Origin of the sequence: Pectinatus frisingensis (genome assembly GCF_015732285.1) — a bacterium.
Classification (GTDB): Bacteria; Bacillota; Negativicutes; order Selenomonadales; family Selenomonadaceae; genus Pectinatus; species Pectinatus frisingensis.
Window position 1 is genome coordinate 1 of record NZ_WIQU01000034.1, and the last position, 44,651, is coordinate 44,651.

The 44,651-nt window shown below is 37.1% G+C and carries 37 protein-coding genes, 2 tRNA genes and 2 riboswitches; of the genes, 13 read left to right on the forward strand and 26 right to left on the reverse strand.

Features of this window, described 5'->3' with window-relative positions:
• Positions 1–169 precede the first annotated feature (169 nt).
• From I6751_RS06230 to ileS, 14 genes are all read right to left on the reverse strand, one after another.
• Positions 170–685, reverse strand: a complete 516-nt coding sequence (locus I6751_RS06230; RefSeq protein ID WP_196592037.1) for a folate family ECF transporter S component — start codon at positions 683–685, stop codon at positions 170–172.
• A gap of 57 nt (positions 686–742) precedes the next feature.
• A riboswitch (THF riboswitch) is annotated at positions 743–843 on the reverse strand.
• Positions 844–871: 28 nt separating this feature from the next.
• Positions 872–1,357 carry a Mini-ribonuclease 3 gene (locus I6751_RS06235; protein WP_196592039.1) on the reverse strand — a complete coding sequence of 162 codons (486 nt, stop codon included), beginning with the start codon at positions 1,355–1,357 and terminating at the stop codon, positions 872–874.
• Entirely contained in the window at positions 1,357–2,787 is a 1,431-nt protein-coding gene (gene cysS, locus I6751_RS06240; protein WP_196592036.1) for a cysteine--tRNA ligase, read from the reverse strand. Before cysS ends, I6751_RS06235 begins: the two co-directional genes overlap by 1 nt.
• Positions 2,771–3,520, reverse strand: a complete 750-nt coding sequence (cysE, locus tag I6751_RS06245) for a serine O-acetyltransferase (RefSeq protein WP_414153152.1) — start codon at positions 3,518–3,520, stop codon at positions 2,771–2,773. The genes cysS and cysE overlap by 17 nt, the downstream gene beginning before the upstream one ends.
• A gap of 51 nt (positions 3,521–3,571) precedes the next feature.
• On the reverse strand, positions 3,572–5,044 hold the full coding sequence (gltX, locus tag I6751_RS06250) for a glutamate--tRNA ligase (RefSeq protein ID WP_196592035.1): 1,473 nt from the start codon (positions 5,042–5,044) through the stop codon (positions 3,572–3,574).
• A 57-nt stretch (positions 5,045–5,101) separates the two neighbouring features.
• On the reverse strand, positions 5,102–5,587 hold the full coding sequence (ispF, locus tag I6751_RS06255) for a 2-C-methyl-D-erythritol 2,4-cyclodiphosphate synthase (protein ID WP_196592034.1): 486 nt from the start codon (positions 5,585–5,587) through the stop codon (positions 5,102–5,104).
• Positions 5,588–5,591: 4 nt separating this feature from the next.
• Positions 5,592–6,359: a 2-C-methyl-D-erythritol 4-phosphate cytidylyltransferase gene (gene ispD, locus I6751_RS06260; RefSeq protein ID WP_196592033.1), complete on the reverse strand. Its 768-nt coding sequence runs from the start codon at positions 6,357–6,359 to the stop codon at positions 5,592–5,594.
• Between the two features lie 94 nt (positions 6,360–6,453).
• A complete protein-coding gene (locus I6751_RS06265; protein ID WP_182185721.1) occupies positions 6,454–7,563 on the reverse strand; it encodes a PIN/TRAM domain-containing protein in 1,110 nt (369 codons plus the stop codon).
• A gap of 173 nt (positions 7,564–7,736) precedes the next feature.
• Complete coding sequence (gene radA, locus I6751_RS06270) at positions 7,737–9,095, reverse strand: DNA repair protein RadA (RefSeq protein ID WP_196592032.1); 1,359 nt, start codon at positions 9,093–9,095, stop codon at positions 7,737–7,739.
• 151 nt (positions 9,096–9,246) lie between these two features.
• Complete coding sequence (locus I6751_RS06275; RefSeq protein ID WP_196592031.1) at positions 9,247–11,790, reverse strand: ATP-dependent Clp protease ATP-binding subunit; 2,544 nt, start codon at positions 11,788–11,790, stop codon at positions 9,247–9,249.
• A 4-nt stretch (positions 11,791–11,794) separates the two neighbouring features.
• Positions 11,795–12,865: a protein arginine kinase gene (locus I6751_RS06280; protein ID WP_182185726.1), complete on the reverse strand. Its 1,071-nt coding sequence runs from the start codon at positions 12,863–12,865 to the stop codon at positions 11,795–11,797.
• A gap of 12 nt (positions 12,866–12,877) precedes the next feature.
• A complete protein-coding gene (locus I6751_RS06285; protein WP_182185727.1) occupies positions 12,878–13,423 on the reverse strand; it encodes a UvrB/UvrC motif-containing protein in 546 nt (181 codons plus the stop codon).
• Positions 13,424–13,425: 2 nt separating this feature from the next.
• Entirely contained in the window at positions 13,426–13,881 is a 456-nt protein-coding gene (locus I6751_RS06290; RefSeq protein ID WP_182185728.1) for a CtsR family transcriptional regulator, read from the reverse strand.
• A gap of 150 nt (positions 13,882–14,031) precedes the next feature.
• Entirely contained in the window at positions 14,032–17,142 is a 3,111-nt protein-coding gene (gene ileS / locus I6751_RS06295; RefSeq protein WP_196592030.1) for an isoleucine--tRNA ligase, read from the reverse strand.
• A gap of 453 nt (positions 17,143–17,595) precedes the next feature.
• Positions 17,596–17,725, forward strand: a riboswitch (cyclic di-AMP (ydaO/yuaA leader).
• Positions 17,726–17,736: 11 nt separating this feature from the next.
• Here ileS and I6751_RS06300 point away from each other — a divergent pair.
• The 4 genes from I6751_RS06300 (at position 17,737) to I6751_RS06315 (ending at position 22,451) form a co-directional block, all read left to right on the forward strand.
• Positions 17,737–18,399, forward strand: a complete 663-nt coding sequence (locus I6751_RS06300) for a C40 family peptidase (RefSeq protein ID WP_182185730.1) — start codon at positions 17,737–17,739, stop codon at positions 18,397–18,399.
• Positions 18,400–18,747: 348 nt separating this feature from the next.
• Positions 18,748–20,169, forward strand: a complete 1,422-nt coding sequence (locus I6751_RS06305) for a histidine kinase N-terminal domain-containing protein (RefSeq protein ID WP_196592029.1) — start codon at positions 18,748–18,750, stop codon at positions 20,167–20,169.
• Positions 20,170–20,174: 5 nt separating this feature from the next.
• Positions 20,175–20,759 (forward strand): ANTAR domain-containing response regulator, encoded by a 585-nt coding sequence (locus I6751_RS06310; RefSeq protein ID WP_196592028.1) that lies wholly within the window; start codon positions 20,175–20,177, stop codon positions 20,757–20,759.
• Between the two features lie 231 nt (positions 20,760–20,990).
• Positions 20,991–22,451 carry a pyruvate carboxylase subunit B gene (locus tag I6751_RS06315; protein WP_182185733.1) on the forward strand — a complete coding sequence of 487 codons (1,461 nt, stop codon included), beginning with the start codon at positions 20,991–20,993 and terminating at the stop codon, positions 22,449–22,451.
• A gap of 204 nt (positions 22,452–22,655) precedes the next feature.
• On the opposite strand, the gene ftsH is transcribed toward I6751_RS06315, so the two are convergent.
• The 6 genes from ftsH to I6751_RS06345 all read right to left on the reverse strand — a co-directional run bounded on the left by ftsH (position 22,656) and on the right by I6751_RS06345 (position 28,859).
• Complete coding sequence (gene ftsH, locus I6751_RS06320; RefSeq protein WP_196592027.1) at positions 22,656–24,635, reverse strand: ATP-dependent zinc metalloprotease FtsH; 1,980 nt, start codon at positions 24,633–24,635, stop codon at positions 22,656–22,658.
• Between the two features lie 92 nt (positions 24,636–24,727).
• A complete protein-coding gene (gene hpt, locus I6751_RS06325) occupies positions 24,728–25,264 on the reverse strand; it encodes a hypoxanthine phosphoribosyltransferase (protein WP_182185737.1) in 537 nt (178 codons plus the stop codon).
• Between the two features lie 54 nt (positions 25,265–25,318).
• Positions 25,319–26,686, reverse strand: a complete 1,368-nt coding sequence (tilS, locus tag I6751_RS06330) for a tRNA lysidine(34) synthetase TilS (RefSeq protein WP_196592026.1) — start codon at positions 26,684–26,686, stop codon at positions 25,319–25,321.
• Positions 26,687–26,758: 72 nt separating this feature from the next.
• Positions 26,759–27,214: a S1 RNA-binding domain-containing protein gene (locus I6751_RS06335; RefSeq protein ID WP_182185741.1), complete on the reverse strand. Its 456-nt coding sequence runs from the start codon at positions 27,212–27,214 to the stop codon at positions 26,759–26,761.
• Positions 27,215–27,306: 92 nt separating this feature from the next.
• Positions 27,307–27,585, reverse strand: coding sequence for a cell division protein FtsL (gene ftsL / locus I6751_RS06340; RefSeq protein WP_196592025.1), 279 nt, complete (start codon positions 27,583–27,585; stop codon positions 27,307–27,309).
• 110 nt (positions 27,586–27,695) lie between these two features.
• Positions 27,696–28,859 carry an MGDG synthase family glycosyltransferase gene (locus I6751_RS06345; protein ID WP_196592024.1) on the reverse strand — a complete coding sequence of 388 codons (1,164 nt, stop codon included), beginning with the start codon at positions 28,857–28,859 and terminating at the stop codon, positions 27,696–27,698.
• A 432-nt stretch (positions 28,860–29,291) separates the two neighbouring features.
• Here I6751_RS06345 and recJ point away from each other — a divergent pair, with 432 nt between their 5' ends.
• The 8 genes from recJ (at position 29,292) to I6751_RS06385 (ending at position 35,959) form a co-directional block, all read left to right on the forward strand.
• A complete protein-coding gene (recJ, locus tag I6751_RS06350; protein ID WP_196592023.1) occupies positions 29,292–31,262 on the forward strand; it encodes a single-stranded-DNA-specific exonuclease RecJ in 1,971 nt (656 codons plus the stop codon).
• Positions 31,263–31,420: 158 nt separating this feature from the next.
• A complete protein-coding gene (locus tag I6751_RS06355; protein WP_182185748.1) occupies positions 31,421–31,672 on the forward strand; it encodes a FeoA family protein in 252 nt (83 codons plus the stop codon).
• Between the two features lie 53 nt (positions 31,673–31,725).
• Positions 31,726–33,615, forward strand: coding sequence for a ferrous iron transport protein B (gene feoB, locus I6751_RS06360; protein ID WP_196592022.1), 1,890 nt, complete (start codon positions 31,726–31,728; stop codon positions 33,613–33,615).
• A gap of 19 nt (positions 33,616–33,634) precedes the next feature.
• The gene (locus I6751_RS06365; protein ID WP_196592021.1) at positions 33,635–33,817 is read left to right on the forward strand and encodes a hypothetical protein; all 183 of its coding nucleotides are present in this window, start codon (positions 33,635–33,637) and stop codon (positions 33,815–33,817) included.
• A gap of 279 nt (positions 33,818–34,096) precedes the next feature.
• The gene (locus I6751_RS06370) at positions 34,097–34,477 is read left to right on the forward strand and encodes a universal stress protein (RefSeq protein WP_196592020.1); all 381 of its coding nucleotides are present in this window, start codon (positions 34,097–34,099) and stop codon (positions 34,475–34,477) included.
• Positions 34,478–34,494: 17 nt separating this feature from the next.
• Positions 34,495–35,028, forward strand: coding sequence for a gamma carbonic anhydrase family protein (locus I6751_RS06375; RefSeq protein ID WP_182185756.1), 534 nt, complete (start codon positions 34,495–34,497; stop codon positions 35,026–35,028).
• Positions 35,025–35,447, forward strand: a complete 423-nt coding sequence (gene ndk / locus I6751_RS06380) for a nucleoside-diphosphate kinase (protein ID WP_196592019.1) — start codon at positions 35,025–35,027, stop codon at positions 35,445–35,447. The genes I6751_RS06375 and ndk overlap by 4 nt, the downstream gene beginning before the upstream one ends.
• A 14-nt stretch (positions 35,448–35,461) precedes the next feature.
• Complete coding sequence (locus tag I6751_RS06385; protein WP_196592018.1) at positions 35,462–35,959, forward strand: cob(I)yrinic acid a,c-diamide adenosyltransferase; 498 nt, start codon at positions 35,462–35,464, stop codon at positions 35,957–35,959.
• A 71-nt stretch (positions 35,960–36,030) separates the two neighbouring features.
• Here the strand turns inward: I6751_RS06385 and I6751_RS06390 are convergent, their stop codons facing one another.
• Together I6751_RS06390 and I6751_RS06395 are read right to left on the reverse strand one after the other, a co-directional pair.
• Positions 36,031–36,792, reverse strand: coding sequence for a tRNA threonylcarbamoyladenosine dehydratase (locus I6751_RS06390; RefSeq protein ID WP_196592017.1), 762 nt, complete (start codon positions 36,790–36,792; stop codon positions 36,031–36,033).
• Positions 36,793–36,854: 62 nt separating this feature from the next.
• Positions 36,855–37,796 (reverse strand): AEC family transporter, encoded by a 942-nt coding sequence (locus tag I6751_RS06395; protein ID WP_196592016.1) that lies wholly within the window; start codon positions 37,794–37,796, stop codon positions 36,855–36,857.
• A 378-nt stretch (positions 37,797–38,174) separates the two neighbouring features.
• Between I6751_RS06395 and trhA the strand changes: the two genes are divergently transcribed.
• Positions 38,175–38,828, forward strand: coding sequence for a PAQR family membrane homeostasis protein TrhA (gene trhA / locus I6751_RS06400; protein ID WP_407672846.1), 654 nt, complete (start codon positions 38,175–38,177; stop codon positions 38,826–38,828).
• A 93-nt stretch (positions 38,829–38,921) separates the two neighbouring features.
• On the opposite strand, the gene I6751_RS06405 is transcribed toward trhA, so the two are convergent.
• The 4 genes from I6751_RS06405 to I6751_RS06420 all read right to left on the reverse strand — a co-directional run bounded on the left by I6751_RS06405 (position 38,922) and on the right by I6751_RS06420 (position 44,615).
• Positions 38,922–42,596, reverse strand: coding sequence for a dynamin family protein (locus I6751_RS06405; RefSeq protein WP_196592015.1), 3,675 nt, complete (start codon positions 42,594–42,596; stop codon positions 38,922–38,924).
• A 296-nt stretch (positions 42,597–42,892) separates the two neighbouring features.
• Complete coding sequence (locus tag I6751_RS06410; protein WP_182185768.1) at positions 42,893–44,332, reverse strand: NAD(P)/FAD-dependent oxidoreductase; 1,440 nt, start codon at positions 44,330–44,332, stop codon at positions 42,893–42,895.
• A 130-nt stretch (positions 44,333–44,462) separates the two neighbouring features.
• Positions 44,463–44,538 (reverse strand) — tRNA-Lys (locus I6751_RS06415).
• A 2-nt stretch (positions 44,539–44,540) separates the two neighbouring features.
• Positions 44,541–44,615, reverse strand: a tRNA-Gln gene (locus I6751_RS06420).
• Between the last annotated feature and the right edge of the window lie 36 nt (positions 44,616–44,651).

The window sequence follows — 44,651 nt, forward strand, 5'->3', positions numbered from 1 at the left end:
TCGGTGTTATTGTGGCTTATTTCGTAGGCATAGGATTGTTTTCGTAAATTTAATATCATAAATAATCATCTTAAACCTTATTGAAAAATATTATTCAAAATACCGCAATATGATAATTGAACTTCCCCATAATCCAGACTCCAAATCCAGCTTATGGGGATTGATAATATCAATTTAAATTACGGTATTTTTTTATTGTCTTATCTAATGTTTTGTAAATAGTATAAAATAGAAAAATATTGATTGGCATAAAAATAAGTCCCTTTATGAAACGACTGAATGCAAAGGCAAATACGGCTTTTTGATATAAAATACTAAGCCAGATAGTATTAAGCAACATATCTACAATAATAAAGCTTACTGTAAATGCAACAGCAGTTCGTTTAATAGTAATTGATTTATTATAAAAACAAAAACCATAAATCGCCCCACTGCAAAAGCTACTAATAGTAAATCCAGGAAAATAAAGTCCTGGTGTAAAAAGTATACAACCTAAAATATCTGACACTGCTCCCAGAATGCTGCCCGCTAAAGGGCCATAAGCAGCTGCATATATGGCTAGTGGTAAAAATCCGAAGCCAATCCTGATAAATGGCGTCTGTATCGCAAGTACATGCGTAAAAATAATTATTAGAGCCAAAAAAATACCACTTAAAATAATTGTGCGTACTGAAAAATGGTACAAAAAAACACCTCCACATGTTTAGCGCGTTGCTACATATCAAGATGTTTCTTTTTATGCAGCAGCGGGATGCAGTGACTGTACCGCAAGCTATATCACTTTTCGTCCAAATGACAACTCCCCGTTCATCTGGCACTTTACGCACAGTCACTTACTCTGCTAAATAACTATTTAATTATATTGTTTCTATCAATTATCAGTATGTTCGTTATGAATAGTTTTAATTATCGATTGAAACGATTTCTCACATATTTCCTGCAAGCGTATTTTATTGCCAGTCAGATATAAATATCCCAAGACTGCCTCAAAACCTGTACTGGTATGATAATCAGCTACACTAGCTGCACGCGGCGCATGTGATTTTGCACTATAAGCCCGGTGAAATAATTTTTTTTCACTCTCAGTCAATTGTTTTTCAATTTGCCGATACGCTTCAGCCTGATACACTGCCGACACAATTTTGGCACTAAAATCATTGAGAACCCGAACTTTATTTTGTTCAAAAAAAAGCATCCGGGTACGTACAAACAGATGAAAATAAGCATCTCCGATATATGCTAGTATTAACGGTGATAATTTTTCAACTTCAATTTTACCATAATGCTGTTTTACAACACCTGCTGCATTTAGCTCAAACATATGTTCACATAAATATCGATAATGAGCGAACTGCATTACCGCTTCCACCTGGCTCCCGTTGGGGAATCTTCAATAATTATACCTATTGTTTTCAAATCATCACGTATCTTATCCGATGTTGCCCAATCTTTATTGTGGCGAGCATCTTCTCTAACCGCAATAATCAAATCCATCAATGCATTGACAATTTTATCATCATTCTTTTCTTGTTTATCTGACTGCAAAATACCAAGAATATCTGTCATCTCCCGATATACTGCAACAACCTTTTCAATATCGTCTTTATCAGCAGCAGTATCACCGGCAGTAACAGTTTGATAATAGATATTTATTTTTTTAGCTAAATCAAACATATTTGCTAAAGCAAGTGCTGTATTAAAATCATCTTCCATTGCATCATAAAATCCCTTTTTCGCATCTTGGGCAAATTGAACTAATTGTACAGTGCTGCCATCACCATCTTTTGCCGTGTTACATAAATCATTAAGATTATCCTGTGCATTTTTTAAGCGGGCTAACCCAGCTTCAGCCTCTTTTAAACGTTCATCACTAAAATCCAGAGGACTGCGATAATGTGTAGCTACAAGAAAATATCGTAATACTTCAGCAGGATATTTTGCCAAAATATCTTTTACTGTAAAAAAGTTATTCAGCGATTTGCTCATCTTTTCCTGATTTATAGTAATAAATCCATTATGCAGCCAATAACGGGCAAAAGAATGATCATCACAGCAATAGGCCTGCGATTGAGCAATTTCATTTTCATGATGCGGAAATATAAGATCACTGCCACCACCATGAAAATCAAAGGTTTTTCCCAGATATTTCAGTGACATAGTAGAACATTCTATATGCCAGCCAGGACGCCCTTTTCCCCACGGACTTTCCCAGTATGGTTCACCAGCTTTGGCACTTTTCCACAAGGCAAAATCCATTGGATGATGTTTACGATCATCTACCTCAATACGCGCACCGGCCTGCATATCATCAAGTTTACGCCCGCTTAACTTACCATATCCATGAAATTTTTCCACACTGAAATAGACATCACCATCAAGTTCATAGGCAAACCCTTCCTTGATAAGCCCTGATACCATTTTTATAATATCCGCCATGTTTTCCGATACCCGCGGATATATGTCAGCACGCCCCACACCTAATTTATCCATGACGGCAAAGTATGCTGCTATATATTTATCAGAAATATCTTTCCATCCGACACGCTGTTCATTGGCGGTACGAATTATTTTATCATCAATATCCGTGAAATTCTGGACGTGTTTCACTTTATAACCCAGTTTACGTAAAAAACGTTTTATCACATCCCAGGTGACAAAAGGCCGCGCATTGCCAATATGTGGTTCGTTATAAGGAGTAACGCCGCATACATAAATACTGACATGCCCAGGTACTACTGGTTTAAATTCTTCTTTTGTTCTTGTTAAGGTATTATATACTTTTAACATTTTTTTTCGCATCCAGTTCCTTTTCTAAATTTGTTACTTTAGTTTCAAGTCCATCAACTTTTTTTACAAGTTCCTTCATCATATCAAGCATAGGATCAGGTAATTTATCATGTGCCAAATCAACATCAAGTTCTTCCGTTAATTCTTTTTTAAATGCATCAGATATATTAGGATTCTTTATCTTTCCATCGGCAGTAGAGCTGACACGTTTTCCCTTCATCATTACCACACGGCCTGGAATTCCCACGACAGTGGCATAAGCCGGCACTTCTTTAAGAACTACTGAACCGGAACCAATTTTAGCATGATCGCCTACAGAAAAAGACCCTAATATTTTTGCTCCAGAGGAGACCACCACATTATTACCGATAGTAGGATGACGTTTCCCCTTTTCCTTGCCGGTCCCGCCCAATGTGACTCCTTGATATAAAGTCACATTACGACCTATTTCAGCGGTTTCGCCTATTACAGTGCCACTGCCATGGTCAATAAATAAGCCCGGGCCGATTTTAGCTCCAGGATGAATTTCAATACCAGTAAGAAAACGGGCAAAGTTCGATATAGCACGCGGCAGTACAACAAAGCCGCGTACAAAAAACCAATGGGCAATACGGTACATCCAAATAGCGTGTAATCCCTGATAGCAAAGCAAAACCTCCAACACACTTTTAGCAGCCGGATCCCGCTCAAAAATTACACGAATATCTTTTTTTAACATATGTAGCAATTTCATAATAATCTCCCAAGAAAAAGGCCGTTTATGCTTATCGTTTTTTTATCATCATTATAATGTCTTTATCACAGACATCGCTTTTTCCAGACGTTTCATTATCCGGTCATAACCGACGACTTCGATAATACCTGCCAAATCCGGTCCATGCATTTGTCCTGTGAGTGCCACTCGTACCGGCATGTACACTTTTTTCCCACTAACTTTAAGTTCCTTGATTATTTGTTTAAATATCGGCTGAATATAAGCAGCATCAAAGATATCAACAGCAGACAGTTTTTGTTTAAACAAGTCAAGTACCGGTAATGCCGTTTCATCAGTCACAACCACTTTTGCATCAGAACTATCAATAGTGATTTCATCATTAAAATATAAATCGGCAAAATCCAAATATTGTGCCCCATAGCTTAAATGATCGCGAATAATTTCTGTAAAACGAACTAATCTCGCCATTTCTTCAGTTGCCAGTGCCCCAGTGAGATAACCTTTCTCCACAAGATGCGGTATTGCCATCATGGTTATCTTTTCTGATGAAAGTTTTTTCATATACTGAGCATTAAGCCAATTTAATTTATCAATATCAAACACTGCCGGATTTTTTGCAACATGTTCCATAGAAAATTCTTTAACTAATTCATCAATAGAGAATATTTCTTGTTCACTTTGTGGTGCCCACCCCAGCAATGCCAAAAAATTAACAATTGCTTCAGGCAAATATCCCAATTTTTTATATTGTTCCACCGACGTTGCGCCATGGCGTTTACTCATTTTAGAATGATCCTTTCCCAAAATAAGTGAGATATGGGCAAACATTGGTACCTTAAACCCCAAAGCATGATAAAGGACAACTTGCCGTGGTGTATTGGAAAGATGTTCTTCAGCCCGTACTACATGAGAAATTTTCATCAAAGCATCATCAACAACCACAGCAAAATTATATACCGGTATGCCATCTGCTTTCATTATTACAAAATCACCAACACCATTGGAATCAAACTGCATATGACCGCGTACCATATCATCAAATTCAACTGTTTTATTTTCCGGTGTACGGAAACGAATGGTCGGCTTGCGCCCTTCAGCTTTATATTTTTCTATTTGTTCATCTGTAAGATTACGGCAATGTCCTTGATATATCGGCATTTTATTAGCTTTCATCAAAGTTTCACGTTCTTTGGCAATTTCAGCCTCCGTACAGTAACAATAATATGCTTTACCCTCATCAAGCAATTTTTGTGCATATTGTTTATAAATATCAAGCCGTTCCATTTGATGATAAGGACCATAGTCACCGCCGGCGTCAACACCTTCATCCCAAGTAAGACCGAGCCATTTCAGAGATTCTTTAATATTTTCTTCCGACTCCTTACTGGACCTCACTCTATCAGTATCCTCAATACGCAGTACGAATTTACCTTCAGGATATTTTCTGGCAAGCAGCCAATTAAAAAGTGCACTGCGTGCACCACCGATATGAAATGGACCTGTTGGACTCGGAGCGAAACGAACTCTGATTTGTTCAGACATGTATTTACTACCTCCAAATAATACTTATACGGTATATTTTAACAGAAATATGCTTATTTAACAATGATTTTCACATTTCTCAATAAGGGTAATGGCATTTGCTGCTATTCCCTGACCGGCTCCTGTAAAACCCAAACCTTCTTCTGTAGTCGCTTTAATATTTATATATTCTTTATCCAATGATAAAACTTTTGCAACATTACTGCGCATTGTTTCGATATAAGGTGCCATTTTAGGCATCTGTGCAATAATTGTAGCATCAATATTAATTACGGTATAATTTTTGTTTCTCAATAAATCTCTCGTCTTTTTTAACAGTATCATACTGGAAATATTTTTATATTGAACATCATTATCAGGAAAATGACGTCCTATATCCCCCAATCCTGCTGCCCCCAATAAAGCATCAGCAATGGCATGCAGCAGTACATCGGCATCAGAATATCCCAAAAGTCCCTTTGTAAAGGGAATATCAACCCCGCCGATTATAAGCTTACGATTTTCTGTCAATAAATGTACATCGTACCCCATGCCTATACGCATTAATTCACAACCTTTTTCCTAATATTTTCGTTTTCATGAGTTCAACTGCATTCGTCACCGTAATTGAAAGATCTGCTTTAACCTTATCAACCGCTTTTTTGCCCAGCATAGCCTCAGCGTATACCAGATCACCCGGTGACGTTATTTTTATATTCTTATAATCACCCATTACTATTTTTACAGGGTGACCAATATGTTCAATCAAACTTGCATCATCCGTACCGAGAAAATTATCCTGCCGTGCCTGTTCATAAGCCCTTAAAAGCAATTCTTTTTTAAATCCCTGCGGTGTCTGCATCATCCATAAATTACTGCGATCTGGTGTCCGTACCACTAAATTATTTTCATCAATCACCTTTATTGTATTAGTAACCGGTACAGCAGCGACAGCGGCTTCCGATTCTTTTACCTCATCAATGACAGCATTTATAACCTTTACACTAATAAGCGGCCGTGCAGCATCATGGATAAGCACCATATCCGAATCCTTTGATACAGCCATAAGACCATTGTACACGGAATATTGTCTTTCAATGCCTCCGGCCACTACTTTACATGGTTTAATTTCAGGAATGGTATTTAACAGTTTACTCACCATAGTTACCTCCTGCGGTGCAACGACTACGACAAAATCATCTATAAATGCACAGCGTGAAAAGCTCAACAATGTATGCAATAAGACTGGTTTATCGGATAAAGACGCAAAAACCTTATTAAATGGGGTTCCCATTCGCCTGCCTTTACCGGCAGCCGGGAAAATAGCTGTAATCACTGATATCACCCTTCTTGATATTTTAAAAAAAGCTGCGGCATCACCCGCAGCCTATTACTTCAAAATATAAAACAAAAGTCCACCCTAATAAATATTATTTGGGTTTAGCAAAAATCATTCGCCCCGCTGCTGTCTGCAAAACAGATGTAACCGTCACTGGCAGCGTCGTATTCAAAAACTTTCTGCCTCCCTCAACGACAATCATTGTTCCATCATCAAGATAAGCCACACCCTGACCTTGTTCCTTACCATCTTTCACTACAGTCACTGTCATCGCTTCACCGGGGATTACAACCGGTTTTAAAGCATTTGCCAATTCATTTATGTTTAGCACTGCTACTCCCTGTAAATCAGCCACTTTATTCAAATTATAATCATTGGTAATAATCTTTCCCCCAACCACCTGGGCAAGTTTTATTAATTTTGAGTCAACTTCATTTATATCATCAAAATCACGTTCATCAATTTGCACAAACATGCCAAAATCGGTTTGGATACGTTTTAATATATCCAGACCGCGGCGGCCACGCGTGCGTTTCAGTAAATCTGCCGAATCAGCTATATGCTGCAATTCTTCCAGAACAAAAACCGGTATCAATAACGTGCCCTCGATAAATCCACTCTGACATATATCAGCGATGCGCCCGTCAATTATAACACTTGTATCAAGTAGCTTATAGGCTTCTTTTGCTGGTTGTAATTCTTTGACGACACTTTTTTTATCCTTACCCGGTTCACCAAAAAGACGTGGAAAAAGTGCTACAATTTCATCACGTTTTTTTATCGTTATATGTATGCCCAAATACCCAAGAACAATGCTGAAAACAATTGGTAAATAACTACCTACCAAGGGTACACCGGAAAACGCCGCTCCAAGAAGATTAGCTATAATCAGACCAATGGCCAAACCACATACACCGGCTAACACATCATGTATTTTCATCTTATTAAGTTGATTTTCTACCCACGTCGAAAATCTCTTCAATAAAATAATAAGATAAGGAGAAACTATATAGCCCAATATTCCCCCAAAAATTATTCCCAGAAAACCGATTACCAGCCGAGCCAATGTAATACCGAAAATATTGAGATTAATATCAAGATATTCCGCACTGATAATCAACGGTATAATAAGCTGCATAATTGCCAATCCAAATATAGCTGCGAGAACCACTATAAAAAATCGCAATACTTTTTCTAACACGAACTCATCTCCAAATAAAATAATATATTATAATTGCAAAATACCATTCTACACAAAATAAATGAAAACTATATAAATCACACAATACTTATGTACATACAAATTTATTCAGGCAGATAAATTTATAATACTAAATGAAACTGTTTTTGTCAAAAAATGTCTTATATTCAGCTTTACAGTGCTGCCTTTAATGCCTCACGCACATTATTTACACCAAATATTTTTGCTTTTTGCATCTTGTCAACTACTTTAACATTTTTTTGCGGAATTACAATATTTGTAAAACCAAGCTTACACGCTTCCTTAACTCTGATGTCAGCCCCGCTTACAGCACGGACTTCACCTGATAAACCCACTTCACCGAATATAACTGTTTTTTCTTTTACTGCCTTATTCATAAAACTTGATGCCAGCGCTACGCAAAGTGCCAAATCACACGCCGGTTCATCAATTTTTATACCTCCGGCGATTTTTACATATACATCACAAGCACCTATACTCAAATTCAATCTTTTTTCCAAAACAGCCAGTAATAATTGTATCCGTTTTATATCAACACAATCAGATGTACGACGCGGCGGTATATAGGGCGTAGATGCTACTAATGCCTGTATTTCAACCAGCAGCGGTCGTGTTCCTTCCACTGTAGGTGCTATAGTTATTCCCGAATCAATTACCGTTTCTGATAAAAATAACTTTGAAGCATCAGGTACATCGACTAATCCGACATCCCGCATCTCAAACAATCCAATCTCATTGGTACTGCCAAAACGATTTTTTATTGCCCGCAAAATACGAAACTGTGCATTACGTTCGCCCTCAAAATAAAGTACCGTATCAACAATATGTTCCAAGACACGTGGTCCGGCTAAAGTCCCATCTTTAGTAACATGCCCGATTATAAAAACAGCAATTGCCATACTTTTGGCTATTCGTAAAAGTTCAACCGCACATTCCCGCACCTGACTGACACTGCCTGGGGCACTTTGAATATCAGGTCGAAAAACTGTCTGAATAGAATCAATTACTAACAAGTCTGGTTTTTCCCGTTCAATCTGCATATTTATCCGTTCCATATCAGTTTCACTAAATACCTTCATCGTATCGGAAAGCGCATTTATTCGTTCAGCACGCATACGAATCTGCTGTAAACTTTCTTCTCCTGTCACATAAAGAACTTTCCGATCTCTTGCCGCATAAGCACATACCCGCAGGTTTAAGCTGGATTTTCCTACACCGGGATCACCAACCATCAAAACCAGACTGCCCGGTATCACCCCACCGCCCAATACACGGTCAAGCTCTGGTGATCCTGTACTGAAACGCGGCGTCTTTGTCAATGATATTTCCGATAATAGTTGAGGTGTGTGGTTTTCTCCTTTTAGTTCCAATGATAATCCATGTCGTATATCAGACTTAATGATTTCTTCGACCATCGTATTCCAAGCACCGCAGCCCGGACATTTTCCAACCCACTTAGGTGAATCGTAGCCACATTCCTGGCAAACAAAAACACTTTTCTTTTTTGCCACCGATTTTTACCTCTTCTTATTTTTATGTAACAGACACAGAATGATTCTGCCACAAGAACGAACCAACCAAAATATTGCCCAAAAAAAATTGATTAAAAAATTGATTAGCCGTCCTGCAACAGAATCATTTTGGCCTAAGACATTTTTTTGTTTATTCATCTTTTGTCGAGGCAGTATCAACTGTATCATCTGAAAGTGCATTAACACCAACAGGAGCTTTTCCTGCCGCAGTCTGTCTCAAAACAGGCTGCTGAGAAAATATCAGTTTATCATTTTCTTTATCGAAAGAAACATTTATCTTGTCACCGGCTGTAAATTGTTTGTTTAAAAGATTTTCAGCCAATTCATCCTCAAGATGCTTTTGAATAGCTCGTTTCAATGGACGCGCACCGAACTTGACATCTGTCCCCTTATTGAGTAAATATTCTTTTGCCTTTGCATCTACAGTTATTGACATACCAAGATCTTCCAAACGCTTGGTCACATCCAGCAAAAGAATATCGATTATCTGCAGCAAATCTTTTTTATTAAGAGGTTTAAATACTATCAACTCATCAATGCGGTTTAAAAATTCCGGTTTAAGCAGCCTTTTTACTTCTTCCATAATACGTTTGGAACCGGCTTCAAAATCACTATTTTCATTCTTGTCGGTATTAAATCCCATTGGTCCGGTACTTTTCCGCAAAAATTGAGCTCCAATATTAGAAGTCATGATAACCACAGTATTCTTAAAATCAACTGTACGACCCTGTCCATCGGTTAACCGTCCATCTTCCAAAATCTGCAGCAACAAATTAAAAACATCAGGATGGGCTTTTTCAATTTCATCGAGCAAAATTACTGAATACGGTTTTCTTCTCACAATGTCCGTTAACTGACCGCCTTCTTCATATCCCACATAGCCGGGAGGAGCCCCTACCATGCGTGATACCGTATGTTTTTCCATGTATTCAGACATATCAAAACGAACCATAGCATTCTCATCCCCAAACAGCACTTCTGCCAAAGAACGAGCCAGTTCTGTTTTACCAACGCCAGTCGGACCTAGAAACATAAACGAACCAATAGGCCTTTTTTCATCTTTAAGACCCGCCCGGGCACGACGAATCGCTCTGGCTACAGCAGTAACAGCGTCATTTTGTCCGACAATACGTTTATGAATTATATCTTCCATGTGCAGCAAGCGCTGTGCTTCTTTGTCAGCAATGCGTTGTGTCGGTATACCTGTCCATGAGGCCACTACATCGGCAATATCATCCTCAGTGACAAGTATCTGCTTTTCTTCCTCTCTTTTTAATTCACTATTGGCTTTTTGCAGCGAATCCCGTATTTTACTTTCTTCATCGCGAATAGTTGCTGCATGCTCAAAGTTTTGTTCATTGATAGCTGCCTTTTTTGCATCATCAAGTTTATCCAATTTATCTTTGAGCTGCTTCAATTCCGTCGGATATGATATTGTTGCCAGCCGTACCTTGGAAGCGGCCTCGTCCATAAGATCTATAGCCTTATCCGGTAAATAACGGTCATTCACATAACGTACTGATAATTTTACTGCCGCTTTGACCGCTTCATCAGTTATTTTTGCCTGATGAAATTCTTCATATTTGCCGCGAATTCCCAATAAAATATTTATAGCGTCCGCCTCACTTGGTTCATCAAGCAATATAGGTTGAAAGCGCCTTTCAAGTGCCGAATCTTTTTCAATATATTTTTTATATTCATTTAGTGTCGTAGCACCAATCACCTGAATCTCACCACGTGATAAAGCCGGTTTTAAGATATTAGCAGCATCGATAGATCCTTCCGCCGCTCCGGCACCAATAAGCGTATGAAGTTCATCAATGAATAAAATTATATTACCGGCCTGAGTTATTTCGTCGATAATATTTTTTAGACGTTCTTCAAATTCGCCACGGTATTTTGCCCCGGCTACCAGTGAAGTCATACTAAGACTCATCACTCGCTTGTCAGCAAGAAGTTTAGGCATTACACCTTCTGCCATCCTAATTGCCAATCCCTCAGCAACCGCAGTTTTGCCGACTCCCGGTTCACCTATAAGCACCGGGTTATTTTTGGTGCGGCGCAATAATATCTGAATTACACGTTCAATTTCTTTTTTCCTTCCAATTACCGGATCTATTTTATTTTTTAGGGCAAGTTTTTTTAAATCACGGCAATAACGATCAAGAAAGGGGGTTCGCTGCGCTGACCCATCAGAATTGTCCTGACTGTCTTCCTGTGCACCGGTATCATGCTGCCCACTGTTTATCATATCCATTATTGTCGAATGAACCACGTCAAGGTCTACTCCTAGGGAAACCAATATTTTTGAAGCAATTGCGTCATCCTGGCGAATTAATCCCAGCAGAATATGCTCAGTTCCAATGTAATCATGTCCCAGTGCCTGCGCCTCATCTTCAGCTAAATTCATTACCATTTTGGCTAAAGGTGTATATGATAACGTATTTCCCGCCATTATCGGCGGAATAATGATTATATTATTTAAACGACTTCTAACCATATCACGGGTTACCCCTAAAGAAGCTAAAGCCTTTGCTGCCAGTCCCTTTTTCTCCCTGATAAGCCCTAACAAAATATGCTCTGTGCCAATATAACCGCATCTTTGTTTACTTGCCTCATAATTAGCAAGCTCTAATACTCTTTCAGCGCTAAAAGTTAATTTATTGTTGTTCATACAATCACTTCCCTATTGAGCTGTCACAAATTATTTTACGGGAAATGTCAGCTCTTTTTTTATCCAGTTCCCGCTGTGAAATACTTTCTTTTTCCTGTAAATTGGTAAGATAATTAGCCCGTCCCGCAACTATCAGCCTATTAAACACCGTAGGATCAATCCCATCAATTATTTTTTCATCTATACCTATACGGACATTGCTCGACAATGACAACAGCTCTCTTATAGACAAGCTGCGGGCATATTTCAAAACACCCAATGCACGCCATGATCTATCATGCATCTTATCTTCATTATACGATAAAATCGCCTTTCGTGCTTCATGTTCATGTGCTGCAATTTCCTGCACCGTACGTGTCAGATTTTCCACCAGTTCTTTTTCATTAAATCCCAATGATAACTGATTAGAAATATAAAACAAATTACCCGGCGCATTAGTGCCAAACATTCCCCGTACAGCAAGACCAAGCTGCGGTGAAATATTGACTATCTTAGCAATTTGATTAGTCATAACCAAACCCGGCAAATGAAGCAATACCGAGACTCTGAGGCCGGTTCCCAAATTAGTAGGACAAGACGTTAGATATCCCATGCTGTCATCAAAAGCAATATCATATTTCTTTTCAATAGCATCATCGATCAAAAATGCTGTCTTGAGTAAAGTGTTGATATCCAGTCCACTACCCATGCATTGTATACGCATATGGTCTTCCTCATTGATCATAATGCCAATATTACTATCTGTGCTCAATATGAGTGACCGGCATTCGATATGCTTAACAAACTTGTTACTGATAAAATGTTTTTCGATAAGGACCCGCCTTTGTATATCAGTAAGCTTTTCCATATCGATACAAATATAATTATTATTGGTTAATGTAGCAATATCATCCAGTATGTCTATTATCCTTGTTTTTACTTCAGTTAATTGTGCAGCAGAAGCCCGATTAGGAAAGGGAATATCCTGAAAATTACGAGCCAGGCGAATGCGGCTGGCCAGGACGATATCACTATCTGGTCCATTTCCATCCATCCATGCTACGTTATCATCGGTAAAAATGTTCTGTAACAACATTACTATTCCCCCTCATTCGCCCTTAATTTCTTTTTCTAATCTGCGAATACAATCACGCAGTTGTGCAGCCTTTTCATATTCTTCATTATCAACGCATTGTTGAATCTGTTTGCGCAAAACATCCAGTTCTTGCTGCATATTCAATGTTTTTCCCGCACGACGCGGAATTTTTCCGGTATGTTTGCTGGATCCATGCAAACGGCGCAGCAATGGTTCCAATTTGTTACGAAAAGTCTTATAACATACACTGCAGCCAATTTTCCCGGAATTGGCAAAATCCATATATGTCATTCCACAAGATGGACAGGCATATTCTTCATCACCAGGCATTTTCCCTGTTTCTTCAGCTGACTTAGCACCCGCAGTATTATGAAAAAGCCCTGACAAAAAGTCATTGACTGAAAAAACTTCCGGCTGTACTTCCGCCTGGGGATGTGTTAAAAATTCGCCATACTGAGCAGCACATTCTTCACAAAGATATTTATCGATTTTGTTGTTGCCACTTATCTGGGTAATATGAATACAAGCTTCATTTTTTTTGCAATTATCACATAGCATTGTTATTCCTCCTCTGAAAAGTCAGCCAGAGTTATCAGCAAAGATCTTAAAAAATCAGCTCTGTCTGTTGACGAAAGCTTATCATATACATCATTAAATGCCTGATACAATAATGCCGCCTCTCTATTTTTTATCAAGCCATGCCGCAGCATGTATTCTATCATATGGTGCAAGTCTTTTAGTGTAGTATCAGCATTTACTTTACTGATCAGGTCACTATAAACCAAGTCTTGCAGCGGAGCACGTGTTATGCGGATAAATCCTCCAAGTCCACGACGGGATTCTACAACAAAACCTTTATCTGAAGTGAACCGTGTATTTAAAACATAACTAATTTGCGATGGAGCACATTCTATGGCATCGGCAATATCGGCACGGCGCAATATCACATTACGATTTTGCTGGGCAGCGAGCCGCTGCAATATATAGTGTTCTATTAGGTCAGCTATATTACTCATAATTTCACCTTCATATCCTACTTTTCTTATATTATATTTGACTTTTTGACTTTTTGCAAGTATTTATTCTTTTAATTTTCTATTGTCAGCTGCCAAAAAATCCGCGGCAACTATTCTGCACCGCGGATTTTTCTCGTAGATCATATATATTTATTTTACACCCAATGTTACCGTTTCACCGTTTATATTCCATTCTTTACTAAAACCGTCCATTTTATCAGTGTCAATCGTATTAGCCAAGACAATTTTTTGTATTTCGGCGCCGTTGTTTGTAACAATAGCAGTAATTTTTTTACTGCCTCTGACATATACCGCTATACGGTCAGTCACTTCAAAGCTATTTTCCTTGCGCATAGTTTGAATCTTGCTAATTATTTCGCGCACAAAGCCTTCTTCAAGCAGTTTTGCCGATAAAGTCGTCGCAATAGCTACTGTTACTTTATTATAAGATTCAGTAGCAAAACCTTCTGTCTGTGTAACTGATATTTCCAAGTCTTCACGCATCAAAACAAATTCACCGGAAGCTAATTTTATTTTTAGACAACCATTTTTATCCAGTTCTTCCTTAGCTGCATGGCCATTAAGTCCTGCGAGGACACTTTTTATTTCATTAATCTGCCTACCGGCCTTGGGCCCGAGAACTTTAAACTGCGGCTTAAAACTATAGGATAAATATTCTTCCATATCATCTTTAAATTCAACGGTTTTAATATTAAGTTCATCGGCAACAATTGCTTTATAAAAATCATTCAATATAAATGGTGCCTTGACAAACATCTGTCCCACCGGCTGACGATTTTTTATATTAGCCGTATTACGTGCGGCACGCCCCAATGTCACTATTTCTAATACCAGCTCCATATTTTTTTCCAGTTCCCTATCAATATAGGTTTCATCAACGACAGGAAAATCACATAAATGTACGCTTTCTTTAGCATCGGTATAAGAATTTCTGACAAGATTTTGATAAATTACATCCGTGACAAACGGAATCATCGGTGCAGCAAGTTTAATAAATGTAGACAAGGCTGTATACAGTGTCATATAGGCATTGATTTTATCCTGTGTCATATCCTTGCCCCAGAAACGTTCACGACTGCGGCGAACATACCAATTAGACAATTCGTCAACAAATTCCTGCAATGCCTTAGCTGTTTCTGTTATACGATATGATGAAAGATCATCATCAACGATTTTTATTAATGTATTGAGACGCGATAATAACCATCTATCCATTATTGATAATTTATCATATTCCAATTTATAATCAGCCGGCGTAAATTTATCAATGTTTGCATACAACACAAAAAATGCATATGTGTTCCATAATGTCCCCAGAAACTTCCGCTGCCCTTCCTGAACCGCATCATCATGGAAACGATTTGGCAGCCACGGTGCACTATTTTCATAAAAATACCAGCGGATAGCATCAGCACCGTGTTTTTGCAATGCGTCCATCGGTTCCACGGCATTTCCCTTGGACTTACTCATTTTCTGTCCGTTTTTATCCTGTACATGCCCCAGAACAATCACGTTCTTATATGCCGGCTTATCAAATAACAGTGTTGATATAGCTATCAAAGAATAAAACCAGCCACGCGTTTGATCAACCGCTTCAGATATAAAATCAGCAGGAAAAGTTTTTTCAAATAAAGCTTTATTTTCAAACGGATAATGCCATTGAGCAAAAGGCATTGCTCCAGAATCAAACCAGCAATCAATTACTTCCGGAACACGATGCATTTGTCTGCCGCAGTGCGGACATTTTATAGTTACCGCATCGAGAAACGGTCTGTGTAATTCAATATTATCAGGACAATTACTTGACATTTGTTTCAATTCTTCTATTGAACCAATAGAATGCTGATGACCACATTCACATTCCCAGATATTTAATGGTGTCCCCCAATAACGGTTGCGACTTATACCCCAATCCTGTACGTGCTCGATCCAATCTCCAAAACGTCCCTTTCCAATTGTTGGCGGAATCCAATTCACCATATTATTATTTTTTATAAGCTGTTCACGTACCGCTGTCATTTTTATAAACCATGATTCACGGGCGTAATAAATAAGCGGTGTATCACAACGCCAGCAATGCGGATAACTGTGTTCAAAATTAGGGGCAGCGAATAACAGTCCCTTTTCCTTCAAATCTTTCAATATAAGAGGATCAGCTTTTTTCACAAATACACCTGGCCAATCTGTTTCAGCAGTCATGCAGCCTTTTGAATCGACAAATTGGACAAATCCAATATCATACCGGTGGCATACGCGGGCATCATCCTCACCAAATGCCGGCGCCATATGGACTATTCCTGTCCCATCAGCCGTTGTTACATAATCATCGCAAGTGATATAAAAAGACTTTTTCTTGATTTTTCCTATGGCATACGAATATAAGGGCTCATATTCACGATATTCCAGATCTTTCCCCGTAAGTCTTTCTAAAATGACCGCATCTTCGCCCAATACTTTTTCGACAAGCTGTTCAGCCATATAATAAATATAATCATTGTGTTTTACCTTGACATATACGACTTTGGGATTAACGCACAATGCCAGATTAGATGGCAGCGTCCATGGTGTCGTTGTCCATGCAAGAAAGTAAGCATCTTCACCCTTGGCCTTAAATCTGACTATTGCAGAGCGTTCTTTTACATCCTTATACCCTTGTGCTACTTCATGTGAAGAAAGCGGCGTACCACAACGCGGACAGTAAGGAACAATTTTATGACCTTCATATAATAAGCCTTTTTCCCAAATAGTTTTTAAAGCCCACCATACTGACTCAATATATTTATTATCATAAGTAACATAAGGATTGTCCATATCAGCCCAGTAACCGACTGTGCGGGAAAATTCTTCCCACATTTCTTTATATTTCCATACACTTTCTTTACATTTTTCAACAAATGGCCCTATGCCATAATTTTCTATCTGATCTTTACCATTGAGACCCAGTGATTTTTCTACTTCCAGCTCTACCGGAAGACCATGGGTATCCCAACCGGCCTTACGTACTGTTTTATATCCCTTCATTGCCTGGAAGCGAGGAATCATATCTTTTATAACCCGCGTCAGTACATGTCCGATATGCGGTTTCCCGTTAGCTGTCGGCGGTCCGTCATAAAACGTAAAAATATCACTGCCGTCACGCTGATCAATACTTTTTTGAAATATATCATTATCATTCCAAAATTTTTCGATATTTCTTTCATGTTGGGTAAAGTTCAAACTGGTCTCCACTTTTTTATACATAAAATAATTCCTCCAATTGAAATTGAATCAATACCATATGATCCAGCAAATAAAAAAGCTTTCACCCAAAAACAGGATGAAAGCTATGCTCATCATTGTACCACCTATTTCACATACTGACATATGCAGCCCATTTAACGGTGAGAACCGGTCTAAACTTACTAAAACATATAAAAATATGTCATTCAGCCGACAGCTCAGGAGTGATCTCTTAAAATATTCATCAGCACCGGTCTTTCACTATCACCAGTTCGCTATAGCTTTTTATAAATTAAGCCGTCTCCATCAATGCTTTTATTATTATGGTAGATATAATATCACAAAACATTTATAAATTCAAATAGGATATTACATCTTTACTATCTATTTTTATGTTAAAGTAAATTATCAGATAAATTAATAAATTTAGACTTGATTTTTTTTGCTATTTCGGTTAAAATAAATGCTATGAGTACTTTATAAACCGAATCCAACTCAGGAGCGGGGGAACCAATTTTGGGGTGAATGTTGTTTTTTACAAGGGCCGGTTTCTTCTTCTGTCCCTAATCCGACAGCTAACCTCGCAGGAAAAAAAACAAAGAGAGGAGTGACCTTTTGAGTAAGATATTACGCTTAACTGCGTTATCAATGTTATTTATGTGTTGGTTTGCCGTTGCCAGTGCAGATGCTTTTCGTGCTGGAGACCAAGGAACACAGGTAGCAGAGATTCAGGGGGAACTTGCAAACTTAGGTTATGATGTTGTCGCTGACGGCGACTTCGGACCAGCTACACAGGAAGCTGTTAGAGAATTTCAGGCGTCTGCCGGCATAGCTGCAGACGGATTGGTTGGACCACAAACGTATCAAGCATTAATGGGACGGGCAATGCCTCAGGTAAGCCGCGGATCAAATTACTATGCACGTCGGATTATTCAATCATCCTTCCAGTACATAGGTGTTCCATACGTGTTCGGTGGTACTACACCAAATGGTTTTGATTGTTCAGGATTTACTCGTTATGTATTTGCCAATGCCGGTATTTCATTGCCGCGTACAGCTGATGCACAATATGAAATGGGAACACCGGTATCCTATGATGATTTAGCACCTGGTGATTTAGTGTTCTTTTCAACTTACACTTATGGGGCTTCTCATGTAGGAATATATATTGGTGACAGTAAATTCATTGATGCTTCCACCAGTCGTGGTGTAGTTGTTGATTCGTTGAACAATGGATACTGGAGCTCTACTTATATAGGTGCCCGTAGAGTCATATGATGTGATTAGACTAATTGGAGAGGAAACAGTGTTTCCTCTTTTTTTATTTGGCATCTCCTTTATTAAAATTAAAGCATAAAATATTAAACTGTGCTCTTGCAACAGATTTTTATTTTATGCTTTAATTATTTCAAATAAACTTTTCAATGTATTTTATACCTATTTCGCATTTGCTATAATGGTGTTATTTTTGCTATAATATGTAAAATAATATTTTATAGTATTACTATATTTTCTAAAAATGATAAAAAATAATACTATCAATAATATTAAACTTATTTTATTATGTTAAACAGTTTATGTCTGCTGTTTAACATAATATTAGTTTGGAGCTGATATTGGATAATCATGACTAATAATAACTTACTTGAACTTTGTCGCAATACTACCAATCTCAGTGCCACACAAATAAATCTTCTGCAGCGTATCGAGCGAATTCTACCTTTTACCGCTGATTTGACCATGGCCAATATAGGATTATTTATATACGCTAAAAGCAGTGACAAATTTCTCATAGCAGACTATATTAAACCACATACGGCATACACCCCTTTTCATCATAGCCGGATTGGTTGTTTTCGTAAAGTTCAAGAAGAACCATTAATAAAATACACTATGGAAACCGGTAAAAGCATGCAGGGGAAAAGAGAATGGAGCTGGGGCAAATTCATCGAAATGCACACAGAAGCTATTTTTGACTCTTTTGGTGTGGTAGCCGTTGTAAGTTTTGAAATGCAGCCCACTGTTGCTAAAGTAGATGGTTATTCTTATTTATACAAAACAGCCTGTTCTTTACTGTCATATTCACATAAAACACTTGATATTTCCATGTTTCATCCACTTGCATCAAGTGATGGTATTATAATAGCTGATAAAAATAACCGTATTGTATTTGCCAATTCGGCCGCCATAAAAATTTACAACATCTTAGGTGTAAACAATCTGATTGGCTATCATCTATTTGACCATCAACTATCGCACCGAATAATAAAAGAAACTATATCAAGTGACCGGCCATATGAAAGAGAACTGACTGCCGACAGCATAACCATTGTAAAACGGGATATCCCGATACAATCCGGTGGCAGTCTCATCTGTCGGATTGTGATTGTTTCAGATGTTACCGAAGTAAGGAAAAAAGATAAAGAACTTCTAATAAAATCTGCCGTCATTCAGGAAATACATCACCGTGTAAAAAACAACTTACAGACTATTGCCAGTTTGCTGCGTTTGCAGGCACGCCGCACACAATCACAAGAAGTAAAAGATGCCCTTAAGGAAAGTGTTAATCGAATACTCAGTATATCAGTAGTACACGAATTCCTGTCACAACAACAAGATGAGGTTATTGATGTCACTCAGGTAACTAAAAATATTTTAACTCTTATTTCCCAAAACATGCTGCGTCCCGACTTTAATCTCACTACAAAATTTTCTGGTGGAACAATAATACTACCATCCCAGCAGGCGAGCAATTTAGCGCTTATTGTAAATGAATTGATCCTAAATTCATTAGAACATGCTTTCTCACACGTTCATGAAGGGACCATCGGTTTAACTATAACACGTACTACTGATAAATATATTCTCGATTTATACGATGACGGACCCGGTCTGCCGGAAGGATTTGAAAAAAAGCAATCACAATCACTCGGACTTCAGATAGTAAAAACACTTATTGAAGATGATATGAATGGCAAATTTGAGCTTTATAACAGCAATGGAACTCATGCTAAAATAACAATTCCGCAAAATATTAGGAGTGATTAATTCCAATGAATAAATTAAAAATCGTCATTGCAGATAATGAATCCATTATCAGGATGGATCTGAAAGAACTATTAGAGGAAGCTGGGCATAACGTTGTTGGTGAAGCTTCTAACGGGAAAAAAGCTGTAGAATTAACAAAAAAATATCGACCTGACCTGGTGATAATGGATATAAAAATGCCAGAAATGGATGGCATAACTGCCGCTAAAATAATTGACGATGAAAAAATTGCTCCGGTTCTCTTACTTACCGCTTTCAGCCAGGCCGACATCGTGGAAAAAGCTAAACATTCCGGTGTACTGGCCTATCTAGTAAAGCCTGTAAGAGAGGACAATCTTTTTCCGGCTATGGAAATTGCCCTGACTCGTTTCAAAGAAATACAACAATTGGAACTGGAACTTTCCGATGTTAAAAATTCTTTAGAAATGCGCAAGACCCTGGACAGAGCAAAAGGCATACTAATGGATGCTTATAATCTCAGTGAATCAGAAGCATATCGCCGTATTCAGCAGTACAGTATGGCAAAGCGCAAAACAATAAAAGAAATTGCTGAGGCAATAGTTCGTTCAACAATAAAAAACCGACCTTAAATATTGTTTACAATTATCTAATAACTCAGTACAATAAATTGTATTTATTGTTTAGATAAATATTGTTAAAAAAATCACATTAACGATTGACAACGCAAATAATAATATCTATACTGTATTTAGGCTGTTTAGTAAAAATATTCAGGGAAGAATTATACTATTTTTACTTACAATAACAATGCGCATTACAATTCAATTGTATACTAATAAAAGGAGTTGTTTTTTTTAATTATGGCAAAAGTTAAGATTACTGAAACAGTACTACGTGATGGTCATCAATCTCTTTTAGCCACTCGTATGAGCCTCGCTCAAATGCTTCCTCAACTGAGCGCGCTTGACGCGATTGGTTATAAATCTCTTGAAGCATGGGGCGGTGCAACATTTGACAGTTGTCTGCGTTTTCTAGATGAAGATCCTTGGGAACGTCTTGATACTTTAAAAGCTAATCTGAAAACTCCTATTCAGATGCTGTTGCGTGGCCAAAATCTTTTAGGTTACAATCATTATCCTGATGATGTTGTCCGTGCTTTTGTAAAAAAAGCTGCCCAGCATGGTATTGGTGTATTTCGTATTTTCGATGCCCTTAATGACACTCGTAATTTAAAAACAGCCATTGATGCCGCTAAAGAAGCAAAAAAAGAAGTAGAACATTCCGTTGAAGTACAAGGTTGCCTTGTTTATACTATTGGTGGTCCACATACTACAAAGGAATTTGCCAAATTAGCTAAAGAACTTGATCATATGGGTGTAGATTCTATCTGCATTAAAGATATGTCCGGTCTATTAAAACCATATACGGCTTCTGAACTTGTCAAAGAACTTAAAGCTGCTACTAAATTACCGATTCAGCTCCATACTCACTGCACCAGCGGCTTTGGCTTCATGACTTATTTAAAGGCCATTGAAGCAGGTGTTGATGTAGTTGACTGTGCATTATCACCATTCTCTATGGATACTTCCCAGCCTTGTACGGAAACTATGGTAGCTACACTCGAAGGAACTGAGTACGATACTGGTCTTGATCGTAAGGCTATGACTCCTATCGCTAAGTATTTCCTTGGTGTGAAACAGGATATTATTAAGAAATTCCATCTCAAAGGCTACTTTGATGTTAATCCTAATGTTCTTGATTTCCAGATACCGGGCGGTATGCTTTCTAATCTTGTAAATCAACTGAAAGAACAAGGCATGGAAGACAAATACCAGGATCTGCTTGATGAAATGCCACGTGTCCGTGCTGATGTCGGCTATCCTCCTCTCGTTACTCCTTCAAGCCAGATCGTTGGTACAATGGCTACAATGAATGTAATGACAGGAGAACGTTACAAGATGGTGCCAAAAGAATTTAAAGACTTAGCTCGTGGTAAATTTGGTCACACTCCTGCGCCAGTCAGTCAGGAATTGCTTGACAAAATCGGTATAAAGAAAGAAGATCTTATTACTTGCCGTCCTGCTGATTTACTTGAACCGGGTATGGCCAAATTCAAGACTGAATTGGCTGGCAAAGGTTATCCACATGCCAGTGAAGAAGATATATTATCCTATGCGCTCTTCCCTCAGGTTGCTGAAGAATTCTTTAAAAAACGCACTGTTAAGAAGCTTGCCGGACTTGGCCGTGCCAACGCCAGCGATGAAGATGTATTGCTTTATAATCTTGACCCTAAAGTGGCTGAAAATTTCTTTAAAGCTTGATTTAAAATTTGATAAGTATTATTTTTCTATATAAAAGAGCCCTGCCGTGGTGGCAGGGCTCTTTTATATCTATATATACTGTGTCTTTATTGAACTTTACTAATCGAATCTGGTCAGCAGTCTATAAAAGTCTTTATAAAAAAAGCGCTGTAATATTATACTGCCACATTACAACGCCAACTTACTGTACAAATTTTTATTTTCTTACTTGTTATTTGCCGTTACATTATAATCGAACTTAGGTGTACTATCTACCGCTTTCCCATCAGATTTGGCTGGTTGAGCAACTTCATCAGTATCAGTTGCTGAAATCGGTTCATTATTCCCGTTTAAATTTGTCGTATTATTATCATCGTTATTTTCATTATCTTCATCTTCACTCAACTTACCTGTTTCCATGAGTTCCTTTAATTGAGCAGCAGATAATGTTTCATGTTCAATAAGCTTTTTAGCCAATAAATGAAGCTTATCAATATTTTCCACAATTAAAGTGCGACATTCTTCATAAGCCTCTTCAATATACCGGCGCACTTCCTTATCAATTTCACAGGCGACTTCTTCACTATAATTTCGTTGATTATTAAAATCACGTCCCAGGAATACCTGATGATCATTACCCTCACCAAATGATATTGGTCCTAATACGTCACTCATACCATACTGCATAATCATATCTCTGACTATACGTGAAGCCTGTTTAATGTCATTTTGAGCTCCTGTGCTGATTTCCTTGAGAATAACTTCTTCTGCAACACGGCCACCCAGCGTAACCTTTAATTGATCAACTAACTCGCTGCGCGTACGATAAGAACGATCTTCCTTTGGTAAACTCAACGTATAACCACCAGCACGACCACGCGGAATAATAGTAACCTTATGAACCGGATCAGCATTCTTCAGCAACAATCCGACTAATGCATGCCCTCCTTCATGATAAGCAGTGAGTCGTTTATCTTTGTCACTTATAACTTTTGATTTTCTTTCCGGTCCGACCATCACTCGCTCAATTGATTCTTCCAACTCACTCATGCCAATTGTTTTCTTATCACGACGAGCCGATAATAGTGCTCCTTCATTTATTAAGTTGCTTAAATCGGCCCCTGTAAATCCAGGTGTCTGTCGAGCCAAAATTCCCAAATCGACATTCTTATCCAAAGGTTTATTTCTGGAATGTACCTTCAAAATAGCCGTACGTCCCTTTATATCAGGACGGTCAACTACAATCTGTCTGTCAAAACGACCTGGACGTAAAAGAGCCGGATCCAATATATCAGGACGATTAGTAGCAGCTATAATAATTATTCCTTCATTGGCTGCAAATCCGTCCATTTCCACTAACAGCTGATTCAGCGTCTGTTCACGTTCATCGTGCCCGCCGCCGAGACCGGCGCCACGTTGTCGTCCTACTGCATCAATTTCATCGATGAACACAATACATGGAGCGTTCTTCTTAGCCTGATCAAATAAATCTCGTACACGTGAAGCCCCTACACCGACGAACATTTCCACGAAATCAGAACCGCTTATGGTAAAGAACGGCACTCCTGCTTCACCTGCAACAGCCTTAGCTAAAAGTGTTTTCCCTGTACCTGGAGGGCCAAACAACAACACTCCTTTAGGAATACGCGCCCCTAAATCATTAAATTTTTTCGGATGTTTAAGAAACTCCACCACTTCTTCTAATTCTTGTTTAGCCTCATCAGCACCAGCCACATCATTAAAAGTAACTTTTACTTTATTATTATTCATCTTTGCCCGGCTTTTACCAAAAGACATTACTCGGTTACCGCCGCCTTGTGTCTGCTGCATAATGAAGAACCAGACACCAATGAGAAGAAGAATTGGCAAAATAGACGTAAATATAGTAGTCCACCAAGGTGTATCAGGTGGATTTTCCGCCTTTATATCCACACCATTTGCCGCAAGTTTTGTCAACAATGAATTGTCACTATTAGGATACGTCGGAACGATAGTAGTAAATTCCGTTCCATCGGACAATGTTCCTGTTATAGTATTATCGAGAATAGTCACTTTTGTGATATTTTTCGCATCTACCTGCTGTAAAAACGCAGTGTAATTTATTTCCGGTTTTTTTGTAGTATTATTATGAAAATAATCTATTATTGAAAATGCTATCAATATGATTAACACATAGAAGCCAGCATTCCGCAGAAACTTATTCAATATTTAATCCTCCTTATTATAGTACCTTATTTGTATAAAGCCTATGGAACAACATTATATCATCAAATATTGTTTTTCTCAATTCCCTAGCATTAAGCGTAAACTGATTTTTTTAAGACGCCAATGTAAGGCAGATTACGATATCGACTCGCATAATCAAGCCCATATCCAACAATAAACTCATCTGGAACATCAAAACCTATATAATCTCCCGTAAGATCAGTTCTTCGTCCTTCAGGTTTATTAAGCATAGCGCAAAGCTTCACACTAGCAGCTTTTCTATGTTCAAAATTATTTTTTAAATATTTTAAAGTCAATCCTGAATCTATAATATCTTCCACTATTATCACATGTTTATTCTCTATATCAGTATCAATATCCTTCAAAATCCTTACAGTTCCACTTGTTTTTGTGGTAATACCATAACTCGATGCTGCCATAAAGTCAAATTTTACGGGAATTTTTATCTCTCTTATCAGATCAGCAAAAAAAACAATAGCCCCTTTTAAAATTCCAACTGTAACTATTTCCTTACCAGCATAATCAGCACTTATTTTTTCACCTAATTCGTGAACACGTGCCTGTATCTGTTCTGGAGTAAACAAAATTTTTTCTAGATCACTGTGCATTAAAATCCGCCTTTCATTTATGGGGTTTTATAGAGCTATTATTTATAAAGTTTATTATATTATAGTGAGTTTTACGAAATCAACAGTTGCCGCTGTAGGAATATAACGATTGTCCTGCTGAATCCCTGCAACCCAGACAATCCCTCCCGCATCACAAACCAATGGTATTTTATCTCTTTTTTCGCGAGGTATTTTATTATCAATAAACAAATCTTTTAACTTTTTACGTCCATTCATTCCCCTAGGATAAAAAAAATCACCATTTTTTCTAAATCGTACAAACAGCGGCACTTGTAATTTACCGATATCGACATAGCACTCATTTCTATCGGCTGCCACTTTATTAAAAGATATTTTTTCAGCAATTATACGGTTTTTACCACCGGCCAGATTTAATTCTCCCGGTATTGACAATTTTAGTGGACTAATTTCTTGAACATTTATTACAACGACCGATGTAACTATTAATTTATCATATTCTACTTTAATTATTACACCATGTGGTAAATTAATCTGTGAACCTGTTCTTGCTTGTTCTATTAAAGACAACGCGGCTTCTATATGTACACTTTCTATATCTTTCGATCCGGTATGCAGTCTCGTGACTGCCATTCGAACTATTTCACGCTGTATTGCAATATGCTGTTGCTTCAGCGTTGTTATATTTATACTTATCCGGTCGGTTTGATTTATTGTACATTGCTCATACACTTTTGTTGCATATTCCACAACAAAATCATTCATATCCTTGATTAAAACCGCTGAGCGAACAACAGACATCTCTATATTAGGATTATATTCATGCAGCAGCGGCAATAATTTCAAACGGATATTATTGCGAGTATATACCAATTCTTCATTCGTAATATCATGCCGTGGCAACAATTCGTGATTTTGGCAATATCTTTCTATTGCAGTGCGTGAACAATTCAAAAGCGGCCTTATTATTCCGTTAGACTTGGGCTGCATACCTGACAATCCCGGTGCCCCTGCACCTCTTACAAAATGCATTAAAACAGTTTCTACCTGATCCCGGCGGTTATGCGCCACAGCAATAGAATCACAATTAAGTTTTTTGCTCATATCATACAAAAATCTGTACCTCAGTTCACGTGCCGCAAGTTCTAAAGAAATTTTACGTTGTTGAGCATACCCGCATGCATCAACATTACATAAATAAAAGGGAATGTTATGATTATGACAAAAATCTTTCACAAAATCAGCATCATCAATTGATGATGCCCCTCTAATGCCATGCTCAACATGTGCCACAAATAATTTTAAATCAAACTTTACTGCCAGCCGAAGAAATATATGTACCATACACAATGAATCAGGTCCGCCAGAGCAAGCCAGCAAGATACGATTTCCCATGGAAAAAAGATTATATTTTTTGTTAAATCTCAATACTTGTTTTAACATTTTTCTCCTGAACTATCCATCTACATATAAAAAGCACCCCATAAAATAAGAGTGCTTTAGGAAAATCAAAAATTATTCATAATGGCGTGAACCGCGTCCACCGCGCTTCGAATCAGTTTTTTTCCGCAAATCCGTAAGCTTCTCATCACTATCCTTCAAAAATCTGGATAATTTATCTTCAAAAGAGACCGGTCCTAAACTGCTCTGCCGGCGAAAATCATTGTTATTTTTGCGCGGTACAAATTTTGTTGAAGCCATATGAGGCTTAGATACAGCAGCCTGTTGGAGAGGTTTTTTTTCTTGAAGTTGCTTTATAGATAGTCCAATCTTATTGCCGTCTATTGTCAGCACTTTAACTTTTACTTTATCATGCTCTTTAAGAAAGTCATGCACATCTTTAACGTATACATCGGCAACTTCTGATATATGAACCAAACCTACTTTGCCTCCGGGTAATTCAACAAACGCACCAAAGTTTGTTATTCCCGTTACCGTACCTTCAAGTACATTGCCAACTTCAATTGACATAAAATTATTGAATCCTCCTTAAATTTAAGCCATATTACTCGTATTATACCCTTAGAATATTAACAGTGTCAAGATAATAAACACTTTATCCCCTATTTTTTATTAGAAGAAACATAAGGAATTTCATCTTTTTTAGTCATGCCTAATTCTTCCCGGGCAATTTTTTCTATATACTGGGGATCTTCCAAGGCCTCTTTTTCCTGTTTAAGTTCTGCATTTTCCTTTTTTGCCTTTGCCAATTGTTTGTCAACAGCAATACGCTCTTGTGTTATATTATTTATGTATATCTGTTGTTCAACAGCAACATATATAAAGTAACCGATAACTGCGACAGTAATAACGATAAAAATATTAAAGCGCCGTTTTTTCACTGTAGTCACTTCCTGATTCAGACGCTCCTGTTGCCTGATTGTATATTAATCGACTGCTACAATAACATTATATAGATTTTTTGGCAACAGGTAAATAGCTATTGCCAAAATCAATGACCATATTTACTTAAACAATTCGAATTATCGTCATGTCCGTCCATATATCCAGTTATTATATCCACTATTTTTTTAGCTGCATAGGGTTGTTTAAGAACTTTCGCTTTCTGTTTCATCCATGCCAACCGTTCTTTATCTGTCAAAAGCTCCTTTACTGTCTCTCCGATAGCTTCTTTTTTTTGCACCCACACAGCCACACCATGTTCTGCTAAATAAGCCGCATTTTCCGATTCCGGCCCGGGAATAGGTGCATGAAGAAGCATCGGCAGTTCTTTTGCCATAGCCTCACTTATCGTGAGAGCACCAGGTTTACTTATCAACAGTGAAGATACTGTCATCAACTCATTAATATTATGTGAATATCCCCACACTTTTATCAAATGGCGTGAATGGGTTATATAACAATTAACTTCCGACCATAAAGAAAGATTAGCACCTGCTACCACCAAAATCTGCATCGGTAATGATAATTTTTCCAGCTCTTCCAGCGCGTACTTAATACCGCCTAACCCAAGTCCGCCTCCCATAATGAGAATTATGGGCATATTCGCAGAAAGATCAAACTTCTTCAATAGCATTTCTCTGTCATATGTATCACTAAAAACACGATGTATCGGAATTCCTGTTACCTGAATGCGTTTCTCATTTATACCTCGCTCAATGAGTTGGCGTTTCATACCATTATGAGCAACAAAATACATATCCACATTCTTATAAATCCAAATTTGATGCAGGCAAAAATCAGTTATTACCGTAAAAAGACTCACATCAAATCGTTTTTCTCTTTTCAAGTAAGCTGCAGCCGCACAAGGAAAAGGATGCGTACAAATTATAATATCAGCGTTATATTTTTTAATAAGAGACACCATATTGTGTTTCATAAAGTATGCCAGCAGCATCTGAACCGAAGATCCCTTCAGCCGTCCTGATGTAAATTTATATAAGAACTCATAAAGATTTGGAACAAGCTCCAGCATTTTAAAATATATTTCCTTCATCAAGTCATTTATATAAGCTGTTTCTAGTGACATAAAATCCACTACATTAATATTGTCAGCAGGATAGCGTCGTTTTAACTCATTACCAACCGCAGATGCTGCTTTATTATGTCCTGATCCTATAGATGCTGTAACAATAAGGATATTTTTTTGTGTCATGTCTGACTCTTCCTCCAACCTGCCGATACGGAAGGCAGAATTGACGTATTTATGTGCAAATTAATAATTATAAACACCTCTAAAAATATACAGCAATATTTATTGCCCGCCAGGTGCATATACTACTCAACTATAAAACAAATAAACTTTTACAAATCTGCATCAGCTTAATGTATTGACTCTGATCTTTATTTTAAGGCAATTGCATATGAAATCTTTTCTCACCTATATTGCCTAAATCCCGGCATTCCAAAAACTTACTTCATGTATTTTATCATATAGTTTTGCCTGTGTACAGCTTTCATGCGTAATCAGCTAATATTAATGGGTCCCAATGGTATTTAATCCCCCGGGTACATCTTTATAATTAACAATTATTACACAAATTTATTTGTGTTATACTATATTCAATATTACTAAGGGAGAATCTCAATGAAAAAACGGTGGATTATATCGCCAATCGATCAAAAAGCCCAACTGAGTTTGGCTGCCAGTCTAAATATATCCCCTGTTACTGCGGGAGTATTATTAAAAAAAGGAGTTAATGAAAAAACAGCTGCATCTTTTCTAAATAAAACAGGGACCTCATTTTATGACCCATTATTATTACCCAATATGCAGGCAGCTGTTGCCCGCATCAAAGCTGCAATCTACAAAAAAGAATTAATAACTATATTTGGTGACTATGATGTCGATGGCATAACCTCAACAGTGGTACTATACAAGACATTGCAGGAATTAGGCGCCAGTGTGCAATATTATCTGCCCGACCGCCAACTGGAAGGATACGGTGTCCACAAAGCATCAATTGATAAATTCATCAATAAAACTAAGCTTTTAATAACTGTTGACTGCGGCATAAGATCAATAAGTGAACTAGAGTACGCCAGTGATTATATGGATGTGATCGTAACAGATCATCATTTGCCCGGCGATGAATTACCAGAAGCAATTGCAGTTATTGATCCTAAACGTGCTGACTGTGAATATCCGGATAAAAATTTAGCGGGTGTAGGTGTGGCTTTTAAATTATGTCAGGCACTATGGCAGAATATCAAAAATGAAGAATTCACTCGCTATCTCGATGTTGTAGCATTAGGAACAGTAGCCGACATTGTACCACTGACAAACGAAAATCGTACTATTGTAAAAAGAGGGTTGGCAAATATAACCAATTTGGGGATTTTAGAACTTATCAATATTTGCGAACTTGATAAAAATACTATCACAGCAGGTCATATCGGTTTCGTATTAGGGCCACGCCTTAATGCAGCCGGCCGTTTAAAACATGCAGACATGGGTGTAGAATTACTTTTAAGCTGTGATTCTTCTTCTGCACACAATCTGGCTGAAGCCTTGGACAAAGAAAACTCTCTCAGACAGCAATTAGTAGAAACTGTTTTCAAAGAAGCTATGATATTAGTACATAAAAACAACTACACAAACAATAAGCTTATTGTTGTTTGCGGTAAAAACTGGCATCCCGGAATAATTGGCATCGTAGCATCGCGTCTGGTTGATGAGTTCTATCTGCCAACAGTAGTTATAAGTATTGATAATAATGGTGCTGGTAAAGGTTCTTGCCGCAGTATAAAAAACTTTAATATTGTCGGAGCTTTATCAGCCTGCAGTGACAATTTGACCACTTTTGGCGGTCACGCTATGGCTGCAGGCCTCACAATAGAAAGTTCTCAAATAAACTTTTTCCGCGATAATATGATAAAATACGCTGCGGCTAATATACCAGATAGTGATTTAATACCCTCAATTGAAGTTGATCAGGTTTTATCGCCGCAAACCGTAAACAAAGCCATGATTGCAGAACTTACTTTACTGGAACCGTTTGGTGTGGACAATCCGGCGCCACTGTTTTTGTGCGGCGGCATACAACCCTGCAATATAAAAAAAATTGGTCAAAAAGGCGTCCATTTAAAATTTACTTTTCTCGACAATAATTATTCCTATACCGCATTAGGATGGAATATGGGGAAATATGCTGATATTATTGAGAATAATAAAATTGATTTTATCTTTCAACCAGAAATAAACAACTGGAATGACAAAAAATACATTCAATTTATTCTAAAAGACATTAAACTCAGCCAAAGTGATAAACTATACCCATCACGTGAATTTATCGGTATAGTCTACCTCACATTAAAACACATATATCCCGCCGGACAAAAACCAATAAAAATTGATTTATCACAAATAATCACACATTTAAAGACACACCTTGTTGGTATAGATGAAAAAACAATAACTTATTGTCTTAATGTTCTGGCGGAAATCCAGATTATCTCCATAGATTGGGAAAAAAAGCTGCTAAAATTTTTACCAATACCAAAAATGAAAAAAGATCTTAACACCTCCAACATTTTTTTAAAAAGATATCAGCAGTAAATTTACATTGATTTACATGCAATCACCGACTATAAAAAATAACCAGACTGAAAATTAAATTCAGTCTGGTTATTTTGCTATTGACAATCATTATCATTATCTGTATTATATTAATGTAATGATAATAAATATCAATAGTATATGGAAGTGATACAAAAATGGCAATTGTTGTTGACAAAAACAGGTTGACTTTAAATCGTGTTCATCCTGGCAGTTCTGTAAAAATTGAATACTTGGAACAATCTCCACTAAAAGAACGTCTCATGAGTATGGGCCTGGTTCCCGGGACAGTCATAAAAGTCCTGCGCAGCGCACCTTTAGGTGATCCAATGGCTATAAGTGTTCGTTCTTATAATCTTTCTTTGCGGCTTAATGACGCTGAAAAAATCATTGTTGCACCTAAAGTTTAATTACCAGTATAATGCTCACCCAAAAACTAATTTATTTTAATGGAGGAAAAGTGATGGCAACATTATCCATAGCCCTTACAGGAAACCCTAATACGGGCAAGTCTACCATATTCAACGAATTAACCGGCATACGTCAAAAAATTGGTAATTGGCCAGGCGTTACCGTAGACAAGAAAATGGGTTATGTCAACCACAAAGACAGAGCTATTTCTATCGTTGATCTACCTGGAACTTATAGTATAAACGCCCGCTCACCGGAAGAACAAATCGTTATCGATTATCTGCTTAATGAACGTCCCGACATTGTCGTCGATGTTGTTGATTCTTCTAATATTGAACGCAATTTGTTTTTAACACTACAGCTTTTGGAACATCGCATACCAGTTCTCATTGATCTCAATATGATGGATGAAGCCACGAAACGCGGCCTAAAAATTTCCTCAAAAAAATTATCTGAATTAATTGGTATGCCTGTAGTTGAAACTGTCGGTAGAAGCAATAAAAGCACCAGGAAGCTTCTTGATATTTTTACTTCAACCGTAATGAATTCTTACCAAAACAGCGAACTTATCGAAAAACATATAAACGCTGTCGAAACCATTCGTGCCGGCGCAGGAGAACATGATATCAAAGAAGAAAAAATCATATCTTTGCGCTATGATCTGATAGATAAAATCATCGCTGTCATTGTCGACAAAAACGGAGTTGCCAGCACTACAACCACAGAAAAGATTGACCGTTTTCTGGCTAATGGATTTATCGCATTACCAATATTACTATTATTACTTTACGGTGTTTTTGAAATTACTTTCACTTGGATTGGTCAGCCCATAGCTGACTTTCTTAATTTTGCCATAAACACTTGGTTTTCTGGTATAGTTGATGACGCACTGAGTACCATAGGCGTTGCTGCGTGGTTACAATCGCTGGTCGTTAACGGTGTCATTGCCGGTGTTGGCAGTGTTCTTACATTTGTACCGCTTATTTTCACTTTATTCTTCTGTTTAAGTTTTCTTGATGGTACCGGTTATATGGCTCGCGTGGCTTTTATTATGGATCCGATAATGCGTCGCGCCGGATTAACCGGCAAAGGTGTCATGCCTCTTATCATGGGATTTGGCTGCGGTGTTCCGGCTATCATGGGGGCTCGTGCTCTTGATTCGGAAAAAGATCGAATGATTTCCATACTGGTAACGCCGTTTCTTACATGCGGTGCAAAATTACCCGTAATGGCTTTATTTGCAGCTGTTTTCTTTCCCCAAAATGCCTCTAACGTAGTATTTGTCATGTATATAATAGGAATTGTAATGGCTATTATAATGGCAAAAGTACTGACTGTCACTACTTTTAAAGATAAGCAATCGTCCTTTTTACTCGAATTACCCCCTTATCGTATTCCTGATATGAAAACCGTTTTGTTAGAAACCTGGGATAAGGGAAAAGGGTATCTCGTCAAAGCCGGTACTATAATTTTTGCTATGTCGGTTTTAATATGGTTCCTAAGTAATTATAATTTAAGTGGCCCTACTGATGAAATGACGGAAAGCTTTTTAGCATATCTGGGAGCTGCAATTTCCCATCTGTTCACTTTCCAGGGTTTTGACACATGGCAGGCCGGAGCTGCAGTAATCACCGGTGTTGTTGCCAAAGAAGCAGTTATCTCGACAATGGGAATTCTATACAATGTTGGTGACGTCGCTGATGACACAGTTGATGCTGCCAATCAAATGATGACTGCTCTGGGCGGTTCTTTTACAGCTCTTTCCGCATTTGCTTTCATGGTATTCACACAGCTCTATTCTCCCTGCGTAACAGCATTGGGAACTATAAAAAAAGAAACCGGCAGATGGAAATGGTTGTTTTTTGCTTTTGCTTACACAACAGCTGTTGCCTGGGTAGTATCATTACTCGTTTACCAAATAGGCAGATTGATTGGCTTTTAATTGTTAGGAGGAGTTTATTATGACATTCACAGGTACTATTGCAACATATGTTATTGCAGCTATATTACTGGCAGCTTTCTTATATGGAATATACCATATTTACCGTAATTTTTTCAAAGGCGAAAGTTCTTGCTGCAGTGAAGGCAGATCAGCAGCTTGCGGCAGTTGCTGCGCTTGTCATCAAGTAAAACAAAAAAAGTAATATCTAAATTCTTATTTTAAAAAAAGGCTGTCATACAAACAGCATTGACCTCATAAAAATACATTTCACTCTCATTATTCCTCTTTCTTTTAAAAACAGGAAATAATAACGAGAAAGTGCATCTTTATGAATGAAAATGTTTATGTACGACAGCTTTTCTTTTATATCATTCTTATTTTTAATTATAAAAAATATATTCAATATTTATCAGATAAAAAGGATTTTGGCAAATTTTAACGAAAATAAGAACTATACAATAATCATAGGAGGGACCCCAGCATGGAAAAAATAAAAAAAATAATAGTTGCGGTTGATGGCTCCGTAGATGGGTGCAAGGCAGTAGACAGAGCTATTGATCTCGCAGGAAAAAATGGTGCACAGCTTGATTTTGTATATGTATCAAGCCATATCAACAAGGATATCCCCAGTGATTTAATTTTTGACAAAATTTGGGATAAATTACCCAAAACCATGAAAGCAGAAAAACATGTAGAAAACGGGTCCGTTCATAAAGCAATCATTGAAGTTGCTAAAAAGGAAAATGCTGATTTGATTATAATGGGCAGCAGGGGATTGGGATTATTCAAAGGTGCTCTGATAGGCAGTAAAAGTCAAAAAGTAGTTGAATACTCAACTGTTCCGGTCATGGTAGTCAAGTAATACGAGGAGGGATAATAATGCCCATCATATCCTATAAGGGAAAGACTCCACATATTGGCAAAAATGTATTCATTGCGCCGAACGCCACAATAATTGGCGATGTCACAATCGGTAATAATTCAAGTGTATGGTATAACACAGTAATCCGTGGTGACATGAACTCCATTGTTATAGGTAACTATACCAACATACAAGATAATACTACCATCCACGTCATGGGCTGCAGTTCTACTACAATCGGTGATTATGTGACAATTGGGCACAATGTCGTCATGCATTGCGATAATGTCGGTGACAATTGCCTGATTGGTATGGGCTCGATATTACTTGGAATGTGCAGTATTGGTGAAAATAGCTTAATAGGTGCGGGTACTTTAGTTCCTCATAAAACACATCTGCCAACTAATTCAATGATTTTAGGTTCACCTTGTAAGATAAGACGAAAACTTTTTGAAGATGAACTCGATGCAATGCATCAATCTGCACTTAATTACGCGACATTAGCCAAAAACTACTTAGAAGAAAATATGGGAGATACTTTACACAAATGAGGGAAAAAACACTTATTCTAATTAAGCCTGATGCAATAGATGCCAATAATATTGGCAAAATTATTTCCTTATATGAAGCCAATGGACTAAAAATCGTCGCACTAAAAATGATGAAAATGACAGAACAATTAGCAGCTAAACATTATTATGAGCATATTGGTAAACCTTTTTATGCGAACCTAATTGCTTTTGTGACCTCAGGTCCGTTAGTTGCAGCCGTTTTGGAAGGTAATGATGCTATAGGCAAAGTTCGTACTCTAAATGGCGCTACAGACCCGGCAAAAGCCGATAAAGGCACACTGCGTCAATTATACGCAACCGATACAACTCATAATGCCGTACATTCTTCAGATAGTCAGGAAAGTGCCGTACGAGAAATTCATATATTCTTCGCGGAAGCAGAGATTTTTGATAACTAAGGAGGGTTTCCTTCATGTCTATTTGCACGAAAACCGGTGATAAGGGTTCCACTAGTCTATACACCGGTCAAAGAGTCGCTAAAAATTCACTGCGTGTTGATAGTTATGGCAGTGTCGATGAAATAAACTCAGCTTTAGCTGCAGCTAAAGCCGCTTCACAAAAAGAAACCATCAAACAGTATATAACTGCTCTGCAAAAACTAAACATGTCTCTAATGGCTGATTTAGCTAGTATTGCTGTTCCTGCACATATAACGGTTGAGGAAGTTGGCCGGCTGGAACAACTAATTACTCAAATTGAAGGAAAATTACCACCGCTTAAAGCCTTTATTGTTCCTGGAGACAGTTTGTGCGGTGCTTTTTTAGATATGGCCAGGACAACCGCGAGAAGAGCTGAAAGACGGGTTCTGGCACTGGCCCAAACAGAAGCTGTTGATGAACAAGATCGCCTTTATCTGAACCGTTTATCAGATCTTTGTTTTTTATTAATGCGCCTGGAAGAAAGTAAATAAATAAAAAGATTCTGATGTAATATAAGCTGCCTCCCTAAAATTAATTTTAGGGAGGCAGCTTATATTATTTGTTAAAAATTTTTATTTACCAGCTCATTTATTATTTCTCCGGCAATAATAAATCCTACAATAGGTGGAATAAATGAATTACTGGATGGGATCTGTCTTTTTTGCGTACATTTTCTAATTGTTCCGGGCGGACAAATACAATGCATCTTACAGCTATTATCTGTATTTTCAATCGGGACAACCGGTTTTTCCTTAGAATATACCACTTTTAATTTTTTTACCTGTCGTTTCTTTAATTCTTTACGCATCACCTTAGCAAGTGGACATACTGAAGTATCATATATATCAGATACTTCGAATAGTAACGGATTTTTTTTATTTCCTGCCCCCATGGCACTGATTATTGGAGTATTATTAATTTGAGCCTGTACTGCTAAGTCAATTTTAGCAGTTACAGTATCAATCGCATCTACAATATAATCATATTGAGAAAAATCAAACTCAGATGCTGTCTGCGGTGTATAAAAAATTTTTTTAGCATTGACCGTACAATCCGGATTTATTTGTGCTATCCGCTCTTTAGCAACATCAACTTTATATCGTCCAATGGTTGTTCGCAGCGCATAAATCTGTCTGTTAATATTAGTGAGACAGACTTTATCATCATCTATGATATCCAGTCTTCCTATTCCCGCCCTAGCCAAGGCTTCTACTGTATAGCCACCAACCCCGCCTAATCCAAAAACGGCTACTTTCATTGCTGCCAAATTTTCTAATGCAGCTTTACCATATAATAATTCTGTTCTGGAAAATTGATTTAACATTAATTTAATCCTTCCTTATGATACTCGATAATACTCGGCATTTAAACTATTTTATAATTCTTTTAAAACATTCCTAATTCCTTGAATAATAGTATCCAAAAAAATATTGTAAAACATGATAATAATGATGTAAAAACAACACAGTTTCCTGCTAAATCGGCATCACTATCCATTTGCTGCGCCATTGCAAAGGATGCAACTGCACATGGAGTACAAAATATACTTATTAACGTTACTAACTCAATACCACGAAATCCCAGTAAAACAGCAGCTGTCAAAACTACTGCCGGAACAATGAGCAATCGTGATATTACACAAATTCCCAATTGCAGTTTATTCTTTCTTGAACTGCCAAATTCAAATGATGCCCCAAGTATTATAAGTGCCAATGGTGATGTTGCTGCTGTTATCTGCCCTAATGGTTTCAATATTGGCTTTGGTATAGGAAGCCCAATAAGTAAGCATACTGCTCCTAATAAAGCTCCGACAATCATTGGATTCTTCAGTACCTGTATAAAAATTGGCCAAAAGGCAAATTTTCTGCCGCGGAAAGTTTCCAGTGTAAACACCCCTAAAATATTATACAGCGGTACTATTATTGCTATCATCATCGTGGGTACAGCAATAGCATCATCACCGAAAATATTTGAAACCAGAGGAATTCCCATAAGTACAAAATTACTACGAAATATGGCCTGTATCATAGCACCGCGTCGTCGGTTATCTTTTTCAAAAAAGCAGACCAGAGAAAATGCAGCAATATATATAACAAACAGGGCTGCTGCACCAAAAATCATCAGTTTGGGCCGTAAAGTAGAAGCCAAATCTGTTGTGTATATATTATAAAACATCATTATTGAAAAAAATACTTCAAAAACCATCTTATTCAAATGAACAAGTTCGATAGATGACAACAGATGATATTTTTTTACCATTATACCGATAAACATCAAGCAAAAAAGCGGTATAACCGCTTCAACAGCGATAACAAAATTACTATTCATTAAAAATTACCCTCGCCGTACTTATTTTCGTCCATTCATACTGACCTTAATTTTTATATAATTACAACATTATTATATAATATACCATTTTATCCTGCATTACTATAAACTGGTATAAACTAAACTTTGATATACACCATATCAACTGCATTGACAATTATCAATAATTAATATCAATACTGATAATAAATTCACAAAAACTATCAAAAATGATAATTAATATCAATAAATGACTGATTATCTATGAAATACAAATTTATACGCAAATATCCATTATAAATTTATTGACCAAAATGTGATATAATCACTTTCAGAGACAGCACAATCACTGACTGTCACAAATAATATTACTAATATGCAAGAAAGGTGATGCATAATATGACCAAAAGCACGATAAACACTGTTCTAGAAGAAAAAATAAATGCCATTACGCATGGAATAGGTACATTTTTTGCTGTAATTGCTTTGGTGCTCTTAATTTTACAGGCTTATTTCAGCGGCGGCAGATGGCAGATGATTGCTGCTATCGTATATGGTGTATCATTGGTGCTTTTGTATCTGGCATCAACGCTTTACCACAGTTTCTCACGTCAACACGTAAAATCCGTACTGAAATTTTTTGACCATGCTGCAATTTACATACTAATAGCAGGCAACTATACTCCCTTTACTCTCATTCCCCTACACGGCAAGTTTGGTTGGAGTATTTTTGCTTTGGTGTGGGGATTGGCATTAGTTGGGATAATTTTTAAAATATTTTTCGTTAAACGATTTAAATATTTTTCCACTATATGTTATCTTTTAATGGGATGGATGGCCGTTTTAATGGTCAAACCACTGTTGGCTGTATTACCCGCAGCTGCGATATACTGGTTGGTAGCTGGTGGTATTTTATATACAATCGGTACTGTTTTCTATTTGGATAAACAAATTCCATATAATCATGCTGTATGGCATTTATTCGTCATTGGCGGCAGTGTTTCCCACTTTATATCTATCTTTAAATATGTCATGCCAATTCCCGTTATCTAAAAGTTGTACCTTATCTTTTTTATACGTACACAAACCGCATTGCAATCTTAAGCAATGCGGTTTTTTATCGATTGCACTAAATTAATTTTTTCTTCAACTGACTAATTTTGTCAAAACTTTCTTACCGGTAAATAATTTAACAGCTAAGTCATCATCTTGTAAAACAGCTGTCAAACTCACATAAAAATCAGCCAACTGCACTCTAAATTGCTCCACCAGATAATCACACTGATTTTCCAATAACTTATTATAAAATAATTTTATTCTATTTTTTTCTTGTAATAAATATTCACCCGCATATTGATTTAATATTTTTTGCAATTCTGCATTCATTTGTTGATTATTGCCCTGCTCAAAAAAGGCTTTAGGATTTTTGAACTTTTTCAAGACTGGCATTAACATTTCATAATTTATGTTTATAAATGCCTGCCTGAATTTAAGCTGTGCATCATTTACAATATCAATTACTGCAAATGATATCCCTGGATTTATTGCTTGCAGTGACTCCGTAAGTTCCAATTGAAAATTTTTAAGCAAATTTTCAACAAAACGATCTAGCCGTATCGTCGTTGCCCGCATTTCCTGAGCGAAATCAAAACCAAGTCCTTCCACTAACTCGTGTAGTGCATCGTTTAAAGCTTTTTTTAAATTATGACTATCACTGCGCAATACTCCCGGATTAAAAGATTCCCGAAAAAAATCATTAAATCGTAAAAACACTCTTTGTTGTACATAATAAATCAGTTCATCCACTTCCTGCATCAGCCGGTTTTGCATATTTTTTGCTGACTGTCTAGTAAGTAATGCATCAACCGCAATTTGCTCCCGCTCAACATTGACTTGCTGTTTTTCCTTAGAAACTTTATCAGCAGCGGCATCACTGATCAAGCGATCAATCATTTTCATAATACGTTGTAGTTCATTTGTTGCTGCAGCTATAGACAATTTAATTAAATCATTGTTTATGAAAGAATAAAATTGATTTTCAAATTCCTGCATGCCTGTTGTTTTTTTAGCAATTCCTGTCTTTTTTTCCCGCAGGGCCTCCAGACTGGAAACAGCCGATAGCAGCGGTTGTCTTATGCCATATTGAATCAACTGTTTTTTTACATAATTTATCACCATATTTTTTTCTTCACTATTTTCCGCAAGATCAATGGCATTAATAATAAAAAACATCTTATCAACTGGAAAAGCATCTTTAATTCGCCCTAACTGTATGAGAAATTCCCTATCAGCACGGGAAAAAGCATGATTATAATATGTCACAAATAATAAAGCATCAGCTTTTTTTATGTAATTAAAAGTCGTTCCCGTGTGCCTGGCATTCACAGAATCAATACCTGGTGTATCAACAAATACTATCCCATTACGAGTTAATGGGCAATCATAGTAAATGTCTATTGATTCAACAAAACAAGACTTACTCTCAATGATGGCATACTCATTAAATTCATCAAATTCTACTGATAATGAATTACCAAATTTATCCCGAAAATTTTCATACCCATCGACAAATGCCGCTAAAAATGAATAATTCATCTTATCGACTGTATCTGAGACAGCAGAATCTTGTTTAATTTTCTTAATTTTTTTCTGTGCTTCAGACAGATTCGACGCTGTGACGCCAATTGTTTTCAATGCATAATTCACATCTGATAACATCATTTTTTCAGTCTTTATCTTCACTAACACGTATTTATGTCCATGTAGAACATCAACCGGCCTTATCCTGCTTATTGCCGCAGTCATTGGATTTGGTGATACCGATAAAACATTTTTACCGATAAGTGCATTGGCAAATGATGATTTTCCCGCACTGAATGCCCCAAACAAAACTACCGTAAAAGTTCTGCTCTTCAATCTGGCCGCTCTGTCACACAAGCTGTCCGCCATTTGAAAAAATCCTGGCAGCGAGCGAATAATCTCGGCTGCCGCCGTTAATTTACCCGCCATTGATACTATTTTATCCGTCATGTTAATTTCTTTATAGGTTTCCTCGTTATTGTGAGCTGATAACGCTATCTTGTTCATTGAAGCAGATGTTTTTTTCTCTGGTTGCACTGTAAATACCCTTGGTTTTATTACTGTAAAAGACTGTCTATCACTTCCAAATAATTCTTGCACTCTCATCGTTATAGTTGTACTGTTCAGCAGTTCTGCCGTTTTTTTAAACTCTTCAGACAAATTTCTTCTCTGCCGTCTAATATCTTCCAATGCGTTTACATATTCTTGAAATTTTTTCACCTTATTATCAAGTAAACACCGTTTTACATTGTTCTGCTCCATTGCCGCCAGCAATAATCTTTTTTTTATTATTCGCAATTGTTTTTCGGTTGTATATTTAATAGCTGATGCTACATTATCCGCATATCGTGTAACATATTCATCTGAAACACGCGCTCCCGTCTTTACTTCATCAACAAGCAATTCTCTGGAAAACTCAACTGTAAATTTTTCCACAGTATCATATAAAACGACATCATTAATTCGATTAGTTTTTATCCATCCCAACAAATAATTACATATGTGCCAATCAAGTTCTGATTTAGTTTTCTTCATAACTATTTCGTAAAAATCTATCAATCGCAGTAACTGCTCATTTTTTACCCTTCTAGCCGTTGAGAAAAAACCTGTTTTAAAACCCGGTTCACATGTTCTAAGATAAGCTTCAGCCAATTCTCTGACCTCAAACGGCATCAAATACGCATTGGCAAGGATCTTCTCTGTTCCTTTATCCAACGTCGTTTTTAAGGTTGCTGCAGCATTATCAATCGTATCTTTTTCTTGTAATAGTTTTGCATAATCCGTTGTCAATGACGCTTGCTGCTCTTCAGTCAGTTCATTCAACAGCTTTATGGGTATCTCCAATCTTTCTTCTGCCTTCATCCTCTCGACTTCCCATGATACATTTACCAACCGTTCCAGCGAACATTTTATCGTATCAATTAAAATTTTACTGCGTTCTTCCTGCAAATTAGTTATCAGAAAATTTTTTAATTGTGCATATTGGTTATGTATCCCTGACATATCCTTCATTGAAGTATAAAATATCCGTTGTACTTTTATTCCCCATTCTGCCAAAGTCTTTTTAACACTTCGACGAAATTCATCAAAAGTAAGTTCGGTTTCAGTATGTTTATCTATTTGATTTATTATCAAACAAACTGCCTTATTAGTCTTCTGTAAATTTCTAATAAAAGTAAAATTCAATTCAGATTGTACGTGATTATAATCCATGACATAAAAAATCAAATCGGCAATATATACTGCTGATTGTGTTGCAGTACGATGGGCATCATCAACTGAATCTATTCCCGGTGTATCTAATATTGTTACATCTTTGGCGATAAAAAGATCGTTTTGATTGATTTCAATCATGTCTATATTATCGCCATTCCGGCAATAACTTTGTATCAATTGAATGTCATATGGTGCTAAATATAAACGTGGTGATTCTTGTTTAAAAAATACTTTTGCACAATCTACTTCACCTTTTTTTATTTTTACCAAATTAGCACTGGTAGGAATAGGATTGGAAGGCAAAATTTTTTTACCCAGCAAAGTATTAATTATTCTTGATTTTCCCGCAGAAAAATGCCCGCAAAAGACAATTGTAAATTCTCCGGCTGCTAATTTATCGGTTAACTGCTTTACCTTCTGCATACTATCAATATCATTGTGTCCAGCAAAATAATTATATACAGTGCTGAGTTGATTTTGCAGTGAAATCTCTGTCTCTTCATATTTATTGTCAAATTTGAACATAGATGAACATTTCTCCCTAGTTAAAGTATTACTCATACAATAAAAAATATACTATTAATATTTCTTATTGTATACTATGTGAATGATAATTAGCAATGCCTGTGTCAGCAAATAAAAAAATAAAAGGCCAACACTATATGTGTTCGACCTTTTAATATCCATCTATTGCTTACACTAAACTGAAAGTATTTTTACGATACAACTAAATTTATAAGCATGATCAAACTGCAATGTTTCATCTTTATCTTTATATTTATAAAATAAAGATTTTCTGCATCGACTAATATACGATTTAATTACATTTTCATCAAAGATATCCGCTTAGCTCTTTGTGCCAATTCAGATGATTCCTTACCTTTTGCCGGAATCTCTTCTATTGGTAAATTCAATTCACGAGCTAATAATCTGCGTATTCTCGGCCCACAGAAATTACTTTGACAGCGCCCATAACTGGCGCGTGTACGACGACCTACTGCATCTACAGATTTCACCGGTATTCCACGATGCAAACAATCAATTATTTCTGCTTCCGTCACTTGTTCACAACGACAAATAATATTAAGATTAGGATCAGGAGAATCAATTACACCTTTAAAATCATTTGTTTTTTTTATTATTATCGGTTTACGTTCGGCCGCAAAATCTGTTTTCTTTGCAAGTTCCAATCCATTATTCATCAATATATCAATCACTTTTAAAGCTATTGCCGGTGATGATGTCAGACCGGGTGAATCGATTCCCACTAAATTAATCATTCCGGGAACACGATTACCATCAATTATCCAATCCGGTTGATTAGATTTAGGACGATTTCCGGCAAAAGATTTTAATGACTTACGCATATCGATATCTGGTACTGATTTGCGTGCAGTATCCGTTATATACTGAAGCGTTTTTTCATCAGTACCTACGTCATCTTTATCATCAATTTCTTCAGCATTAGGTCCAATCATTAAATTACCATGATACGTAGTAGTGACTAATATTCCCTTCCCCAATTTAGTGGGTACCTGAAATATAACGGAATTAACCAGATGACTTTGTTCTTTATCCAAAATAACATATTGCCCGCGATGCGGTGTTATTTTATAATCGTTAATCCCAGCCATAGCTGCTATCGCATCACTATATAAACCGGCAGCATTAACTAAAAAACGTGTTTCAATATTTTCTTTATTTGTTCCGATAACGAATCCATCAGCTGTTTTCTTTATTGATTCCACTTCATGTTCCAGCAATAAGGTAACACCATTTGCTATAGCATTTTCCGCTAATGCTATAACAAACTCATAAGGAGAAGCTACTCCGGCATTTTTACAATAAAGTGATGCCTTGACCGCTTCACTAAGATGCGGTTCATGCTGTTTTGTCTCTGCCGCATCCATAATTTTGAGTCCTTTTACACCATTAGCAATACCATAATCATAAAGTTTTTTTAAAATAGGAATTTCCTCATCATCAAAAGCTAAAACAAAAGATCCCGTCTGACGATAGCCAAAATGCAATTCCCTTTCCAATTGTTCATACATCCTATTTCCCTTTATACAAAGCTCCGCCTTTAAAGTTCCCGGTTTATCGGAATAACCACCATGAACTATGCCACTGTTTCCTTTTGAACAACCGCAGCTAACATCTGATTCTTTTTCAAGAACGCAAATATTTAGTTTATATTTCGATAATTCTCTGGCAATGTTCATACCAACAGTTCCCGCACCAATAATACAAATATCATACATAAAAAGTACCTCCCATACTTAATATTAATAGACAATGATTATATATATATTAATTCTATAACAGCAGTTATTTTCCTGCGCAAAAAAATAACAGTTTAGATTTTCTAAACTGTTATTATAAATTACAACATGGTGGCTCACCCGAGATTCGAACTCGGGACACCCTGATTAAAAGTCAGGTGCTCTGCCAACTGAGCTAGTGAACCAATGGCTGGGGTAGCTGGATTCGAACCAACGAATGCGGGAGTCAAAGTCCCGTGCCTTACCTCTTGGCGATACCCCAATATCATCTTACAAAGCAATATCAGGTCATCGCAAA

What these genes read in the sequence shown, in the direction of transcription:
- I6751_RS06410 (WP_182185768.1), bottom strand. Translation starts at nt 44,332, where the DNA reads ATGTATGATATTTGTATTATTGGTGCGGGAACTGTTGGTATGAACATT.
- I6751_RS06275 (WP_196592031.1), bottom strand. Translation starts at nt 11,790, where the DNA reads ATGAACAACAATAAATTAACTTTTAGCGCTGAAAGAGTATTAGAGCTT.
- I6751_RS06370 (WP_196592020.1), top strand. Translation starts at nt 34,097, where the DNA reads ATGGAAAAAATAAAAAAAATAATAGTTGCGGTTGATGGCTCCGTAGAT.
- I6751_RS06405 (WP_196592015.1), bottom strand. Translation starts at nt 42,596, where the DNA reads ATGTTCAAATTTGACAATAAATATGAAGAGACAGAGATTTCACTGCAA.
- tilS (WP_196592026.1), bottom strand. Translation starts at nt 26,686, where the DNA reads ATGTTAAAACAAGTATTGAGATTTAACAAAAAATATAATCTTTTTTCC.
- I6751_RS06345 (WP_196592024.1), bottom strand. Translation starts at nt 28,859, where the DNA reads ATGACACAAAAAAATATCCTTATTGTTACAGCATCTATAGGATCAGGA.
- ispF (WP_196592034.1), bottom strand. Translation starts at nt 5,587, where the DNA reads ATGCGTATAGGCATGGGGTACGATGTACATTTATTGACAGAAAATCGT.
- hpt (WP_182185737.1), bottom strand. Translation starts at nt 25,264, where the DNA reads ATGCACAGTGATCTAGAAAAAATTTTGTTTACTCCAGAACAGATACAG.
- I6751_RS06335 (WP_182185741.1), bottom strand. Translation starts at nt 27,214, where the DNA reads ATGTCAATTGAAGTTGGCAATGTACTTGAAGGTACGGTAACGGGAATA.
- I6751_RS06355 (WP_182185748.1), top strand. Translation starts at nt 31,421, where the DNA reads ATGGCAATTGTTGTTGACAAAAACAGGTTGACTTTAAATCGTGTTCAT.
- I6751_RS06395 (WP_196592016.1), bottom strand. Translation starts at nt 37,796, where the DNA reads ATGAATAGTAATTTTGTTATCGCTGTTGAAGCGGTTATACCGCTTTTT.
- ndk (WP_196592019.1), top strand. Translation starts at nt 35,025, where the DNA reads ATGAGGGAAAAAACACTTATTCTAATTAAGCCTGATGCAATAGATGCC.
- I6751_RS06315 (WP_182185733.1), top strand. Translation starts at nt 20,991, where the DNA reads ATGGCAAAAGTTAAGATTACTGAAACAGTACTACGTGATGGTCATCAA.
- I6751_RS06285 (WP_182185727.1), bottom strand. Translation starts at nt 13,423, where the DNA reads ATGCTATGTGATAATTGCAAAAAAAATGAAGCTTGTATTCATATTACC.
- cysS (WP_196592036.1), bottom strand. Translation starts at nt 2,787, where the DNA reads ATGTTAAAAGTATATAATACCTTAACAAGAACAAAAGAAGAATTTAAA.
- gltX (WP_196592035.1), bottom strand. Translation starts at nt 5,044, where the DNA reads ATGTCTGAACAAATCAGAGTTCGTTTCGCTCCGAGTCCAACAGGTCCA.
- I6751_RS06305 (WP_196592029.1), top strand. Translation starts at nt 18,748, where the DNA reads ATGACTAATAATAACTTACTTGAACTTTGTCGCAATACTACCAATCTC.
- feoB (WP_196592022.1), top strand. Translation starts at nt 31,726, where the DNA reads ATGGCAACATTATCCATAGCCCTTACAGGAAACCCTAATACGGGCAAG.
- I6751_RS06390 (WP_196592017.1), bottom strand. Translation starts at nt 36,792, where the DNA reads ATGTTAAATCAATTTTCCAGAACAGAATTATTATATGGTAAAGCTGCA.
- I6751_RS06365 (WP_196592021.1), top strand. Translation starts at nt 33,635, where the DNA reads ATGACATTCACAGGTACTATTGCAACATATGTTATTGCAGCTATATTA.
- ileS (WP_196592030.1), bottom strand. Translation starts at nt 17,142, where the DNA reads ATGTATAAAAAAGTGGAGACCAGTTTGAACTTTACCCAACATGAAAGA.
- I6751_RS06310 (WP_196592028.1), top strand. Translation starts at nt 20,175, where the DNA reads ATGAATAAATTAAAAATCGTCATTGCAGATAATGAATCCATTATCAGG.
- I6751_RS06235 (WP_196592039.1), bottom strand. Translation starts at nt 1,357, where the DNA reads ATGCAGTTCGCTCATTATCGATATTTATGTGAACATATGTTTGAGCTA.
- I6751_RS06290 (WP_182185728.1), bottom strand. Translation starts at nt 13,881, where the DNA reads ATGAGTAATATAGCTGACCTAATAGAACACTATATATTGCAGCGGCTC.
- I6751_RS06385 (WP_196592018.1), top strand. Translation starts at nt 35,462, where the DNA reads ATGTCTATTTGCACGAAAACCGGTGATAAGGGTTCCACTAGTCTATAC.
- recJ (WP_196592023.1), top strand. Translation starts at nt 29,292, where the DNA reads ATGAAAAAACGGTGGATTATATCGCCAATCGATCAAAAAGCCCAACTG.
- trhA (WP_407672846.1), top strand. Translation starts at nt 38,175, where the DNA reads ATGACCAAAAGCACGATAAACACTGTTCTAGAAGAAAAAATAAATGCC.
- I6751_RS06375 (WP_182185756.1), top strand. Translation starts at nt 34,495, where the DNA reads ATGCCCATCATATCCTATAAGGGAAAGACTCCACATATTGGCAAAAAT.
- I6751_RS06280 (WP_182185726.1), bottom strand. Translation starts at nt 12,865, where the DNA reads ATGTTGTTACAGAACATTTTTACCGATGATAACGTAGCATGGATGGAT.
- cysE (WP_414153152.1), bottom strand. Translation starts at nt 3,520, where the DNA reads ATGAAATTGCTACATATGTTAAAAAAAGATATTCGTGTAATTTTTGAG.